We start from the raw sequence: 54,157 nt of genomic DNA on the forward strand, positions 1-54,157 counted from the left end.
GACTCGGGTGATTCACACGGGGGACACCCACATCGGCTATCAGCAGTACCACGCTGCAGAGCGCCGAGAGGATTTCCTCGCTGCCTTTCGACAGGTCGTAGACGACGCGGTGGCGGCGGACGTTGACGCCGTTATCCACGCTGGCGACCTCTTTCACGACCGAAGACCAGACCTCCAAGACCTGCTCGGGACGCTCTCTGTCCTGCGAACGCTCGCCGACGCCGACATCCCATTTCTCGCCGTCGTTGGCAACCACGAGGGGAAACGCAACGGCCAGTGGCTCGACCTCTATGAGAATCTCGGTCTCGCCACGCGCCTCGGGAGCGACCCGTACATCCTCGGAAACACCGCCTTCTACGGCCTCGACTTCGTGCCACCGTCCCGGCGCGACCAGCTAGAATACGAGTTCGACGCACACGACGCCGACCACGCCGCGCTCGTCACCCACGGCCTGTTCACACCGTTCGACTTCGGCGATTGGGACACCGAAGTCCTCCTCGAAACCGCCTCTATTGACTTCGACGCGATGTTGCTCGGAGACAACCACAAGCCCGGTAAAACGCAGATCGGTGAGACGTGGGTCACCTACTGTGGCTCCACCGAGCGCGCGAGCGCGACCGAGCGCGACGACCGTGGCTACAACATCGTCACCTTCGAAAACGGCGTGGACATCACCCGTCGGGGACTGCCGACCCGACAGTTCCACTTCATCGACATCGAACTCGGTGAGGGCGAAGGAATCGACCAGGTGCGCGACCGCATCCGCGAGTACGACCTCGAAGACGCCGTTGCGCTCATCACCATCACCGGCGACGGCGAATCGCTCTCCCAAGCCACGGTCGAGGAGTTCGCAACCGACCACGGCGCGCTCGTCGCCCGTGTCACCGACAAACGCGAGTACGACGCTCCAGAAACCGTCTCGAACGTTTCGTTTGCAGACCCGGACGAAGCTGTCCGCGAGCGTGTCCGCGAACTCGGCCTGAGCGGCGCTGCTATTGAACTCGACGAGGTGGTTCGCGCGAGCAAACTCGCCAACGCAAACGTGCGAGACGAGGTCGAAACCCGCGTCCGCGAACTGCTTGAGGACGACGACTTCACGGCGTTCTCGCCCGCGCCTCGTGAGGAATCAAACGGAGCGAGCGACCAATCAGCCGAGCCAGCCGACGCGACCGAAGCCGAAACCGACGCAGCAGCACTCGACACAGCGACAACAGAATCAGCTGACGACGAGAACGAAGACGCAGACGGCACCGCAGAGACGGCCGACACAGCGGCCGACTCGACGGCTGATTCCGGCGGAGACGAAGACGGTTCGTCTGAAGCCGACGCAGACAAAGAGCCGGACACAGCGCCCACAGACGAACCACCTGACGATACACCTGCAACAAGTGAGTCGTCCGGCGCTGCGTCCCAGCGCTCCATGGAGGAGTACCTATGAAGTTCGAGCAGATTCGCTTAGAGAATTTCAAGTGCTACGACGACGCCGACCTCGGCCTCGAACACGGCGTGACGGTCATCCACGGCGTCAACGGGAGCGGGAAATCCTCGCTGCTCGAAGCCTGTTTCTTCGCGCTGTACGGGCCCGGTGGGTTCGACCGCAGCTTAGACGAGTTCATCACCATCGGCGCGGAGGAAGCCGCGGTGGAACTCTGGTTCGCACACGCGGGCGTCGAGTACCGAATCGAGCGTCGCATCAAACTGCGCGGCGAGCGCGCCCAGACCACCGCCTGCGTCCTCGACACGCCCGACGGCACGATAGACGGCGTGAACGACGTGGAGAGCCACATCCGCAAACTGCTCCGGATGGACGCGGATGCGTTCGTAAACTGCGCCTACGTCCGCCAAGGCGAGGTGAACAAACTCATCAACGCCTCCGCGCGCGAGCGCCAGTCGATGATAGACGACCTCCTCCAACTCGGTAAGTTAGAGGAGTACCGCGAACGCGCGAGCGACGCCCGCCTCGGCGTTAAAAGCGTCCTCGACGACCGCCACGGCAGTCTCACGCAACTCGACGACCAGATTGCAGAAAAAGAGGCGAAGAACTTCCACGCCCAACTCAACGATGCCGAGACGAAACTTGCTGAGTTAGACACCGAAATCGAGCGCATCGAAGGCAACGTCGAGAAGGCGACGAAGACGCGAGACGATGCCGAAGCCATCCTCAAAGCGCACGAACAAAAGCGCGAAGAACTCGCCGAACTCGCTGAAGAAATCGAAAACGTCCGCGAGAGCATTCGGTCGGACGAGAGCGAACGCGACGCGCTGAAAGAACGCATTCGCAATCTCAAGGAGGCGACCGAGGAACTCAGAGACGACCTCGACGAACAGGTCGCAGCGAGTGAGCTTTCGGCGGGAACTGAGGAGGCGGTCGAAGCCGCTCTCGATGCCGTCGAGCAAGAGGACGACGACCTCCACGAACAGTTCAGCGAACAACGCGTTGAGGTACAAACGCATACCGGGAATGCAGAGGCACACGAAGAACGTGCGGCAGAACTCGAAGCTGAGGCGGAACAAAAGCGCACCAAGGCAGAGGAAACGGCGGCGGCAATCGAGACCGACGAACAGACGCTCACAGAGCGCCGAGAGAAGGTCTCCACGCTCAAAGCCCAGCTTGCAACCGAACGGGCGCGGTTCGATGACGCTCCAATCGACTTTGGAGACGCCGCCGACTTCCGCGACCAACTGACCGACGAACGGACCGAACTCACGGAAAAAGAAACAGACCTCAGAGCAAAAATCACCACCCTCCGGTCGAACATCGAAGACGCTGAAGCACTCTTAGCAGAGGGGAAGTGTCCAGAGTGTGGCCAGCCTGTCGAAGACTCGCCACACGTCGATTCGCTCACGGAGGACAAGAAGACGCTCGAAGCGCGCGAATCCGAACTCGAAGCACTCGAAGCAGAGAAAGACGCGCTCGAAGAACGCATCGAAACTGTAGCGGCGCTCCGCGAAGCAGAGCGCACCGTCGCGGACGTGAAGAGTCAGAAATCGAGCCTCGAACAACTCGTCACGGAACGCGAAGAGACGCTCGAAGAGCGGCGAGAAACCGTTGAGCAACTGCGTGAGCAGGCAGACGAACTGGAGATTCGTGCGACCGAAAAACGCGAGGCAGCAAAAGAGGCGGAGGCGAAGGCGACCGAAGCCCGCAAACAGGTTGCAGACCTCAACCAACAGCGAACGGCACTCCGCGAGCGAAAGGCTCGGTTAGAAGAGATGCAAACGCTGTTATCGGACATCGCGGATAACGAGACGAAAATAACCCAACAACGCGAACGCCGCGAACACCTGAGTGAGATAAACGAAGAGCGCAGAGAGCGCCTTGCTGACATCACGGCACGAAAGCGCGAGTTAGAAGACGAGTTTGACGAGCAGACCATCGAGAACGCGCGAAACGAGACGAAACGTGCGCGCACCTACCTCGAAAAGGCAGAGCCGAAACTCGCAGAACTCGCAGCCGAACGCGACCAACTCACCGGGACGGTTGGCGCGCTCGAAAACGCCATCGAAGAACTCGAAAACCTCCGCGAGCGCCGCGATCGCGTTGCGGATGCTGTCTCGCATCTGGAGTCGCTGTACGATGAGGCAGAAGACCTCCAGAACATGTACGGCGACCTGCGTGGCGAACTCCGGCAGCGTAACGTCGAAACGCTCGAACGCATGCTGAACGAGGTGTTTGACCTCGTCTATCAGAACGACTCGTATTCGCGCATCGAACTCGACGGCGACTACGAACTCACGGTGTATCAGAAAGACGGCGAGCCACTCGCCCCAGAGCAGTTGTCGGGTGGCGAACGCGCCATCTTCAACCTCAGCCTGCGTTGTGCTATCTATCGGCTGCTCTCTGAGGGTATTGACGGGGCTGCGCCGATGCCGCCGCTCATCCTCGATGAGCCAACTGTGTTCTTAGACGACGGGCACGTCACCCAACTCATCGAACTCATCGACTCGATGCGCACGCTCGGCGTCGAACAAATCGTCGTGGTGTCTCACGACGAGGAACTGGTCGGTGCCGCAGACGACCTCGTGGTGGTCGAAAAAGACTCCACGAGCAACCGGTCGCACGCGGAGCGTGAAACCCGCGAACTACCCGCGGAGTTGCTGTAGCGCCTCGGTTGTGCGGGCGGTTGTTTTGTAGCCACGCTCGCCAAACACGTCCGTTTCTTCGACGAGGCCTGCCGCGCGAAACTCGCTCATCGTCCCATAGAGCGTGCTCTCACACTTGTCGTCTGTTTCCATGAGTTCGCGCGCGGCGATCGGACCTGAGTCTTCGAGGTGAATGAGGAGGCCAAGCGCCCAGTCGTTGCGGGTCGCAGAGAGGAGTTTTCGCACGGGCTCCGGGACGGTGCGTGCGAGCGTCTCAAATGTGGATTCGCCAGAGACGTGCGAAAGACGGTCGTTTTCGACGTAGAACTCCTCGCCGGTTTCGGGGTCACGGACACGGCTCGCGTCGCTCGATTCAGCGATGAGCAAGAGGCGTCGTCCCGTGTCGTCGGTGACCGTCTGCATATCGTGAAAAACGCAGCCTAGAGGGTTATCCGTTCTGGAAATTGCGGTACTTCACGAGACCGTAGACGAGCGAAACCGCGCCAAGACCAAAGACGATGCCGCCGGTCTGGAACTGTCCGCGGAAGTACATCAACATCGCCCCGAGACTGAGGGCGAACAGCGCGACGTTGAACGTGAGCACGAGCGACCAGAAGGTGCGAAACACGTCGTCGGGGATGTCCGAGACATCCGAGTTTGGCGTACTGACCGAGGGGATTTTCGGGCCGATGTCTGTCTCGGGGTTAAACTCCGTTGGCTCATCCGGCCAGGCGTCGGATTGCTCTTCCTCTAGGTCAAACACAGGTTCACTACGCGTTCCGCAAAAAAGTATTCTCCGACGTGTGTTCTCGCCCCGGTACCCCAAATTCCCTCTTATGCCACGTCGCGGAGTAAAACTGCGTGCGTGGCCTGTACCCACGCAAGTGGATTCTCAGCGTCATAGAGTACAATCCCATCCTCTGTCGTATAGACCTCTGTGGTCTCGACTCCGTCTGGGACGGTTGGCTCTGGTCTGTCAGCGCTATCTGGCTGCCGACGCGGACTTGCGTGGTTTGACATTAGGCCATTTCACCTCGAAGCATGGTATGTGTTATCATATTATATGTTTTGTGGATGGAGCAAGTGCGGGCGACAGACCGCTGGTGTTTTTATCAGCCGAACGACTTTGATGAGACAATGACGCAGACGGGGCTCAACCAGTTTGCCGCCGCCGAGCAGGACGAAGACCGGCTCGCCGCAGAGGCACGAGCAGTCGCAGGCGACGACGGGAGGAACGCAGCCGTCGTCGATTCGGCGGCGAAGAAGTACCCCGATGCGACGGGAACCGTCGCCCTCACCGTCTCACAGGTGGATTACACCCTCGTCGGCAGTGGCGACCAAGAATCGCCTGTCCTCCACGTGTTCGGGCGCACCGCAGAAAACGAGTTAGAACACGTCATCGTCTCCGGGTTCCAGCCCTACTTCTACGCACCGACTGCCTCGCTCTCCGACGAGAAACTTGACCTCGACACCATCACTGGGTGGGAGGAAGGCTACGAGAGCATCCGCGGCGAGAAACTGACGAAGATTTTCGGCCGCACGCCGCGTGACGTGGGCCAGATGCGCGACCGCTTCGACCACTTCGAGGCGGACATTTTGTTCCCGAATCGGTTACTCATCGACAAGGACATCACGAGCGGGATTCGCGTGCCAGACCGCCGCGGCGACGATGGAGCCATCCACATTCCCCATACCGAAATCGAAGCGGTCGAGGTGGATGCAGACCTTCGCATCAACACCTTCGACATCGAAGTCGAAGACCGAAACGGCTTCCCGGAAGACGGCGAGGAGCCGATTATCTGCCTCACCAGCCACGACTCGTTCGACGACGAGTACATCATGTGGCTCTACGAGGCGCCCGGCGCCGAGACCGGCCCCGACGAACTTCCCGACTATGTCCCAATCGAGGGCGACATCACCTTCGAAATTCGCCGATTTGAGGCCGAAGACGAGATGCTCGCGGCGTTTCTCGACTATCTCGTCGAAACCGACCCGGACGTCCTGACCGGGTGGAACTTCGCGGATTTCGACGCACCGTACCTCTTAGACCGTCTCGAAGAACTCGAACGTGGTTCTGACTACGACCTGAACTACAACCGCCTCTCGCGCGTAGACGAAGTCTGGCGCTCTGACTGGCAAGGGCCAAACATCAAAGGGCGCGTCGTGTTCGACCTGCTGTACGGCTACAAACGCACGCAGTTCACTGAACTCGACTCCTACCGGCTGGATGCAGTCGGCGAAGTCGAATTGGGAATTGGGAAGGAGCGCTATGCGGGCAGTATCGGTGACCTTTGGGAGCAGAACCCGTCAAAGCTCTTAGAGTACAACCTTCGCGACGTGGAACTCTGTGTCGAACTCGACCGCAAGCAGGGCATCATCCCCTTCTGGCGGGAGGTGGCATCGTTCGTCGGGTGTAAACTCGAAGACGCCCCGACGCCGGGCGACGCGGTTGACCTGTACGTCCTCCACAAGGTACACGGGAGCTTCGCGCTCCCTTCGAAGGGACGCGCAGAGAGCGAGGACTACGAGGGTGGTGCGGTGTTCGACCCAATTTCGGGCGTCCGCGAGAACGTGACGGTGCTCGACTTGAAGTCGCTGTACCCGATGTGCATGGTTACCATCAACGCCTCACCCGACTCGAAAGTCGGCCCCGATTACGACGGCGAGACGTTCGTCGCGCCGAACGGCACGCACTTCAGAAAACAGCCGGACGGCATCATCCGGGAGATGGTTGACGAACTGCTCACCGAACGCGAACAGAAGAAGGAACTTCGCAATCAGAACGACCCCGACTCTACGGAATACGACCGCTTCGACCGCCAGCAGGCGGCGGTGAAAGTCATCATGAACTCGCTGTACGGGGTGCTCGGCTGGGAGCGATTCCGCCTCTACGACAAGGAGATGGGCGCCGCCGTGACGGCGACGGGCCGTGAGGTCATCAACTTCACCGAACAGTCTGCGAACGACATGGGGTACGACGTTATCTACGGCGACACGGACTCCATCATGCTCTCGCTTGGACCGGACGTGGACAAAGAAACGGCCATCAAGCAGTCGTTCGAGATTGAGAGCCACATCAACGAGGCGTACGACGCCTTCGCGCGCGAGAAACTGAACGCAGCGGACCACCGCTTCCAAATCGAGTTCGAGAAGCTCTATCGCCGATTTTTCCAAGCGGGCAAGAAAAAGCGGTACGCGGGCCACATCATCTGGAAGGAAGGCAAAGACGTAGACGACATTGACATCACCGGATTTGAGTACAAACGCTCTGACATCGCGCCGATTACGAAGGAGGTCCAGCTTCGCGTTATCGAGATGATCGTCCACGGTGAAGATTTAGAGAAGGTCAAAACCTACGTCCACGACATCATCGCGGATTTCAAAGAGGGGAACGTTGATTTCGACGACGTGGCGATTCCGGGCGGCATCGGAAAGCAGTTGGACAACTACGACACCGACACCGCGCAGGTGCGCGGGGCGAAGTACGCGAACCTCTTGTTGGGTACGAACTTCCAGCGCGGCAGTAAGCCAAAGCGCCTCTACCTCGCAAAGGTTCACCCGTCGTTCTTCCGCCATGTTGAAGATGAACGAGGACTCGACCCCGCAGGAATGAGCGCGGACGAACTGCTGTACGGCGAGTTCAAACGCGACCCGGACGTCATCTGCTTTGAGTACGCAGACCAGGTGCCACCGGAGTTCCAAGTCGATTGGGACAAAATGTTAGAAAAGACGCTTCAGGGGCCGATCGAGCGTATCTTAGAAGCGCTCGACGTTTCGTGGGAAGAGGTCAAATCCGGACAGGAGCAAACCGGACTTGGCAGCTTCATGTAGCTGTCTGTACTGTGACTTTTTATCGGAATTTTACTGCCAAATTCGGGTGCAGACGTCCGGTTTTCGGCTGCGCTCCACCCTATGTGTGAGCTTCTCTAGCAAAAACCGATACACGGAGACTGTATTGACCGGCGTATCATTCTGTTTCCAATAATATCAGTTTGCGTATCGAGATAGTTTCTTTGTCAAAATGGAAACTTCTGTTTTCTCAAATCGAAAACCTTTGCGCAAGATTGCGAAAGGATTATGGGCGCGACGTACCCATCTCAGGACGACTTAGGTGTCTCCAGAATGGCTAGGCTAGAAATCAAAAACCTACACGCAGAAGTAGCAGAAGAGGGCGGCGAGCAGATTCTCCGCGGCGTAAATCTCGAAGTGAAGTCCGGTGAGATTCACGCCCTGATGGGACCAAACGGCTCCGGGAAATCGACGACGGCGAAGGTTATCGCCGGTCATCCGGCCTACACGGTCACCGACGGTGAGATTCTGCTCCACCTCGAAGCAGACGAGTTCAAAGAGTTAGACGAGGCAATTCCAGCGGCAAAGCGCACCTGGAACCTCCTCGAACTCGAACCACCAGAACGTGCCGCACTCGGCATTTTCCTCGGCTTCCAGTACCCAGCCGAAATCGAGGGCGTCACGATGGTCAACTTCCTCCGCACCGCGCTCAACGCGAAACTCGAAGGGCGCGAGGACCTCCTCTTCGGCGAGGATGACGACGAGGAAGAAGAAGAGGAAGCGGGCTACTCCACCTCCCCGATGGAAGGCCCAGCGGACGACGGCGAAATCGGCGTCGCTGAGTTCCAGCAGATACTCAAAGCAAAGATGGAACTCCTCGACATGGACGAGAAGTTCGCCATGCGCTACCTGAACGCCGGGTTCTCCGGTGGCGAGAAAAAGCAGAACGAAGTGCTCCAGGCAGCCATCCTCGAACCCTCCATCGCCGTGCTCGACGAAATCGACTCCGGGCTGGACATCGACCGCCTGCAGGACGTCTCGAAGGGCATCAACGCGCTCCGTGACGAGGTCGGTACGGGCATCCTCCAGATTACCCACTACCAGCGCATCCTCGACTACGTCGAACCAGACCACGTCCACATCATGATGGACGGGAAGGTCGTAAAGAGCGGCGACGCGTCGCTCGCTGAGGAACTCGAGGACAAAGGGTACGACTGGATCCGCGAAGAAGTCTACGAGACAGCGTAAAGGGACTGCAAGACAAACACCCACACAAGACTATGAGTTCACAAGAAGACCACCTCAAGAAAACCGACACCGAGGCCCGCTTCGAGTTCAAAAAGGAGCAGAAGTCGGCGTTTAAAACGGAAAAAGGCCTCAATGAAGAGACAATTCGTCTCATCAGCGAAGACAAAGACGAGCCCGAATGGATGTTCGAGCGTCGTCTGCGCGCGCTGAAGCAGTTCCAGAAGATGCCGATGCCGACCGACTGGCCGGGCCAGCCCGACCTGACGGAGCTCGACATCAACGAGATTGTCCCGTACATCCGCCCGGACGTGGAGACACGCGGCGGTGTCGACAACTGGGACGAACTGCCAGAGGAGATTCGAGACACGTTCGACAAGCTCGGGATTCCAGAAGCTGAACGCAAGGCGCTTTCGGGCGTCGGTGCGCAGTACGAATCCGAGATTGTCTACCAGAACATGCAAGAACAGTGGGAGGAAAAGGGCGTCATCTTCTGCAACATGGACCAAGCGGTCCGTGAACACCCGGAGATCGTCAAAGAGTACTTCATGACTAAGTGCGTGCCGCCAAGCGACAACAAGTTCGCGGCACTCCACGGTGCGGTCTGGTCCGGTGGCTCGTTCGTCTACGTCCCAGAGGACGTGACGGTCGAGATGCCGGTCCAAGCGTACTTCCGCATGAACTCGGAGGGGATGGGCCAGTTCGAACACACGCTCATCATCGCGGAGAAGAACTCCGAAGTGCACTACATCGAAGGCTGTTCGGCACCGAAATACGGTGTCCACAACCTCCACTCCGGTGGCGTCGAAGTGTTCGTCAAAGAGGGCGCACACGTGCAGTACTCGACCGTCCAGAACTGGTCGAAGAACACGTTCAACCTCAACACGAAGCGCGCCATCGTCGAGAAGAACGGGACGATGGAATGGGTCTCCGGGTCAATGGGTTCGAAAGCAACGATGCTCTACCCCGCGACCATCCTCAAGGGACCCGGTGCGCGTGACAACCACATCACGATTGCATTCGCTGGCAAGGGCCAGAACATCGATACCGGCGCGAAGGTCTACCACAACGCGCCGAACACGAAGTCCACCATCGAGTCCAAGTCCATCAGCAAGGACGGCGGCCGCACGAACTACCGTGGCCTCGTCCACATCTCCCGGGGGGCAACTGGCTCCTCGACCAGCGTCGAGTGTGACGCGCTGATGTTCGACAACGAGTCCACCTCGGACACGATGCCGTACATGGAGATCCAAGAGTCCCAAGTCGACGTTGCCCACGAGGCAACCGTCGGGAAAATCGGCGACGAGGACATCTTCTACCTCCAGAGCCGCGGGCTCGATGACGACGAAGCAAAGCAGATGATTGTCGCCGGGTTCATCGAACCCATCACGGAAGAACTGCCAATCGAGTACGCCGTTGAGCTAAACCGGCTCATCGAACTCGAAATGGAGGGCAGCCTCGGATAACATGAGTGCGCAAGTACACGCCAACCTCAGCGAAGAACAGGTTCGCCAGATCAGCGAGCAGTTAGACGAGCCCGAATGGATGCTCGAAACGCGTCTCGACGCCCTCGCGGCGCTCTCTGACGCAGCCATGCCACACGTCATCCGCACGCCAGGGCGCAACTGGACCAACCTCGCAGACTTAGACTTCGAGTCGTTCGTTGACCCGCTCAACGCGGCCGAAGACAAAGACCAAGTTGGCCCTGACAACGTCGAAGTCCTCTCCTTTGCAGAGGCGCTTTCGGAGCACGAAGACCTCGTCAAAGCGCACTTTGGCTCCGTCATCCCAACGCAGGAGAACTACCTGACCGCTCTCTCTACGGCCCTGTTCACCACAGGCACCGTCGTCTACGTCCCGAAGGGCGTCGACGCAGAGGACGTCAAGATTCGCACCACGATGAACTCGCGGTCGCTGTTCAACTACACGCTCGTCATCACGGAGGAGAACTCCTCGGTGACCATCCTCGAACGCCAGTCAACTGGTGAGAAGGTCGAAGGCGAGCGTTACTACAGCGGCATCGTCGAGATTGCTGCAGGCGAGAACAGCCACGTGCAGTACGGTTCCCTCCAGAATCTCGATGAGGAGACGTACAACTACCAGTTAAAGCGCGGCCAGACTGACACCTACTCGACCGTCACCTTCATCGAGGGCAACATCGGCTCTCGCATGACGAAGTCGTCGGTCGAGACGCAACTCGACGGAGACACCTCGGAGACGAAAATCGTCGGTGCGTTCTTCGGTCACGACGACCAGCACATCGACATCGCGTCGCGTGTCTGGCACAACGCAGAGCACACGACCGCAGACCTCGTCACCCGTGGCGTCCTTGACGACGCCGCACGCTCCGTGTACGAGGGCGTTCAAGACGTTGGTCGTGAGGCGTGGGACACGAGTTCCTACCAGCGTGAGAGCACGCTGATGCTCTCAGACCAGAGCGAGGCAGACGCGAGCCCGAAGCTCATCATCAACAACCACGACACCGAGGCCAGCCACTCGGCCTCTGTCGGGCAGGTTGACAAAGAAGACCTCCTCTACATGACCTCCCGGTCGATTCCAGAGCAGGTCGCGAAAAACATGCTCGTCGAAGGCTTCTTCGTCCCCGTCTTGGACGAAATCGAAGTCGACGAGTTCCGCACGGACTTAGAATCGCTCATCACAGAGCGCCTTTCTACCTAATCAGGGAGTAGGGAACTGCTTAAGTTCCCCTCGCTCTGAACTACCCTTATGCGAATGGTCACGACGGCGACGGTATCTGGTCGTCATGCGGGGTGCGCGCCATGAGCCTTGGCCAGCGCGTCTCGTCGGACCACCAACTCGCCAGATTGCTCCAGATTGGGGTCGTCTTAGAAGAAGTGGTCGAAGCGAGAGCCCACCACCACTACGAATCGCTCGGCAAAGACGAGTTAGACGACGAAATCGTCCACCTCCTCGAACACGCAGCAGAGGAGTCATCCGAGCACCGCGAACGACTCTCTGCACTCATCGACGAACTCGATGCCGAAGTCATCGGCTACGAGGAAATCGAAATGCTCGTGAGCGAGCGATACGGGCGCACCAAACCAGAGGACTTTGATGGCCTGCTCTACGACCAACTGTGTAACGAGGAGACGGCCTACAAGTTCTACGACGACCTTATCGACGCCATCGAAGCGAGTGACACCGCCTTTACCATCGACCGGAATCGCCTCATCGAAACCCTGACCGCCATCCGCGAAGAGGAAGCAGAGGGCGTAGAAGCAGTGACGAAGCTCATGGAGACGCGCGAATGAACACCGCCGACCAATACCTGAAAGCAATCTACCTCGTCCAGCAGATGGAAGACGGCCCGGCCGCCACGGGCAAACTCGCAGATATGCTCGAAGTGAGTCCCGCGAGCGTCAACGAGATGGTCGGGAAACTCGAATCCCGCGACCTACTCGACCACGAGAAGTACAAGGGCGCTCAGCTCACCGACGAGGGCATCATGCGCGCACGCGACTCGCTGCAGACCTACTGCATCATCGAGCGCTTCCTCATCGAAGTGCTCGGCGTAGAGGAGTTCAACGCCGAGGCAAAAGCACTCGAAAGCGTCATCGACGAGACGGTGGCAGACCGCCTCGATACGATTATCGACCGGGACTCACAGTGTCCAGACTGCTTCTCAGCCGAAGACGACGTGTGCTCGCTGCTCGTCTCCGAACTCGAATTCTCCCAGTCGTCTTCCCAGTCGAGTCCAGCGAAGTAACCCGGTTCCGTCGGCATCTTTTATCACACTTCCGTGAGTAGCCCCTGCCATGGACACTGGATTGGTTGTCGTCGAGCCCATCGACAGCACACGAGAACTCGTCCGCGAAGCCGGTGCGCTCGCCAAAGGGAGCGACGGTCGGCTCATCCTTCTCTCTATCCTCCCCGAAGAGGAGTACGACGAGCGCCACGAGGCCCGTCGCCGTGGCTCTGATTTCGAGACCACCTACACCCTCGAAGAAGCAGAGGACGAAGCGCTCCGTCTCGCACGGAAAATCGGCCTCGAAGAGCTGAAACCCCTCGACGTCCCCTACGAAACCGTTGGCGTCGTTGGCCAGCTCACAAAGCGCATTCTCGCGATGGCAGCAGAACACGACGTAGACCACATTTTCCTCGTCGGAACGCGCCGTTCGCCCTCTGGAAAGGCGCTGTTTGGCGACGTGGCCCAGTCTATCCTCCTCAACTTCGAGAACGGGCCGGTCACCGTCTTGATGCAAGACCGAGAGTGACACACCTTCACGGGCTTGCGGATTCTCGAAGCGTTCAAGTATCCTGCAAAGATACGTCGAAGTAAGTCGCGTGAGAGTGCGTGAGAGTTCGCACGAGTGCGTGACAATAGTCCCATGGTGGTGAGCAATCTCGGAGAGATTGCGAGGTACATGGGACGAGCGAACGAAGTGAGCGAAGTCCCATGGTGTAGTGGCCAATCATAGCGGCCTTTGGAGCCGTTGACTCCGGTTCGAATCCGGGTGGGACTATTGTATTTTCGCGCTGGAAATCCCAGCGCGTAATTCGTATCAGAAGCAACTGGTTCGTACGGGAGAGCGGTGCTAACCGCTCGTGTGGTTCGAATTCGTGGGACGACTACCTTTTACTGACGCTCGATGTCGAGCCTCCTACGACGACGCATGATAATATCTTGCTCCCAAATGGGGCGTTCGTCGAGGTTCAGCTTCTCATCGAGGAAGTTTCTGAGCCGTTGGCCAACGGTATCGGTCTGTTGTGTCCCTTTTGGGTTCCATTCGTCAAGGAGGACGCGTGGTTTCGAACGCTTTCGCAGAACTCTCTGCACCGATATTATCGGCTATCGTTCATGTTTCCAGGGGCCGACCCGAGCGGCTGGATTGACGGCGAGTCAGTTGCGTCGAACGTCACGCAGTAATCCATTGGTTGTTGGAGAATCCGTCTCGTTTTCTGGTCAACGTCGGCAGAAATCGCATACAGTGCGGTGTTCTGGATTGCGGTGACACGCTTTGAGACCAGATAGAGGAGACGGTAAATCGATTGAACGGATTCGTGTTCGAGCAAGGGCGTGATGTTCGTAATATAGAGGATATCACATCGTGGTGTCGCGTCGAGTGCTTCGAACAGTTGCGTTCCGAGCTCTGGAATCGCCGTGTGCGCCGCTGAGTCAGTATTGTTCTGCGTTTCGGTGGAGAACCCGATTTTCCTGAATGGCAGGTCAAACGATGCGTCGGTGAGCTTCTCGGTGTAAAATGCCTTATCACAGCCGGCGATGGCGATGCCGAGGCCATTGGTCGCGTTTTCTGTGTGGGTGTAAAAGTAATCCCAACTTTGGGCTGGCTCACCAACAACGAGGATGTTTGCGCTGGGCAGGCTTGACTCGTGGTGTGGAACTTCGCCAACGTCTTGTGAGTTGTTTTCAGTGGGCGTAGAGGTGGTCATTCTCGAAGGATTGCAATGACATCCTGGTTCGAAAGCTGATAGAGTGCGGCACCGGCTTGTTTGTCTAGTTTCTCCCACTCTTCTTTGAGTGCCTGGTACTCCTCGCTTTCTGCAAGCTCTGCACTTGATTTGTGCGTTTCAAGCAACGCGAGTTTTGAACTGACGGAGAACAGTTGCTTGAGGTGGTCGTCGTACTCCGAACGAGACAGCATTCGACTGATGATGGTTTCAAGATCGTCTTTCCCAACGGGTTTGACAAGGTAGTCGTCGAATCCCATCTCGTAGATATCGAAGTCCGGCTCAATCGCGGAGATGATGACGACGGTACAGTCGAATCCGTGCTTTCGAATCCAGGCGAGCACCTCATCGCCGCCTAACTGTGGGAGGTTCCTGTCAAGCAGAATAACATCGAAGGAGTCGTCGAGTTTGTCGAGTGCTTCTCGACCTGTGTACGCAACTTCGACATCGTATACTGCCCCAATCCACTTTGCATAGAGCTCTGCAATATCTTCCTCGTCTTCCACGACCAAGACGCGAGGCGTCCGAGAGTCGTTTGTATCGTTCATGTTTCACCCACCAACTATCAACAAGGTTACTGTTGGAACATAATAAGTTATATGGATTTATCAAATGAGATTAGTCGGAATTCAAAACATTTTATCACCCTTCATCAGCTCCCCTCGCTGAACACGCATTCGCCACTCGATTGAGCACAACATGGGGAACCCACTTGCAAGAACCCATCGTTAATAATTAATCGGTCATAGCCTGGGCGCGCGCAACGACTTGCCGACAAATTATATTGGCAATAATTACCGGGTGTAGTTGCAATGTTGACATTATCTTGCAGCAGTTACATCGTGACACATATTGTGGGAGTACATTCAACCTCGTGATATGAAAACTCCATAATTCGGGAGTTAAGCACTCTCTAAACGTGATGGGACGACGAATCACTACAATTGTTGATACGTATTAGAAATCGTGATGAATCTATATAATTGCGTGAATTGCGTCTTTTGAAATCTAGGGTTTAAGGGCCTGAAAGCCCAGAAAAACACAAATGCAACGGTTTGAAACGGCCCGTTAAGCACATCTTATTATCTTCCAGTATTCGGGCATAACTCAGTCCATGTCAGGATATTACTGAAAGCATAACAATTTTATATCCTTGATAGAATGTTAATATTAGAAAGTAATTCAGACGGGAATTACTATCACGAAAATAAGAATAAACGGCTTGGCGATAGCTACGGGTATAGTCCCAACTCACTCATACGGCATTCGACGTGCCCGAGAATCGCTACGAAAACCACAATGGAAAAACGCGACACGATCTCTCAGACGGCAGAACAGAACGACACTCCTTCCCTTATCGGGCGACGTAAATTCATGGGTGCGGTCGGGGCAACGGCAGCGGGCGCAACAGTACTCTCCTCGCAGAACGCATCAGCGACGACCACGACCGGCGTAGAAGACGGGTACAGCCGGGTCATTGACATCGTCGCAGACGCCGGGGCAGACAACACAGGTAACGAATCCATCACGCCGATCCTCCGCGAGTACGCTGGCGATGATACGCTCATCAAATTCCCACCAGGGCGCTACTACATGGACTCACAGTTCCGCTTTACGGGCTTCCGAAACTTCGGGCTGGTCGGCGACGACGCCACGCTCGTCCCGGCGAACTACGACGACTTCGACGGACCACAGTACCGCCTGTTCCGGCTTGGTATCTACTACAATCCCGGCGTTGACCTGCGCGTCCAAGGGTTTACGGTTGACCTCACCGCAGAACGCACCGGCATCCGCGCAATCGATGCGATGGTCGATGACGGGCTGTTCGTTGACGACATCACCATCGTTGGCCGCCACGACACCGGCACGTTCGGGCCTGCGCTGTTCTCTATCACGTCGCCTGAGGGCAAAGGGATGGTCAAGCGCTTCCGCGCCAACGACGGCGGCGCGTGGGACGAGGACACGCCGGGTGACCTCTGGCGTGGCCCCACGGGCATCCTTTGTAGCCAGTACCACACCGGACAAATCGAGTTTAAAAACTGCGAACTCGACGACTGGCCGGACAACGGCCTCTATGCGGTGACGAACGGCCGCGTCATCGTCAACGGCGGGCGCTACGCCAACAGCGAGGCTGCGAGCATCCGACTTGGCGGCCACGACTGTCTCGTCACGGGCGCGGAAGTCGTCGTCGACAAGCAGAACCCACAGAACCAGAACCAGCGTGGTATTCGCCTCGATGAAGGCCCCAACATGGCGGTCGTCGATACGACCATCCGACTGGAGAAGCCAAACGGCCACGCGCTCACGGTGATGAACGACTGTGAGAGCGCCTACCTCCGCGGTCTCGACATCTCCATCGGCGACGAAGTCTGCCACGGCATTGTGGTGCAATCGCAAGCCGGCCCAACCGAAATTGTCGATACGAACATCGACATCCAGCGCGGCGGCAACGCGATCCAAATCAACGGCACTGACGCGGGCAAGGTCCACTGTGAGTACGTGGACATCACGGGCACCGCAGACGGTGACTCGTGGCGCCACGCGATTCGGTGCAACCGAAACGACTGTGAGTTCCGCGTGGTGAACGTCAACCAACCGGGCGACCACTTCCGGCGCGCCCTCGTGCTCAACGGTGAGAACACGCTCGTCTACCGTGGCAAGCAAGCGGCAACCCACGTCCCAATCGTGGTCAACAGCAAGGGTGCCTGGCTCGAACGCATCGAAGCGCGGTCGTTCAGCGGGCGAGAAGGCCTCAAACTGAACAGCATGAGCTCTGACGTGACCATCAAACGCAGTACCATCGTAAACGGTATTTGGGACAAGAGCACTGAGGGGCTGCGGATGTACGGCAACGAATTCGAATTGAATTAATTAACTCTTCTGGCCATTTTTGTCGCGGGTTGCGTTTGTGCTTGGCCCAAGCACCTTTCTGCGTCTGGGGGTGTGAGCCTGTATGATCGAAAATGACCTCGGTCAGGCGACCATCGTGTATGACAGCCCCGACGGCAAATTTGAGTAACAGGCTTATAACACCCTGTTAGGCCACCCCTTCCTCGGTTCGTCTCATATTTACAAAGTCGTCAGCATCCAATTGGGGACCAATGAATGGCGTGGTCACGATTAGTATCGAAGTGGAACTAGGCTGGGGATTCCACGATATTGGCGGTCCAAAGCGGCTGAGCGACCAGTGTGTAGAGGAGCGAAAGTATCTCAAAAAACTCCTCCACAAATGCGACGAGGTTGGCATTCCGATCTCGTTCGATGTCGTTGGTCACCTTGCTCTCAATGAATGTGATGGGACACACGAGGGCCACTACCCAGCAGACTGGTTTGCGAACGATCCCGGTACGAACTTTGAAACGAATCCGGACTTTTACGCGCCGGATATGATCGCAGCCATTGCGGCATCGAACGTCGGTCACGAGCTCTGTACGCACACCTTCTCGCATGTCCTTTGCGACCGCATGGGGGACGACTGTGTCAACGACGACATCGCTCACGCACAACAGATTCACGAGACTCACTTCGGAAAGAAATCGGTATCGTTCGTTCCCCCTCGGCACTTCGAACCGACGGCGACCGTGCTACGAGAAAACGGAATTGAAATCGTTCGGAAATCGATTCATACTGATACGGGTAACAAAGTGAACCGCTTTTTCGAGCTGCTGATCGCTCCCCCGCTGCTCAACGAGCCACAGCTTGTCGAGGGGGTCGTCGAAACGTACTGCACGAGCTACCAATCGCTCACTGCAAGCTCGCTCCCAATCGGTCAGCGAGAAACTCATGCGGTGTTCAAGCCCATTCCACGCAGCCTCAGACAGCAGCTTCACCTCCGCCGGATGGAAACCGACCTCAAAGCCGTTGTCGAGAATGATGGGTACGCCCACTTCTGGTGTCACCTCTGGGATCTCTCGAACGAACACCAGTGGGGCGTCGTCGAACCGTTCCTCGACATGCTTGCGACCTATCGTGATACGGAGGGACTGCAGGTGCTGACCATGGCGGAGCTGAACGACCACGTCAGGGCCCAACACGCAACCGGCGTCGAACTCATGGAGGGCATCAATGGCTGAACCGCTTCGTCTCTGTCTGCTCGCAGAGTCGTCGATGAGCCGGTGGCAACTCGAAGCGATCCGGAAATTGCTCGACGAACAGGATGTCACCATCAGTCTCATTGTGGTTCACCACCCACGCGCTCGCACGCGAAAAGAGAAATTCGACCGCGCGATTCAGCTTCGTGAGTGGACCCTCGTCGCTGGCGGATTAGGGCTCATGCGCAAGCTACGAGGGTCCCACCAATTGACCGAGTCAATCCCCCTCGATGAAATCCCTGAACTCGACGGAGTCGAGCAAATCGCGTGCACGCCCGAGGTCATCAATGGCTGGAAGTATCAAATCCAACCTGAAATCGCCGAAGAAGTTGCGACGAAAGCTGACATCGCGCTTCTGTGTGGGTTCGGATTCATCACCGGGCCGATTCTAGCTGCTCCAAAACACGGCGTCTTGAGCTTCCATCACGGCGATCTACGAAAATACCGGGGGCAACCCATGGGTTTCTGGGAATATCTCCGTGGAGAACAGACCGCGGGCGTAACGCTCCAACGACTTACCGAGAAACTCGATGGTGGAGAAATCATCTATCTGAACGAAGTTGATATCAGCGACGCGCGGTACCTTCGTGAGGTGAAAACACGCCTCCTTGCGGAGTCGGTAGAAATGCTCTCTGAGGGTGTGAGACGGGTTCGTGACGAGTCGTTCTCACCGGAGACACCAACCGAACTCGGGCAGATCTACCGCATCCCAAAAGGGAAACCAGTCGCAAAATACCTCGCTAAATCTATCTTGGCAGCTGCTCGACTGTCCTGATTGTTACGGTCGATACAGCGGCCAACACATCTTTCTGCGTCTGGGGCTGCGTGCCTGTATGGTCGAAAATGACCTCGGTCAGGCGACCATCGTGTATGACAGCCCCGACGGCACTATCGAGCAGACGGTCGATAACGAGCACGTCGCGTACTTCCAAGACCACTGGATCGTCAAAACCGGCGAAGACGACCACGGAAACGACACCATCCGACGCATTCCGTACCAGCGTGTCCACTACGTCGAACGGAATGTAGAACAGTTCGAAAACGAAGTTGAGACGCTGAAAGACCGTGTCCAGTCGTTTACCGATGATATCAGAACGCGAATCCTTGGCGACGAACCGCCAGAGAGCCAAGAACACAGTCAAGACTCAATTCGCGTAGACATAGAGGACAAAGACTCTTCGAACTAACCGGTTCGAATTTCGCGTTTCACGCACGTCGCTCGAACACGGGATGTGACGCCACGAGGCTCGGCCGGTCTTCGCGGTCGAGTTCTGCACCCGCATTTTGAATCGCGCGGAAAACGTCTTCGATGTCGCCGAGCGTCGTCCGGTGTGAGCAAATCGAGAATCGGAGGACCGTGCGCTCGTGGATGGCACTCGTCCCGAAAAATGCGAGGCCACTTTCTTGAACGACGTCGGTAATCTTCTGATTCAACGTATCGAGATAGGCGTCGAGTGCTGCCTGCTGTTCGCCCGTGAGCGAGTCGTGTGCACCGAGGTCGGCAGGGACATAGCGGAACGAGTAGATGTAGAGATTCGGCTCGTGAATCGCGGCTACATCGGGTTCGCGCCGCACGAGCGAGTCAAGGTGGTGGGCGCATTCGATGTTCTGGCGAAGCAAGTCGCGATAGCCTTCCGCACCGTAGAACTTGAGGCTAATCCAGACCTTGAGCGCCCGGAAGCCCCTGGACATTTGTGGACCGTGTTGGTAGAATTCGTGGCCTTCGTACGCAGTGGGAAGCGTCCCGTGGAGATACGGTGCTTCCATGTCGAACGACCGGCGGAGACGGTCGGTATCGCGCACGAGAATCGCGCCACACTCGTAGGGGATGTAGAGCCACTTGTGTGGGTCGAGTGTGATGGAATCTGCGCGATCGAGTCCCTCGTACTTCGTGGCGAGTTCGGGCAGCATCGCGCCGACTGCGCCACACGCGCCGTCTGCGTGGAACCATAGGTCGCGTTCGTCGCAGATGCGCGCGATGTCGGAGAGTGGGTCGATGGCGCTCACGTTTATCGAGCCGACTTGCCCGATAACGCAGAAGGGGATGTCGCCGTTTTCGATGTCGGCATCGAGCAGTGTTTCGAGCGCATCCGTATCCATCGTCAAATCGTCGTGGCTTGGGACGAGGCGCACGGCATCGCGGCCGAGGTTGAGCATATCGGCCACGCGGAAGATAGAGGAGTGGCCTTCGTGGTCGGCCATGTAAAGCGTATAGCGCCCGGTTCGGGTGGGTGACTGCAACCCTTCTCCGGTGGTGTCGTACGCAGCAACGTTTCTGAGCGCGGTGAGGATGGCGATGAAGTTCGCCATCGTCCCGCCGCTGGTTAGGAGGCCGCCACAGTCAGGGTCGTAGCCGATGAGGTCTGCGAGCCACGAGATGACCGTTCGCTCCACTTCTGTCGCCGCGGGTGCGGGCTTCCACCCGCCGGTGTTCATGTTGACGGCCGCGGCGAGTGCTTCGGCGAGCGTTCCCATCATGGTCCCCGACCCCATCACGTAGCCGAAATAGCGCGGCGAGGTGTTGTGGGTCGCGTTCGGAAGGATTCTCGTCTCCCACTCGCGGAGAATCGCCTCGGGACTCTCGCCATGTTCGGGGAGCGGTTCGTCGAACAGGGCTTCGACTGCTCGCTCCGACTTTGCGGGGAACACAGGGCGAGTGTCTACGTCCTCGTAGAACCTTGTAATCATGTCCACGGTCTGGTACCCAAGCTCTCTAAACTCCTCAGGGGTGAGGTCGTGGGTCGTAAATTGGTGGCTGCGCGATGCCATAGTAAACGTTGGCTGAGCGCTTCATTAAGTAAGCACCACGACACTCTTGAAACGGCGACACACCTGACGTTGGGGTGTTCTTGCGGCGGCGAGTCTCTTGATTTCGTGACTACCGCAGGGCGCGTGTGGGTTGTGTGTCGTGATAACACCTATTAAGAAAGCGTTAAGCCATTGCCCTCGCTTGTCCAGCCACGAATGCTCCGCTGTCCCCACGACGATTGCGGTTGGCACGCCGTTGCGCCAACGACACAGGCCGCACAGGACAGGCTTGCAGAACACATCGCCGTAGAACATGCAATCGAGGTCGATACCACCATTCCCGAGGGGATGGTCCAGGTGAGCTTCGGCGACGGCAAGTGGAAAACCGTCACCCCAGAGGAGGCCCTCAAACTTCACCGCGAGCGAGACGACGACGAAGCTTAATACGCCGCTTTTCCTGACTCTGTCTCTGCAAGCGACGAATAACTACGTGAGACGCTCGCCATCGTACCTCGGAGGCTACACCAATGGCTCACCAAGTAATCTGCCGCGACGCTGGAAACGACTGTGACTTCATGGTTCGCTCTGAGAACCAAGACGAACTCATCGAGATGGTCAAAATGCACGCAAAGGAGACCCATGACCTCATGTATTCTACAGATGACGTCAAAGGCGTCATGAAGTCCGCCTGAACCGCCCGCACGACTCGCCTCTTTTCGGTTGCCACAACCCGTAGCGTAAAGCCGGGGCTTTCACAAGAACGACCATGTCACTCGAAGGAACACAAGCCCCAGCGTTCACAGTCACCGGCACCGACGGGAGCTCCCTCTCGCTCGCAGACGCGGTCGAAAACGGCCCCGTCGTCGTATTGACCCTACGCGGCCACTGGTGTTCGTATTGCGCAGAACAACTCCAGACGTTCAGCAACCACGCCTACGACCTCTGGCGAAATCACGACACGACCATCATTCCAATCAGCCACGACCCCGTCTCGAAACTTGTCGAGATGCGCGACCGCTTCGACCTGAAACTGCAACTCTACTCAGACCCCGACTTCGAGATGGTAACTGCCTATTCAGGCACCGAACAGTCGAAAAAACACGGGAAGATTCCGCTCTCGGGGACGTTTATTGTCGACGAAGAAGGTGTCGTGCAGTACGAACAGATCGCTGAGAACGCCGCAGACCGGACGTACGCGAACTACGCGCGTCACTTCATCAACATCGGGTTTGAGCGACCCTACACTGAATAGGGCTACCCACCCCACTCGCTGCCGATGTCGTCTGCGACCTGTTGGCGCCACAGACTGAATTCTTGATTACACGGTTGACTCGTCTCGATATGGTCGATAAAGCCCCAGCCACCATCGACCAGTTCTGCCTCACAGAACGGACAGTGTTCCGGGTCACCCCACACCGGGGAAGTATTCAATTGTTCAGACGATTGGGTCATATGACCTGTGTTTCGATGTATTATTAGATAATTCTATGGTCGTTAACGCAGGTAATTCGCGCATTTCTGTAGACAAACGTCCAAAAATATGTGTGGTTAGCGCGTGAAGAAGGCGTCCGGGCCGTGGTCGTCTTGCCAACTGAAGGCAAACAGCCACTGCGCGGCGACTCGCGTGAGCGACCGCCCATCTTCGCTTTCGCCGGTCGCGCCGTCCCAGCGGGTTTCGTCGGCCGCAAAGACGCCCGGTTGTGCCACGCGCTCGAACGTGTAGCCGGGGTTTTCGAAAGCAGCAAGTCCGTCGGGCGTCGCGAACACAACGATTTCGAGGTCGTCTACGGTCGTCATCACAACGCTCCCAGCGGCTTCGACCGTCGATTCGGGGAATCCGAGTGCGGCGTCAGCGTGCGTCACGCCGAGAACGGGTTCTTTCGGGCCGAAATCCTCACGAGCCCAGTCGCGCCCGCCGGTGCCTCGCTTGGCTCCGAGTCCAAAGCCCTCCATCTCGAAGTAGCGCTGGTAGGGATGTCGTTCGTATTCGATTGGTGCCGGCTCGTCCGTATCCGAGGCGGCTTCGCTCTCGCCGCCCGGCGGAACAAGAATTTCACCGTCAGGATAGCGTGCTTCGAATCGTTCGAGGGTGAGTCGGGTGGCTGGCAGTATCGTGAGAGACGTACCTTCGTACTCGCCTGCAATCGCTCTGCCGAGCGACTGTTTCCACGACGAGTCTGTCTCTCGGTCGAACATCACGAGGTCGTCGTCTGCGAGCGTTCCCGAAACACCGAACGTGAGCGTGGTGCCATCGACACACCGGTCGTACACGACGGTTGATCCACAGAGCGGACACCACGTAACGGCGACTGGCTGGCCGTCAACCACATCGTTGACGATTTCGTGGAAATTGAGCACCCGAATCGGGTAGCCACGGACCGTCTCGTTGCCTTCGACCACGACGAGTTGCTCATCACGTTCACCGCTGTAGTCCGTCGTGAACTGCGGGTCGTCGATGCTCGGAATGGCATCCGGCGGAATGACCTGTTTGACGTTCATAGCTCCATTCGGGAAGCCCAGCGGGTATGCCTTCCGGGAATGTGCCCCCAGCGCGCACGCCTCATTCGTGGAGCACGAATCGGACCCGCTCGAAGCCTTTTCCCCGTGATTCTCGCCCCTGCATTTCGAACTCACCGATCACCTCAGTGTTCGCTACGTGCGTGCCCGCACACGCGGTTCGGTCGTAACCTTCAATTTCCACGATGCGGAGTTGGTCGATGGATTTCGGGAGCAGGTCGATGCGCGTGCGCACGGGGTCGAGTTCTCGCTCTGCGGTCTCACGGTCTAACTCGTACCACGTCACCGGCCGCGCGTCTGCGATGAGTTCGTTCATCCGCGTAGTGATGTGCGCGAGGTCGGCTGCGGTGAAGCGGTCGTGTTCGACGTCCATGCGGGCGTAGTCGGTGTAGAGTTGATTTCCGGTCGTCGGCGCGTCGAACGCTTCGATAAGCAGCGCAGACAGCAGGTGTTGGGCGGTGTGATAGCGCATGTGGGCATAGCGGCGCTCCCAGTCGAGGTCGCCTGTGACGGTCGTCCCCTCCTCGGGTGGGTCGCCCGCGAGCGTGTGGTAGATGGTGTCTTTTTTCTGGACGTCCGTAACGCTCCATTCTGCGTCATCTGCGCGGAGCGTGCCGTGGTCTGCGGGTTGGCCACCACCTTCGGGGTAAAAGAGGGTTTCAGCCAGCACGACGCGGTCGTCAACAACGCGTGAGACCGTTGTCTCAAACGAGCGCGCGGCGGTGTCGGTAAGATACGCTGGAGTCGTGTCCATACTCGCTAGTGGAGGCTTGTTATTAATCAATCGGGTTGTCGTAACGCTAAAGAGTGGTACATACGTTTTTCTACGTAACATGAACACATCACCAGCACTCCGGAGGCGATTCTGTGGGAGTTGAGATCCAGGAGTCACCCATCACGGACGAGGCGTTCGAGGAGATGAAGCAGTTTGTCTTTGATTATCTCCAAGCGTCCGTCCGCAACGAAGACGAGGGTGGCCGAATGCGGTGGTACCCGTGGCACTCGGCGGAGTATCGATACAATCACATCCTGAACGTGGTTTCGATTGCGACGAAAATCGCTCGCCAAGAGGGGGCAAACGTGGACGTGACGCGCGTTGCGGCGTTGTTCCACGACGTTGCAAAGCTCGAAGCAGACCAAGAGATCCATGCAGAAGAAGGCGCTCGCGTTGCCCGCGCCTTCCTCGAATCGCACGGCGAGTACCCCGAGTCGTTCATCGCGCAGGTGTGCGATTCGATTACCGACCATTCGTATCAGGGTGACCTCTCGAATCTGACGCTGGAAACCCAGTGTCTCATTGAAGCTGACCTGCTCGACAAAGTTGGCGCGAACGGTACCGCGCTCATGCTCCTGCGGATGGGCTACGAGGCGCGCACGCACATGGACTCGGCCGAAATGGTCGGGCGCGTGCTCGAACGCGGCCGCGACGCCGCCCAGCGCGTCCAAAGCGACACTGCTCGCTCGATTGCCTTCGAACGCCTCAAGCGCGTCAAGTGGTTCCAAGAGTGGCTCGAAGGCGAGATTGACGAGATGGAAAGCGACCTGTAACTCGCAAACTCAGCCGTTCAACGGTTTTCGCTCACAAGAGCGTCGCCACCGCATCCGAGAGAAATAGGACACCGAACAGCGCGAGAATCCCCGCGCTCAGGTAGGCGACGACGGGCGCGACGGCGTCCATCCGTCGCTCGGCGGCGACGAGCGTGGCCGGGAAGCCACCGACCCAGAAGAGGATGCCGCCGAAAAAGCCCGCGAGGAGCAGCGTGCTTCCCGTTTCGACCACGAGTGACCCGCCTAACTGCTGGCCAATGTAGGGCAGCGGCGCGAACACGTCGATGGTGCCGGGTTGGAGGAGGCCAACACCAATCGTGAGCCAGAACACGATTTGGTAGGGGTTCGTGAGCGCGAGGACGAACGCCTTTTTGAACCCATTTTGCTCGTCGTCGTGGCCGTCCCCGGTGAAGTTCTGTGTCGCGTTTTTGGCCGCGCCGTAGGCGAAATAGCACATCAAAAGACCGCCTGCGCCGACCATGACTCCACGGACGGTTGGATAGGTTTCGACGAACGTAACCGCGCCGTAGAGGGCGAGAAGGAAGAACACCACGTCGGCCGTAAACGCACCGAGTCCGGCACGGACACCTGCGAGCCAACCGCGGAGAACGCTTTCCTCGGCGATAATGGCGTTCATCGGGCCGGGCGGTGCGGCAATCGCAAGACCGAAAATTCCGCCCGCAACGAGCGTAGAGAGCGCATTCAGCATTGCCTGCCCATAGGGGCGAAACTGCGAAAAGGGTGGTGTTCTCAGTTAGAAGCCGAGGCCCATCAGGTGACTGCGGAGGATGTCGTCCTCCTTGTTTCCTGCGCCCGTGTTCATGAGCACGATGGTGTCGTCTTCGTCGAACTCGCCTTGGTCTGCGAGTTCCCACGCGCCGCTCGCGGCGGCCCCGCAGGTCGCACCCATTTCGACGCCGGTCTGTTGGGCAACTGCGACGGCCGAATCGAGAATTTCGTCGTCGTCGGTGGCGACTGCGCCGCCGCCCGACTCACGGATTGCGTCGAGGATGAGCGGGCTTGCGCCGGGATTTGGAATCTCGATGCCGCCACAGATTGTGTCCGGAACCTCCCATGGCTCGTGGTGGTCTTTGCCTTCTTCGAAGGCTTTCACGATTGGCGCACAGCCGGACGCTTGCGCGGCGTACATCGGCGGCAGGTCGTCGATGAGTCCCAACTCGCGGAACTCGGTCGCGGCTTTGTGCATTCCAACGAGACCGACACCGCCGCCGGTCGGGTAGAGAATGGCGTCCGGCACCTCCCACTCCAGTTGCTCGATAATCTCGTAGAGCATCGTCTTCTTGCCCTCGTGGCGGTAGGGCGTCTCGAAGGTGGCTGTCGAGTACCAGTCTTCGGCTTCCATCTCGCTTGTGTAGCGCTCGCTCGCGTCGTCGATGCGCCCTTCGACGACCGTCATGTCGCCGCCGTGGACGTTGACCATCGCCTTGTTCACGAACGGCGAGCGAGAGGGGAGAAAGACGTGAGAGGCAAGGCCCGCACGGGCGGCGTAGGCGGCGGCTGACTGCCCAGCGTTCCCCGCAGAGGGGAGCGCGATGTCGGTCGCGCCGTGCTGAACGGCGGCGGTGACGGCGACGGCGTGGCCGCGGTCTTTGAACGTCCCGGTCGGATTCCGGCCTTCGTCTTTGATGAGCACACGCCCGACGCCGAGGCTTTCGGCGAGTTCTGGCGCTTCGACGAGCGCTGTTGCGCCTTCGTCCATCGTGACGCTCGACGCGCGGGTAAAGGGGAGGAGTTCTTCGTAGCGCCACATCCCCGAGAACGGGCGCGATTCGAGTTCCTCGCGCGTGAGGTCGATGGCGTCGTAGTCGTACGTTGCATCCAGAATCCCGCCGCAGTCGGGACAGCGGTGAGGGGCGTCCTCGGCGTCGAACGCCTCGTCACACTCTGTGCACGTGAGGCCGCGGAAGGCCGCAGTCGTCTCCATACCTGTGTGTTCGAATGAATCGACTAATCGCTGTCTGTCTGGGCGCGCAACACGGTTTAGTGTCTCGCCTGCCAACAAATTCCCATGACAAAAGTCGTGATACTCGGGGCCGGGCTCGCCGGGCTCGTCACCGCCCGCCGCCTCGCCGACGCCGGATTCGAGGTGCACGTCGTCGAACAACAGGACACTGTTGGCGGCCGCGTCCAGACCATCGAGAAAGACGGCTTCACCGTAGACCGCGGCTTTCAGGTGTTGTTCACCGCCTACCCCGCCGCCCGGCGCGAACTCGACTTCGACGCGCTCGACCTCCATGCCTTCTCCCCGGGCGCGACAATTGCCCGCCCTGGCCACCGCGCGACGCTCGCAGACCCGTTCAAGAATCCCGGTGACTTGACCGAGTCGCTGTTCAACCGCGAGGTGACCCTGCGCGACAAAGCACGCGTGTTGAAACTCCGCCGCAAGCTCACAGCCAAAGACCCAGAGACGTTCTTCGACGGAGAAGACCAGTCAATCGAAGACGCACTGCGTGAACGCGGCTTCTCGCAGGACTTCATCGACAACTTCGCCGCCCCCTTCTACGGCGGTATCACGCTCGACCGGTCGCTTTCGACCTCCGCGGCGGTGTTCGACTACACCTTCAGCATGCTCGCAACGGGCGATACAGTGGTTCCCAAACAGGGGATGGGCGCAATCGCAGACCAACTCGCAGACCGCGCCCGACTCGCCGGAGCCGAACTCAGCCTTGCAACGCACGCTGTTGGTGTTTTCGGCGGCGACTCACCGACGGTCGAATTGGCGGAACAAACCCTCGACGCAGACGTGGTCGTTGTCGCAACCGACCCGAAATCCGCCAGCGAGCTAACCGGGAGTTCGGGTATTCCAACGCACGCCCAGTCCTGTGTCACCCAGTACTACTCACTGTCGGTGCCGCTCGAAACTCATCGGCGACTCGTACTCAACGCGACCGACGAGGGGCCAAACCACGTCGCACCGCTCTCTGCGGTCTGTCCGAACTATGCCCCAAGCGGCGAACACCTCGTGAGCGCGACGTATCTCGGTCTGCCTGACGAAACGGACGCCGCCCTCACCGAGCAGACGCGCGATGCCCTCGCGTCGTGGTTCCCCGAACAGTCCTTCGGGAGCCTTCGCCACATCCACACAGACCGCATCGAGTTCGCGCAGTTCAGCCAACCGCCGGGCATCCACGCCCGCCTGCCTGACGTGCGCGACGGCGGCGAGAACGTCTACCTCGCAGGAGATTACACGCAGTGGTCATCGATTCAGGGCGCATTGAAAAGCGGTCGCATGGCCGCGGAAGCGGTGATTGCAGACCACAGATAGCGAACACCCGTCCAGTAAGGCAACAACTACTGACAGCTGTACCCGTGTTGTCCCTCCTCGTCACCTTAGCGACGAATAGACCCATCGCCGTACAGCTGTCAGTACAATTTATAGCCCTCCGTCCGTAGGAGATGGCATGGCGGATGTTCTCGAAAACAAGCGCGCCGCAACACGGTTTCGCATCCTCGTCGAAATCGCAGATCGACAACCAGCCGTGAGCCAAGGCGAGATTGCCGCGGCCGTTGGCGTGACGAGTCAGGCAGTGAGTGAGTACATTCGTGACCTCGTGTCAGAAGGCCTCGTTCGCAAAGAGGGGCGGTCGCGCTATCGCGTGACCAAAGAAGGCGTCGACTGGTTGTTTCAGGCCGCGACCGACGTGCGCAGATTCGCAGAACACGTCACCGACGACGTGCTCGGCAACGTGGGTGAAGACGCCGCAATCGCCACCGATTCGGTCGAAGCAGGCGAGACGGTGACGCTCTCGATTGTCGATGGCCTCCTTCATGCGACCCCCGGCGACGACGGCCCAGCAACCGGCGTGGCGACGACGATGGCCGAAGGAGGCAAGGTCGTCGGCGTCACCGGCTTCTCGGGCGTTATCGACTTAGAACCCGGCGTCGTCACCGTCTATCAAGTGCCACCCATCCGCGCGGGAACCGAAAGTGTGGACTTAGAAACGCTCGCAAAGGCGTGTGAAGGTGCCGACCTCGTGGCCGCGATGGGCGTCGAAGCGGTTGGCACGCTCCGCAGCCTCTCGCTCACGCCGGACACGATTTTCGCCGCCGGAGAAGTCGCCGCAGATGCCGCGAGCCGTGGGCTCGATGTCGTCGTCGTCACAACCGTCGATACCGCCGGGCGCGTCACCGATGCGCTCCGGGATTCCGGCCTCGCCTACGAAGTCGCAGACCTCTAATTGGCGCGTTTTTTCGCCGTCGTGTAGGCTTCCCGGACGCGCGTAAACGTCTCGTAGTCGCCGCCGTGGTCTGGGTGAACCTCTTTGATGCGCTTTCTGTAAGCCTGTTTCAACTCGTTGCTGCTCGCGGTTTTCGGCACGCCAAGCACGGCGAACGCCATGCTCGTCGCATCCGGCGTGCCGTCCGTGATTTCGATGTCCGGTGTCTCGAAGGGCAAGCGTCCGGCGAGGTGAAAGCCCGGCATCTCGTGTTCGACGAGGACCGCGTAGGTCGGTGAGCGTTCGATGCGGTAGTAGGCCCGCGCGTCGAACGTAATCGCTACGTCGCGCATTGGGAGATAAAATGCCACGTTCTGGCCTTCGACGAAGTGATTTTCCGCAAACGGCTCGTTGATGGTTCGCAAAAACTCGCGGATTTCGGCGCGCCTGCGCTCGTCACCGCTCCACACCTGCCTCGGGTCTATTGGTGCGGTTGGGTACAACCGCTCGCCGACGATGAAGGTAGCCGCAATGGCGACAGAAAACGCCATGCCAAGGGCCACTCCAAGGACGAGCCAGTCGGGCAACACCGCCAACAGCTCACCAATCACACCGGTGTCTTCGCGCGCGACGACTATGAACCGTGTGGGCACTGCGCAAGATGCGAGTGCGGTCGCTGTCGGCTGTCTGAAACCAGCGTCCGTTCGCCGTGAAAAAACGAGCGTCGGCTAGCCGATGTAGCGCAGGTCTTCGTCCGTTGCGGTCGTGCCCTGTTCCATCTCTTTGATTTTCCCCATCACGTCCTCCATCTCGTCTGCGCGCTCTTCTAAGTCCTCGTAGTCGAGTTCGACCGAGAGCACTGATTCGAGGACTTTGAGCACGGCCTGTGCGCTTTTCGGGTCAACGAGGTAGCCGCTGGTCTCGCCCATCAGACAGGCAGCGGGAATCCCACGGCGCTGACCAAGACCGAGCATGAGGCCGCTCACGCCGACAATGCCACCAGCGGGTTCGTCCTCACGGAACTCAACGTTGAGTTCTTCGAGCGATGTGACGAGGTCTTCGTTCGTCGCCGCGCCGAGGACGGCGTACTCCTCGATGAGTTCGCCGGTCGGCACGCCGCCGAGCGCGTAGATTTCTGCGACACCGAACGCTTCTGCGATGTCTAAGAAGGCGTTGGTCAGCCGGTAGTGGCCGGCGTTGTCCTGTGCCTGATGGTCGCCTGTGAGCACGAGCAAGTCCTGCTCGTCACGTTCGATGGCGTGGACCTCGGCGCAGGTGAGTTCTGCAATCCCGTCTTCGAGGGTTACCTGTGGTGGGAAGTGTTCTGAGTAGATGCGGCGTACCAACTCGCTGTCCAGTTGTTCCACGAGGTACTCTGCGGCTAGTTTTCCAACGTGCCCGACACCCGGAAGCCCCTCGACCAAAATGGGGTCAGAGAGGTCTGGGTCTGCGAAAACCTCGATATCAAACTCGTCCATATGGCCCTACTCGTGTTCTCGGCGCTTAAGTGCGCGTCGGTACTCCCCGTAGGGGTCTTCGGGGTTGAACTTCGCCGGGGCTGAGTTTATGGCCTCAGCTCCACACTGTGGGCAGGTCGAAGAAAGCGTGTACACCGGGCGGTCGTGTGCCGCTGCACTCGCCGAACACACCCGGATGTCTGATTTCATTCGTCGTCTTCGTGGCGCTCGCGGTGGTAGAGCGCAGAGCCGCCGTTTGCTTCGATGGAGTCGGCTGCTCGTTCGGCGCTCGATTCGAGCGCGTCCTCTGCAAGCTTGTAGTCGGGGGCCTTCACCTTGATGCGGTATTCGGGCGACCCAACGTAACTGACAGAGAGTTCGATGTCGTCTGAAAGGTCGTCGTCGCTTCCGGCGGCCTTGAGGGCTTCTTTGATGACATCCACGCCGTCCGGTGCCGGACAGCGCAGGTCGATGTAGCCCGTGACGTTCACGTACGGCACGGAAACGTTCTCACGGGCGGATTCGACGATGGCGCTGACCTCGTCGTCGTCTAAGCCCGTGTCTTCTAAGGCTTCTGCGCCGTGAATCGCGGCGGCCTCGAATCCGGCGTACAGACTACCGTACTCATCGAGCAGTTCGTTTGCGATGGCGGCGTACTCATCGTCGGCGATGTCTTCGCCAAAGGCAATGAGCATCCACTTATCGGCCTTCTGCTCGTTTTTCCAGTCTTGAATCTTGTCTTTGCGCTGGTGGTCGTTTACGTCCTTGATGGAGAGGTCGATCTGTTGGGAGCTTTCGTCTACCGAAAGCACCTTGCAGACGACGGTTTGTCCCTCGCGGACGTGGTCACGAACGTTCTTGATCCATCCGCTGGCCACCTCGCTGATGTGGACGAGTCCGCGCTTATCGTCGTACTCTTGGAGGTCGATGAACACACCGAAGTTTTCGATGTCTTCGACCTTTCCGACGACGAGTTCGCCCGGCTCGGGCCAGCCGCTGTATTTCATCGTGACTCGACGACCTCTGTAACCTCACCCTCGATGGCCGCTTTGCCGCCGGTTGGGCGGGCGAGCGTGTGCCCGCAAACGGCGCACGCAACCTCGGTGGCCGCGCGTTCGAAGAGGGTCTGTTCGTTCTCACAATCTGCGCATTTGACGGTGATGAAAGAGCCTGCCATGAGATTACTCCTGGAACTCAAGCTTGCCTGCGCGCCAGCCAGCGCGGAGGTGGGCTTTGCCGCAGTCGCTGCAGCGGTATTTGAGGTTCGTCTTCTTCGTTGGCTTGTCGCCACCGGGAACCTTCGAGAACTTACCGGCGTTACCAATCGTGGCTTTGCCACGGGCACGCTGGCGGTCGATCCACTTCATCCCGGTCTCGCGACCGCGGCGAACTTTCTCGACTTCGTGTTCGTGATGCGTTTGGCAATGCGGACAGTACGTATTGAAGCGTCGTGGCATCTGCATAGCTAATCCCTTATTCTGGCGTAACGTGCCACGCCTTAAAACGCATTTGGTTTAGCCGTGTCTCACGCGCGGCGCGTCGGCGTCCCCTACGGAGGTCTGCGCGGCGTTCTCCGACACACGTTGACAAACACACCAGACGAATTTTGGTTCGGCAGTAACCGCGTACTCGCTGCGCTGGCTCCGCAACGCTCCTACCGAGACTCCACACATTCTGCACTATTTTCCAGACTGCTATCGGTGAAGCGGACGGTCGCGGTGTACGACGCGCACGTCTCCGTGTCCCACGTCTGCTCCGTTTTCCAGTCATCCCCTTCGACAGTCACCGTGTAGCGTCCTCGTTCGGTGACGGTAAACTCGAAGGTTCGACCAACGCTCCCGGCAAGTCGATCGGTTTCTTCGTCGATTACCGTATCGCCAGCGTCGGTGAGCGTCACGGTCACGTCAGTCGGCGAACTGCGGTCGTTTTGAATCGTGAGCGAGAGCGAACTCGTCTGCGATGTGGACTGGTCTGAGATGAGCGAACAGCCCGCCAAGGCAGCTGTAACGACGAGGAGAAATGGGCGACGGCCGTACATTACACCACCTACGCGCTCTCCGACGAAAGCCCTTCTGTGATTACATGATGCATGGTCTCGGTTCGACGCCCCGTCTCCGGCCTCCGACAGTCACCGACAACCGACAGTATAATTTCACCCACGGCCATATCCGGGAGCATGAAGCGGCTCATCATCCACGGGGACCCCGGCATCCGTAAGGGTGGTATCATCGAGTACGACGGCCAAGAAATGGTCTGCTTTGGCGTTGCACGACAAGGCGATTACCACGGCCCAGACCGCGTCCAGCTCTGGTGTACCATCGGAACCGAAGACGAGAAAGAAGCCTTCGAGTGTCGAGAATTCATCCCGATGCACTTAGACGTCGATGCCGTAGACGCTTCTGAGATTGTGGTTGTGAAGGCGAAAGGCGACCTCGCCGTCTAAGCGGGCACTTTTCGGCGACCCCGCTTCTCAGCGACTCGCCGATTAGTGTATTCTTGTTGACGACGTAGTATTGTATATGTCTTGCACGAATGCACTCGTGGGGCAGACGGTTGTTCGCCGGACAGACCGACGCACGTTCCTGAAAGCGACGGGGGGTATCGCAGTGCTCGCACTGGCGGGCTGTACTGGGGGTTCTGAACCAGCCGCGGACACGACGGTCGATGTAACGCTGTCTGACTTCAAGATTGCGTTGAGCGACGGCTCTGTCTCTGCGGGACGGATTCAGTTTGACATCACGAACGATGGCCCATCACTCCACGAGCTCGTCGTCCTAAAAACGGAGATCATGGCGGGTGAACTGCCAACTGACGAAGACGGGGCGGTTGACGAAGAAGGCGCAGAAGGTATCGAACTCGTAGACGAAGTCGAGGACATAGAAGACGATGCGACGGCGACACTAACCGTCGACCTTGAACCGGGCCACTACGCCCTCATCTGTAACCTCCCTTCCCACTACGAATTGGGGATGTTCATAGACTTCACGGTCACGTAAGTCGCTGCCAACTGTGGATTTTTACGAGTACCACGCCTATCGGCAGGTATGCGCGTGGCCCTTGTTTCCGTCGGCGATGAGATACTCGCAGGTGATACCGTCAACACGAACGCGACGTGGCTCTCCCAGCAACTGAACGCTCGGGGAACCACCGTCGAACGCGTCACGGTCGTTCCCGACCGCATCGCAGACATCGCCCGCGTCGTAAACGAGTATCACGCGGAGTACGACGCCGTCATCGTAACCGGCGGACTTGGCCCCACACACGATGATTTGACGATGGAGGGCATCGGGGCCGCGTTTGGCCGGGCGGTCGAACCCCACAAAGAAGCACTCGATTGGCTCACGACTCACGGTGGTTACTCCCACGACGACCTCGCCACGGGCACTGCCCATCTCCCCGTCGGCGCACGAATGTTTCGAAACGAAGTCGGCGTCGCACCGGGGTGTGTCATCGACACCGTCTACGTGTTCCCAGGTGTTCCCGCGGAGATGAAAGGGATGTTCGACCTCGTCGCAGACGAGTTTTCTGGCACGAGGCGCTACACCGACGAAGTCATCGCCGCAGAACCGGAGAGCGCACTCATCGACCGGATGAATGAAGTTCAAACGAAGTTCGGGGTGAAAGTCGGGAGCTACCCCGGGGAAAACGTGCGTATCAAACTCGAAAGTGAAGACGAAGACGCCGTCTCAGCGGCAAAAGCGTGGTTGCGAGAACGGGTGACGGAAGCTTACTGATAAAGCGAGTACCACCACGCCCCGACAAGCGCGAGGCTCAAAATCCCGACACCCCCGCCAATAAGGTTCATTTGTCCTGCAGTGAACGCCGTTTCTCCCATCTCAACGAGCGGAACATACATGCAAGGCCGTTACAAGCGGGTTCGCATAAATGTTGATACGTTGGCTCAGTGCGTCGCTGTCACTTCGAGGGGCGACCGACAGGTGCCGATACACTCCACGAACGAACACTCGACGTCGGTGACGCCACCGCATGCCTTTTCTATCGCTCTCGCACATGAGCAGGTATGCGACGCATCGGTGTGGTTGTCAATCCAATCGCTGGTATGGGCGGGCGCGTCGGGCTCAAGGGAACCGACGGCGCAGTCGAGCGTGCCCGCGAACTCGGCGCGGAGCCCAGAGCACCCACTCGCGCACGAATGGCTGTCGAGAGCCTTGCGAAACACGCCCCCGATACCACGATTCTCACCGCGTCGGGTGAGATGGGAGAACTCACGGTTAGCGCCGCCGGATTCGACCCTGATATCGTCTATGCTGCCCCACCAGAATCGAACGCGGCCGATACCTGTGAAACCGTCCGCAGATTTATCGAAGAAGGCGTTGATTTGATTCTGTTCGTTGGCGGTGATGGGACCGCCGTGGACGTCGCCGAAACGCTCACGCAATTGGCTGCAGACACGCCGATGCTTGGCGTTCCGGCGGGGGTCAAAATCTATTCCTCTGTGTTCGCCGTCTCGCCAGCAGCGGCGGGGCGAATCGCGGCCACCTACACCCGCAGCGAGCCAAACGAGGTGATGGACATAGACGAAGCCGCCTATCGCGAAGGCGAGGTGCGCGCCGAACTCAAAGCCGTCGTGAACGTCCCGGTCGCAGACGGCTTGCAGTCGTCAAAACAGCTCTCCTCGGGGACGATTGAAACACTCGTTGAGGGCTTTGTCGAAGACGTAGACCCGGCCGTCACCTACGTGCTCGGCCCCGGCAGCACGGTCGGCGCAATCAAAGACGCCCTTGGCTTCGACGGTTCGCCGCTTGGGGTGGATGTGTGGCGAGACGGTGAACTGCTCGTCAAAGACGCCCGCGAACAGCAACTTCTCGACGTGCTTGGCGAGCGAAATCAAATCGTCGTCTCCCCGATTGGCGGGCAAGGGTTCATCTTCGGGCGCGGCAATCACCAGCTCTCACCCGCCGTGATTCGCCAGTGCGACATCGACGTGGTTGGCTCGCGAGCGAAAATTGACGACATTGGTGTTCTTCGCGTTGATACCGGTGACGCGGCGCTTGACGAGGCGTTAAAGGGTTGGTATCAGGTCAGAGTCGGGCGATTCGAGCGGCGAATGCTGAAAGTGGTTTAACATTACATAGGTTCCTAGTACGGAGGGCAGGGTATGGGGTTCCCATATGGTGAGATATAAGGTCGTGCAAATAGAGTACTCTCGGTATGGAGACACGTAAGGTACAGCGACTCGGCCCCTCGACGTTAGCAATGACGTTGCCCGCAGAGTGGGCGAAGGCACACGGTGTCGAGAAGGGCGATGAGGTAACGATTCGGATGGGTGGAAAAGGGACGCTGACGGTCATGCCAGAGTCCGCGCAGGCAGAAGAGTCAGAGGCCATCATCCACGCCAAAAACCTCGATGCGGATTCGGTCGAACGGGCAATCGTGGCGCAGTACGTGCTTGGCCGCCGCGTCATTCACGTCGAAGCCGACGAAGGTGAGACGCTCACGAGCGCTCACATCAACGCGGTGTACAACGCAGAAACCCAGCTCATGGGTCTCGGCGTCATCGAAGAAACCCCAGACCGCATTGCAATTCGGTGCTCGGTCGACCCTGAAGACTTCACGCTCGACAACCTGTTAGAGCGCCTCGAATCGACGGGCAGCACGATGCGAAACGAGGCCGTGAAGGCACTCGCCCACGGCAATCCCGACTTGGCCCAGCGCGCGCTCAACCGCGAGCGCCAGGCGAACAAGATTTTCGTCCTCCTGCTTCGCCTCATCTTCACCGCCTACCAGAATCCGAACCTCGCCCGAGCCGTTGGCCTCGCAGACGGCTTCCCGCTCATTGGCTACCGGTCGATTGCGAAAAATCTCGAACTCACGGCCGACAACGCAGAAGACATCGCGAAGACGGTCATCGAAACCGACGGCCACACCCTGAACGTCGACTCGGCGACGATGCGCCGCATCCGCGAGTTCACCGACCAAGTGAACGAAATCACGGAACTCGCCGTCCGCTCTGCGGTCGAACGCGACTTCGATATGACCATCGAAGTGCGCCGGATGTTCGCAGAAATCGGCGACAAGGAACACGAGATTCTCGACGACCTCCCGGAGATGTCTAACAAAGACCTCCTACAGGTGCGCGAAGTGCTCGTGAGCCTCCAGCAGACCGCCCAGTACGCCGTCCGCAACGCCGAAATCGCCACTAACCTCGCGCTGAACGAGGAATCAGAGCACACGACGATTCGGTAACGTCGCTTTTTTCACCGTCAACGGATTTCGCCGCGTGATGTGGCAGTCGAACGCTGGATGCGCAGAATCGTCTCGCCTACGAGCGTGCGAGTTCGAGCGGAGAGGTTGGCAAGTCGAGGATGCCGTCGTCTTCGGTGGTCTCTGTGGCGGTCGTCGTGGTTTCTGTGGTCGTGGTTTCTGTTGTTGAGGCAGTCGTTTCACCCGACTGCTCACTCGTCGTCGTGCTCTCTGCGGTTTGCGTCTGCTCCTCGTCGGTTGAGGTACTACTGGTCAGATTCGTGTCGATGTCCGTCTCGTCTTTCGTACCGAAGATGTCCGTTTCGACGGTCTGAGTGTGGGTCAAATCGTCGAGTGGGAGTCTAAAGGAGGGCCCGCTCTGGCCGACTTGCACCTTCGCGTAAAAGTCGATGCGGAGTTCCGTGACCTGATTGTTCCGCAGGTGCGACGCCCACCAGTCGTCGAGCAACTGATTGTTGATGTTCGCGGTCGTCGCCACCGTCTCCGTCGCGCCGCCGGGGATGACGTACGAGCGGTCGGTCACGCCCTCGCCCACGGTGATGTTGTTCATCGTAATCGTGTAGCCGAGTTCCGTGATGGTGTAGGGGGTTGCCTTTGGATTGTAGAGAATGAACTGGAGATCAATTGGCGTTTGTTGGTCGGTGACCGTTCCCCACGTCGCGCTCGTCTGGTTGATGTAGAGTACCGGGTCTGAGATGACCGCCTGATTGGCGTCTATCGGCCGCGTCTCATCTGAGTTCAACTGCCCTATCAGGTTCGTGTTAATCTGCTGGGATTGGGGGACGTTGAACGTGCGTCCGAGCAACGAAGAGTGGACTTGCGCGTTGATGTTCACGTTCGTTGTCTCGTTGTTCTGGATGTGGGTGACCCACCACGCTGGTATCTTCTCGTTGTCCATCTGCGTCTCGAACTGAAGGGTTGTGTTGCCCCGTTCGATGTCAAGGCCCTCTTTCAAGCCGTGGGCGATGGATACGTCGTTCATCGCCACGTCGTACTCGACCGAGGTGCCGCCAAGTTGGAGGCTGAGAGGGTTTGGATTGGAGACGACGAGGTCGGTCTGAATTTCGGTTTGGGTGTCGCTCACGCCCGTAAACCGGTTCTCCACGCCGCCGACGGTCGGCACGCCGATGATGCCAAGCGCCCACGCGCCGCCGACACTCGCGACGAGCAGCCCGACGACTGCGGCGACGACCTTCAGTTTACTCCCGAAAACGAGTGACTTTGCCCCTGCCATTATGCCCAGATACGTGGTTTCGTGTATAGTTCTTCGGACGTGGCCCGGTCGCCGGAAAAGAATGAACTAAGACCCTCCTGTCGCTACCACATGATATGACCGCAGAATCCGCCGCCGCGACGGACAAGGGCGTTGGCATGGCCATGCTGTTTGGCGCGCTCGCGCTCGTCGGAGCACTTGTGATGTACGTCTTCCCAGAGACGCTAAATGCCGCCTACGGCTTCGCTGCCGCCATCGTGTTTGGGTGTGTCTTGATTGCCTCCTTGCACGTCTACGGCAACTGAGTCGGTAACGGTTAAACCGTTGAGCGTCGTACTTACTTGTTGATGACAGACTTCACAGATGAGGACCTGCGAATTCTCGCCCACCTTCGCGAGAGCGTCGCCAAGGGAGAACGCTACTTCCGGGCGAAGCACATCGCAGAACAGATTGGGCTTACAGCCAAGCAGGTTGGCGTCCGCCTTCCCCGTCTTTCTGAGAAGTCAGAGGACATCGAAATCGAAAAATGGGGTCGCGCCCGGTCGACGACGTGGCGCGTGACGCTTGGCTAATCGGGCCGCCGCTTTTCTGCAACCCTCGGTTTCTGAACCACCGACTGTTTGGCCAGCGTGGACTCCATAGTCAGCGCCTTTTTTACGTGACGAGGAAGTAGGAGTGTCGTATGACCGTCCGGGTTGCAGAAACGTTCGAGTTGCCCGCCACCCCCGCTCGCGTCTGGGAGTTCATCGCAGACCCGGCCAAACGCGCAGAGTACATCAGCGTCGTCGATTCCTACACCATCGACAACAAGGAGGGGACAAAAGCCACGTGGCAAATCAGTATTCCAATCCCCTTCATCGACAAAACCGTCCCCGTGCGCACCGAAGACGTCAAGCGCGAGGAGCCAAGGTTCATCAAATTCGTTGGCAAGTCCTCCGTGATGCACGTCGTTGGCGAACACGAACTCACCGAGACGGAGACCGGCACGCAACTCGCAAATCGGTTCGTCGTTGAAGGCAAGGTACCGGGTGTCGAGCGATTCTTCAAACGCAATCTAAGCAAGGAACTCTCAAATCTCGAAGCCGCGTTGCTTGCTGACCTCAGCGAATCAGCCGAGTAACGGCGGGTTCGTCAATGCACGAATTTATGTGTAGTGAGTGTCTTCTCTCAGACACCGGGACGACGCTTTTCTCGTCAGACCGGTAACAACGCACCGCCACTTCGGACCGTCATGGCCACGGTCCATCGACGCCCGCCGCAGCGTCACCACGGCTTGGTCGCGTGCAGGGCGCACACGCGACTCGGCCCCATCACTTGGATTCTGCTCAATACCGAGCGATTGCACTGTCGAAAATCCGAACCGTGACCGTCAGGCCGCACGCTTTTCGATTTCACCTTTCACGACTCCGGCTTCGAAATCGTGGTCGGGGCGCATGTTGATGAAATCGAGGAAGTCCTGTGCGGCGAGCAACTCATCGACACGATAACTTTCGAGCGCAGCGTCTACGGCCGGGCCTGCGCCGATGAGGGGTTCGAGCGCGGCGAGCCCACACGCGAGGTCGTACGACCGGGCGTCTGCGAGGCCGGATGCTTTCACGTTGGTCGCGTCGATGAAGTAGAGTGTGTTGTTGGCGATGAGGACGTTTTCGCCGCGAAGGTCGCCGTGAGCGAGGCTGTTGTCGTGCATGGTAGCAAGCGACTCGAACAGGTCTGGAGCATAGGCAAGCGCCTCACTGTCCGATAACTCATTGAGCGTCCGAAACTCGGGGAGGTATTCGAGGACGAGCACGCCGAGGTCTTCGAACTCGAAGGCTTCGATGGGTTCCGGGGCATTAATGCCGATTTCGCGCAGCTTCTTCGTCGCCTCGAACTCGTGTTCGGCCATGCCGTAGGCGGTTCCAAAGTGGTCGAAAAACCCCTCCGTCCCGCTCGTGAACGCGCCGATGTTGCGACCGGTCGTGAGCAGGGCGTGAACGAGCGAGTTCTGCTCGGTGATGATTTTCACGAACCACCGTTCGTTTACGACACAGGGTGTAGAGAGCCAGTTGTCGGCTTCGAGAAACTCGATGCGCACCTCGTCTTCACCGTAGCGCTCGGCGATGGCTCTCGCGACCGACTCTAATCGGTCCCACTCGACCCGACCGCGGAGGAACCGCCTGAATGCCATTGGCACAATACGGGCGTCCCGGAGACATATGTCTTCGCCAGAACGTTTATGCGCCGTATCACCCAGTGACACAGTCGTTAACTGTAATGGCGCTAAGTCCCCTTCCTCACGGAGTATCGCAGGGAGCGAAGCGACCGAGTAGCGCAGTAGGGAGGGGATACAGCGTTCACAAGAGCGAAGCTCTTGTGTGCGAACGAGACGCTCTGCGTCTCGTCAACGCCGCACGGTTCACAAACACGTTCACCACTCGGCCCACAGGCCCATCGCCACCTTTATGTCTATCCATAGTATATACAAACGTGATGGACCGGTTTGAAATCGAAGGTGAAGAAGTCCTCGACGGGACTGCGAAACCATCGGGGAATAGTGCCCACGTTATCGTTCCTAAACGCTGGCGTGGAGCCGACGTGAAAGTCGTCCGCGTTTCCGAACCCGACTCAGACGAATAGACCATGCACTACAACTACAAGTATCGACTCGACCCACCAGAAGCCATCCGCGAGGAACTTCTGTACCACGTCGATACTTGTAGACAACTGTACAACCACGTTCTCTACCTGCTCAACGAGGCAGAGGACATTCCCGCCCGCTACGAGGTACAGGGACGACTTCCAGACTTCAAAACGTGGTGGGATGACCTCGGAGACGTTCACTCGAAAGTGTTACAGATGGTCGTCAAACGCGTCTACGACAACCTCTCTACGCTCAAAGCACAGAAAGAGAACGGACGCGCCGTGGGGATGCTCAAGTGGAAGGCTCCTCGGGAGTATCAGTCGTTCACCTACAATCAGTCCGGCTTCAAACTCAAGAACACGAGTGGTCGGCCCGTGTTGTGGTTGAGCAAAATCGGAGAGATCCCAATTCACCTCCACCGAAACATTCCCGAGAACGCGACCATCAAACAGGTCACGGTCAAACAAGAACCCACGGGCAAATGGTACGCTACGTTCGGTATCGACGTGGACGAAGCCACCCCAGAGAAGCCTGAGACGCCGGAGCAGGTCGTTGGCATCGACGTGGGGATTCTCAAGTACGCACACGACACCGATGGGTACGCCATCGAAAGTCCCGACTTCAGCGACGAGCGTGAGCGACTCGAACGCGCCCAACGCAACCTCTCTCGGAAGGAACGCGGCTCCGCGAATTGGGAGAAACAACGGCAGGTCGTGGCCGAACGACACGCTGACCTCAAGCGAAAGCGACGGGACTTCCTTCACAAACTCTCGAACCACTACGCGAAAGAATACGACCTCGTGGCCGTGGAGGACTTGGACGCGAAGAGACTGGTCGAACTGCCGGACAACTCTCGTAACCGGGCGGGAGCGGCGTGGGGAACGTTCCTACGAATGCTCCAATACAAGTGTAAGCGCGAAGGGACGCACTTCGTCGCGGTTGACGCGGAAGATACGACGAAGGAATGTGCGTCTTGCGGCGTGAAGACAGACAAGCCGCTGTGGATGCGCGAACACTCCTGTCCCTCGTGTGGATTCGAGGCGGACAGGGACGCGAACGCGGCGTGGAATATTCTTTCTCGCGGTCTCGAAAAAGTAGGAGTGGTTCACTCCGAATCAACGCCTGTGGAGACTGCACTCCCTGTAGATACACCCGTATCTGCAAAGCGCGTCGTGGAAACAGGAAGCCCCACCCTCAAGGAGCGAACGGAGAAAGCCGTGAGCGAGTAGGGTGGGGTAGTTCACTGATTGTCGGTGTTTTTATCTTCCGTTGCCCGAATCTTCGGGTATGGATTTCAGTCTACCAGCAGAACACCGGATGATTCGAGATACCGTCCGTGAGTTCTGTGACGAGGAGATTGTCCCCATTGCACAGGATATCGAGGATGAACACCGCTATCCCGGTGAGGTGTTCTCCGCCCTCGCAGACCTCGACATGATGGGCGTCCCCATCTCCGAGGAGTACGGTGGGCTTGGTGGCGACCAGCTCATGTACGCACTCACGACCGAAGAAATCGGTCGTGCCTCCGGCTCTGTCGGTCTCTCTTACGCCGCCCACATCTCGCTCGCCTCGAAACCAATCGAGATGTTCGGCACCGACGCCCAGAAAGAGCGTTGGCTTCGCCCGCTCGCAGAAGGCGACTACGTTGGGTCGTGGGCACTCACCGAACCCGGCAGCGGCAGTGACGCCTCGAACATGCAGACAACGGCCGAAAAAGACGGCGACGAGTGGGTCTTAAACGGCACGAAGCAGTTCATCACGAACGCGAGCGAAGCCGGTTCAGTGCTCGTAAAGGCCGTCACCGACCCCGGCGCCGGGTACGACGGCATCTCGACGTTCATCGTGGACCCGCGCAACGACGATGGCTTCGAAGTCACGACTGTCTGGGACAAGATGGGCTTAAACGCCTCGCCGACCTGCGAGATTCAGTTCAACGACGTGCGTGTCTCTGAAGACCGTTTGCTTGGTGAAGTAGGCGAAGGCTGGAAGCAGACGATGAAGACGCTGAATGGGGGGCGCATCTCGATTGCCGCGCTTTCAGTGGGTATCGCGCAGGGTTCCTACGAAGCCGCCCACAAGTACTCCAAAGAGCGCGAGCAGTTCGGCCAGCCGATTTCGAAGTTCGACGCCATCCGCGACAAAATCGTCTCGATGGACCGCAAAATCGAGCGCGCCCGCCTCCTCACCCACAAGTCGGCGTGGCAGTACGACCAAGGCATGGACGTGACCAAGTCCTCCGCGCTCGCCAAACTCGACGCAAGTGAGGTCGCCCGCGAGGTCTCAGAGGACGCAGTCCAAGTGCTCGGTGGTTACGGCTATACCACGGACTTTGCCCCACAGCGGATGTACCGCGACGCCAAGCTCATGGAGATCGGGGAAGGCACTTCCGAGATTCAGCACCTCGTCATCGGCCGCCAACTCGGGCTGTAAAGCGCCGGTTTCTTTCTGTTTTACTCGGGAAACGCAGGTACACACCGGCGGAAAAGGGACTGAGCGAACGGTAGCTTACGGGAAGGTGCCGCCTTCTTCGAACGCCTTGACGACGCGCTGGATGGCGACGACGTAGGCGGCCGTGCGGAAGTTCGGCAACCCGTGGGTCTCGTAGGCGGAAACGAGGCCGTTGAACGCGTTTACGATGACCGTTTCGAGTTCGTCGTTGACGCGCTCTTCAGACCAGTAGAAGCGCTGGCGGTTCTGTACCCATTCGAAGTAGCTGACCGTCACGCCGCCCGCGTTTGCGAGAATGTCGGGGAAGACATATACGTCGCTCTCGGTGAGCACCTCGTCTGCTTCAGGGGTGAGCGGGCCGTTTGCGGCTTCCACAATGACGTCTGCGCGGACTTTTTTTGCGAGGTCACCGTCGATGGCGTTTTCGAGCGCCGCAGGGACGAGCAAGTCAACGTCGAGGGTGAGGAGGTCGTCGTTCGACAGCTCCTCGGTGGCTTCGGAATAGCCTGTGACCGAGCCGGTGTCGTTTTTGAACTCCTTGACCGCACGGGCGTCTAAGCCGTCAGGATTGTACACCGCGCCGGAGGAGTCGCTCACGGCGACGATATTTGCGCCGAGGTCTTCGATGAGGTAGGCAGCGATGGAACCCGCGTTCCCGTAGCCTTGGACGGCGACGCTCGCGCCCTCCATGTCCTTATCGAGATAGTCGAACGCCTCGCGGGCGGTGAGCATCGTCGAGCGACCGGTTGCCTCGACGCGGCCTTCACTGCCGCCGCTTTCTAAGGCCTTCCCCGTCACGACGCCGGGTGCGGTCGTGTTTTCGAGGGTCTCGTAGGTGTCTTTGATCCAGTTCATCTCGCGCTGGCCGGTGTTCACGTCCGGCGCGGGAATGTCGCGGTCTTCGCCAATAATTGGGCGGAGTTCTTTTGCGAACGACCGCGTGATGCGTTCGAGTTCGTCTTCTGAGTGGTCTTTCGGGTTGATGACGATGCCACCCTTACCGCCGCCGTACGGGATGTCAACGACGGCGCACTTGTACACCATCCACCCAGAGAGTGCTTTGACCTCGTCGCGGGTGACGCCCGGATGATACCGAATACCGCCTTTGTATGGCCCACGATCGCCGTTAAACTGCGAGCGGAACGCTTTGAACACGCCAATCGTCCCGTCGTCGAGCTTCACGCTCAGATTCGTTTCGAGCACGCGCTGGGGATGTTTGAGCCGTTCTAAAACATCCGGGCGAACGTCGAGGAACTGAGACGCATTGTCGATTTGTCGCTGTAGGCTTTCGAATGGGTTCGCCTCTTCGGACATACCTGTAAAAATGGAACACGGTACGGTTAAACGTACCGGCAATTTTTCGTACGAACAGTCTTCCCTATAGCAGGTTTGCGGCCCGTGCGCGAGCGACGATTCGCTCTGCCTGTGCGATGAGCGGGGCATCAATCATCTCGTCGTTCACGCGGAACACGCCGCGCCCCTCCGCCTCGGCTTCGTCGCGTGCGGCGAGGACGGCAGTTGCCCACTCGACTTGGTCGCTCTCGGGCGTGAACGCGTCGTTGATGACCGACACCTGTGCCGGATGTATCGCCATCTTGCCGTCATAGCCGAGTTCGATGGCAAATGCGGTCTCGTCTGCGAGCCCGTCGGTGTCACGAATCGCGGTGTAAACGGTGTCGATGGCATCGACGCCTGCCGCGCTCGCCGCGAGAACGGCGTGTTCGCGAGCGTAGAGGACTTCCGTCCCCTTCTCGGTGCGGGTCGCGCCGATGTCCGCGGCTAAGTCTTCTGCGCCGAACACGAGCGCCGACGTGGCGTCTGCGGCGGCAATGTCGGCGGCGTTCAACACGCCTGCGGCCGATTCGACCAGCGAGAACACGGGTAAGTCGAAGCCACGTTCGGCCAACATCGCTTCAAGGGTGTCTACGTCGCGTGCGCCCGTCGCCTTCGGGAGCATGATGGCGTCGAGGCGCGGGTCCCCTGCGAGGACGCCGTCGAGGTCCGCCTCCGTGACGGTTCCAATCGGGTTCACGCGGACGCACACCTCACAGTCAGGGTCGAACTCGTCGTCGGTGAGCACGTCATTCACCGCCTCGCGCGCCGCCTGCTTTTGCGTTGGCGCGACGGCGTCTTCGAGGTCGAAAATAACCACGTCAGCGCCGATTCCGGGCGCTTTCCGCATCATCTCCGGGCGGTCGCCCGGGGAGAACAGAATGCTTCTTCGTGCCATACACACCCCTCTCACGCAGACGGTTTGAACGTACCTCTCTGTGAGCAATCGGCGGGATTTTTCACCTCACTCCGCGCACGTGCGGGTATGACCGGCCGATACTACGAGGAGTTCGAGGTTGGCGAGACTGTCGAGCACGCGGTTCGTCGCACCATCTCAGAGAGCGACAACCAGACGTTCTGTGACATGACGATGAACCAACAGCCACTCCACCTCGACGCGGAGTTCGCAAAAGAGACGCAGTTCGGGCGACGGCTCGTAAACGGGCTCTACACGATGAGTCTCGCGGTTGGCCTCACCATTCCGGACATGACCGACGGCACCATCGTTGCGAACCTCTCCTACGACAACGTCAGCCACCCGAAACCCGTCTTCCACGGCGATACGATTCGCGTCCAATCGACGGTGACCGAAAAGCGCGAAACGTCGGATGGCGAACGCGGCGTCGTCACCATGCACGTCGAAGTGTTCAATCAGGACGACGACCTCGTCTGTGAGTTTGACCGAACAACGCTGTCGCTCAAAAAACCAGCCGAATAACTAGACGACGAGGAACACGAGCGCGGTATTGATGCACACCGCGATAATCGACGGCGTGGCAAGCCCGAGCGGAATAACCGGGGCGTACTGGTGTGGTGTGAGCGCCCAACACACCAACCCGATTCCAAGGGCCAGACATTTGAGTAAGCCAAGTCCCGCGTAGCCAAACGCCGAAATTGCGCGAACGGCAACAGGGTTCAGTTCCGTTAATCCGAGTTCTAGGCCGTAAACCGTTAACAAGACATCGGCAGTCATGGCACTCACCACGACGAACCACAGTTTGTACTGGAGTGGGCCGAGGACGTGAGCAATCCAACCGCCAGACTCATCGGGGGGTGTCGATGAAACGCCAGCGCGTGTCTGCCGAAGACGACGTGGCTCATCAGTGTGGGACATTGTAGGTACTCGTCGTTTGCTCCGTGGAGAGAGCCAGCGTGCAACTTACACACTGGCCGATATGACGCCTCTTTCAGCACCACAACGGCGAAAACAAGTAAGCAGACTGACCGCATAGTTACATGTCGCTTACACCAGCACCGCACTGCTAGCACGGACATAACGTTCCACCAACCCAGAGTGTTTAAAAATCCGTCCTGTTAGCCGATTAGAGGATGGTGCCGTGCTTCTTGCTCGGCAGGTCTTTTTCGACGTTCTCGTAGAAGTTAAATCGGTTTACGAGTTCTTGGCGAAGCGTGCTCGGTGGCACGATTTCGTCCACGACGACTTCGCTTGCCATGCGGTGGATGTCGATGTCGTGGCGGTACTCTTCGCGGAGTTCTTCGGTGCGTTTTGCGCGCTCTTCAGGGTCTTCGATGGCGTCTAAATGGTTACGATAAACGGCGTTAATCGCAGCTTCAGGCCCCATAATCCCGATTTCACCGGTTGGCAGCCCAATCACGCCCTCTGGATCGTACGCTGGTCCGGACATGGCGTAAATGCCTGCGCCGTACGCCTTGCGGATGACGACCGACTGCTTTGGCACAGTGGCAGACGAGGTGGCGTAAATCATCTTCTTGCCCTGCTCTAAGATGCCCTCTTTCTCGACTTGCGACCCGGCCATGAAGCCCGGCGTGTCACAGAGATAGAGCAGCGGCACGTCGAAGGCGTCGCACTTCCAGACGAACTCTGCGGCCTTCTCTGCAGCCTTCGGGAAGATTGCACCCGCGCGGTGGGCGGGTTGGTTTGCGATGATGCCGACTGGCCGCCCGTCAAGCCGGGCGAACGCCGTGATAATCTCCTTGCCGTACTCGGCTTGCAGCTCGAAAAACGAGTCGCGGTCGACGATGCGCTCGATGAGGTCAACCATGTCGTAGCCACGATTTGGCTCGCGCGGAATCATGCCGTCGATGCCCTCTGGGGATTTTGCCGGTGGCTTTGGCTCTGCGCGCGGCGGTTTTTCATCCGCGTTGTCCGGGAGATAAGAGATGAGTTTCGCGCCGAGTTCGCGGGCGTGTTCTTCGTCGCGGGCGACGAGGTCGGCACTCCCGGTGTGTTTTGCGTGCACCGCCGGGCCGCCAAGGTCTTCCATCGAGATGTCCTCGCCGGTGACCATCTGCACCATGCGCGGGGAGGCAATCGCCATCGCGCTCATCTTCTCGACCATAATGGTGAAATCAGCGAACACCGGCGTGTACGCTGCGCCCGCAATACACGGCCCGTAGAGCACACAAATCTGTGGCACACGCCCGGAGAGCATCGAGTGGTTGTAGTAGTACTTGCCAATCCCTTCGCGGTTGGCGAAAAAGCCGGTCTGCTGGTCGATGCGACCCCCAGACGAATCCATCAGGTAGAGCACGGGCTTCCCGCTTTTGAGCGCGCGCTGTTGCATCCGCAGGAACTTCTCGACACCGTGACGGGCCATCGACCCGGCTTTCACGGTGAAGTCGTTCGCCATGAAGTGCACCTCGCGGTCTTCGAACTCCGCAGCACCTGTGATGAGGCCATCGGCAGGAAGTTTGTCGTCTGCGTCGAACTGCGCGAACTTTCCGTCTTCGAACAGCAGTCCGTCGTCGAACCAGAGTTTCATCCGGTCGCGGACGAACAGCTTTCCTTGGTCGGGGAGGCGCTGTTTGTACTTCTCCGGCCCGCCGAGGTCGATTTCCTCGATTTCTGCCCAGAGTTGCTCCTCGCGCTCAGTTGGCCCGAAGTCGTCCGCTTCGGGTTCCACTTCTGGTTCCGGCAGGTCGCTCCCGTCTGCGATTGCGGCGGGTTCGTCCGCTCCGCGCACGTACACCTCGACCTCGTTTCGGAAGTTTTGGGCGAGGGCTTCCGCGATGGCCGCGGCTTCCTCCTCGTTTGCACCTTTGGCGATGGTGACTTTCATGAAAAACCAGAAGAGGTACGGGATTGAAACCGTTTCCCTTGAAAATTGATGAGGGTTATCGACCCTCAGTCTGCGAGTGCGGCTTCGAGCCGGTCGATGAGGCGAGAATTGCCGACGTGAACCGGCACGCGCTGGTGGAGGTCGGTCGCCTCGACCGAGAGCAGCGACTGGGTTCCATCGGAGGAACGGCCACCCGCGGCTTCTACGATGTAGGCGATTGGGTTCCCTTCGAACTGCAGGCGGAGTTTCCCCTCCGGGCGCGAGCGCAGGCCGGGGTAGGCGAAGATGCCACCGTACGTGAGCACCTGATTCACGTCGCCAATCATCGCCCCGCCGTAGCGCAGTTTCAGCTCTTGTTCTATCTCGCGGGCGAACTCGGTGAACGCGGGCGTCCACTCGGAGACGCGCCCGCCGAAGCCGTAGGTGACTGGCTCGTCGGGGAGCGTGATGTCCTCGCGGACGACGCGCTTTTCGCCGTCTTCGACGATGTACTCGGTCACGCTGTCATCTGTGGCCACAATCATCGTCGTGATGGGGCCAAAGAGGACGTAGGCGGCCGCGACGAGGTCGTGTCCACTCGCGGGGAGCGGCGCGTCATAGACGCCGAGAATCGTCCCCATCGTGTTGTTGGACTTGAGGTTCGAGGACCCGTCAAGGGGGTCACAGGCGAGGTGATACCCGGCCGCGACGGGGTTTCCGTCGATTTCGTCGCGCTCTTCTGAGGCGTAGGTCGCAACACCGTCGAGCGAGAGCAGGCGCTCGCTGAGGAGGTCGTCCGCGTAGAGGTCGGCCGCGAGTTGGGCCTCGCCCGACGGATTCTCCGCTGCTTCGTAGGTGCGCCGTCCGGTTAGCCCCGCACGGATATCGGGGGCCGTCTCGGCGACGGTGTCGATGATGCGCGCGAGTGTGCTCATTCGAGGGCGGCTTCGACGGATTTGCCGTTGAAGATGAGCTCTTCGAGTGCGTCGAGGATGTGTTCTGGCTCCTCGCGCTGCCAGACGTTGCGGCCCACGGCGAGGCCCTTCGCGCCAGCGTTCATCGCGGAGTTGACCGTCGAGAGGAACTCCTCGTCTGAGGTCTTCGACCCGCCGCTCATGACGACTTTCGTCGCGCCTGCGGCCTTGACGGCGAGTTCCATGGCATCCTGGCTGCCTGGGTACTTGACCTTCGCAATGTCAGCGCCGACTTCGTGGGCGATGCGGGTCGCGTAGGCGATGGTGTTCGGTGAGGTGTCGTTTTTGAGTCCCTGTCCGCGTGGGTACGACCACATGACGACGGGGAGGTCGTACTCGCGGGCTTTCTCTTGGACGTCGCGGAACTCTTCGAACATCTCGACTTCGTGGTTCGACCCACTGTAGACGGTAAAGCCAACGGCGTCTGCGCCAATCTCTGCGGCGTAGTCCACAGAGCAGTTGACTGGCGAGTCTGGCTCGCCCATCCAGAGGTTCGAGGTGCCGTTCATTTTGACGAGGAGGTTCACGTCGTCCTCGTAGGACGGGTAGTAGGCTTCTGCGAGCCCTTTCTGGACGGCAAAGGCACTCACTGCGTCGTGTGTTGCGATGTCGAACACCGTCTTGGGGTCCATCCGCTCTGGGACGTCGGTGAAGTCCACCGGACCGTGTTCGAGACCGTGGTCGTACGCGAGAATGAGTGACTTTCCATCCCGGATAATTGGGGAGTCGTCAACCGGAATCATACGGCTAAAACTGGGGTGACTTTGCTTAATAGTCTATTGGGTCGAGTTGTGCCGTATGCCCACGTATCCCACGCCTACGCGCCCGAATCCAACTGTCGCCAATCGTCGCGTCTGAGCCGGTCGATTGTCGCTTCGACGGTGTCGCGTGGCACCTCAAAAAAGCGGAGCCGACCAACCGGCGTTCTGAACTTGATGACACAGGAGTGTTCGGTGAGCGTGTACGCGGTGAGCGACTTCCCAGAGCCGTGGCGCAGTGAGACGAACTGGTCTGTCGGTGCGTTCTCGGTCAGATATTCGCCCAACTCACAGCTCAGCCGGTGGGCAGACTCAATGTCAAACGGAGCGACATCGTGCCCAAAAACGTGGTCGCGCACACCATGCGATGCCATGAATTACCATAGTCGGTTCGTTCGCTATAAATTATGGTATTCGTGGACACGCCTGCCAGTTTGTGCGACTGTCTCCCACGACTTCGGCACGTTTACACCCCCTGCCGAGAGTGGTTCTCGTATGCGCGGAATGGACGACATCAACACGATTGGCGTGATTGGCGCGGGAACCATGGGCAACGGGATAACGCAGGTTGCGGCCGCCTCGGGCTACGACGTCGTGATGCGCGACATCAAAGACGAGTTCGTCGAGCGCGGGCTGTCAGCCATCGACGACTCGCTCAGCCGCTTCGTCTCGAAAGAGAAACTGAGCGAAGCCGAGAAAGACGCTGCAATTGACCGCATCACGGGTACGACCGAGTTCGAGGACCTCGCAGACTGCGACCTCGTCATCGAAGCCGCCGTCGAGAACATGGAGGTCAAACAGGACATCTTCTCTGACTTAGACGACCTCATGCCCGAAGACGTGGTCCTCGCCACGAACACGAGCACGCTGTCGATTACGACCATCGCAAGCGCCACGGAGCGCCCAGAGCAGGTCGTTGGCCTCCACTTCATGAACCCGGTTCCCATCATGACGGGCGTCGAAGTCGTCATCGGCGAGAAGACGAGCCCCGAAGTCGGGGAACTCGCCCACGAACTCTCTGAAAAACTCGGCAAGGAGACGTGGGAATCCGACGACAAGCCGGGGTTCATCACCAACCGCATCCTCATGCCGTGGCTGAACGAGGGCATCCGGGCCTACGACGAAGGTCTCGGCACGAAAGAGGACATTGACAAGGGCATGACCCTCGGCACGAACGTCCCGATGGGGCCGCTCCAACTCGCAGACCACATCGGTCTCGACGTGTGTCTGCACGCGAGCGAGACGCTGTTCGAAGAACTCGGCGACCGTTACAAGCCAGCGTATCTGTTAAAGCGCAAAGTCGCTGCGGGCGACCTTGGCAAAAAGACCGGACAGGGCTTCTACGAGTACTGAGCCAGTTCGCGTTCGTACACGTCTAACAGCTGGTCAACCGCCGCTTCGACGCTGATCTGGTCGCGGCGGTTGACGCAATTTTCGCTCAGTTCTGCATTGTTTTCGAGCGCTTGCTCTATCCCCGCGCTGAAGCCTGCGATGTCACCCGGTTCGAAGTGATAGCCGGTCACACCATCGATGACCGTGTCTTCGAGCGCTCCGGCGTTTACGCCCACGACGGGCGTCCCGGCGGCATTCGCTTCGAGCGCGACGATGCCCTGCGTTTCCACCGGACTCGGGAACGCAAACACGTCGAGGGCGGCGTAGAACGACGGGAGGTCTTCGCGGTCGAGGAAGCCGAGGAAGCGAATGTCCATGTCCATGTCTTCGGCGCGGGCTTCGAGCGTTTCGCGGGCGGGGCCGTCGCCGCCGAAGACGACGGTCACGTCCAGCCCGGCCACCGCGTCGAGAATGGAGGTGAGCGACTTCTCGAAGCCGTGGCGTCCGGTGTAGCCAACGAGCGGCTGGTCTGGGTCGATGCCGTGTTTGTGTCGAAACTCCGCACCGTCGGTGGGGCGAAACGTCTCGATGTCAACGCCGTTCGGGACGACTTCGACCCGGCTCTCGATGCCGACTTCGTCGGTCAGATGCCGTTTTGTGTCCTCGCTCGGGACGAGCACGGTGTCTGCGTGGCCGAAAAACCAGCGTTCGTAAGATTCCGCGATGCGACCAAGGCCGTTCGAGAGAAATTCGCGTTGGGCAAGGTAGTCTGCGTACTCGCTCGTTGGCGTGTGATACGACGTGATGAACGGTGCGTCCACCTCACGCGAGAGCCGAAGCCCGCCAAGCCCGAGTGAAAACGGCGTGTGGGCGTGGACGATGTCTACGTCGGAAACGGCAGACGGTACGGAGGGCGTGCCGAGATAAAAGCCGTCGTAGAAGGGGAACGGAAGGCTACGAACCGCATGTTCGCCCTGGTCGGGGCTGTAGCCGCGCGCTTTGGGAAACACGATGTCCATGCGCCCGCCGCGGGCAAGCCAGCGTTCGCGCCACGTTTTGACCGTATACGTGACCCCGTTGACCGTGGGTAGGTAGGTGTCCGTGAACGCGGCGACCCGGGGCATCATTTCTCACCCTTGTCCAGCCGAGACTTAATGGTTTGTGACATCACGATAGATTGTAAGAAGCTCGGTTGCGACGCGGTCTAATCCGTGTTCGGCAGCCGTCTGTCTCGCGTTTTCGCCGAGTTGTTTTCGAAGTTCTGGTTCTGCTGCCAGTCTGTCAAGTGCCTCGCGGAACTCCGCGTGGGTCGAACACTTGAGACAGTCTTCGCCGTGGGTGTAGAACTCAGAGAAGACAGGAATGTCGCGGATAACGACCGCCTTGCCACAGGCCATCGCCTCGAGGACGGCGATGCCCTGATTCTCGTTTTTCGTCGGGAACAGATACACGTCGCCCGCACCGTACGCGCCGCGAATGTCGTCCACCCACCCGGTGAACGTGACGTTTGCTGGCGGGTTGTTCACCCACTCGGTGACGGTTGCGCTCGCCTGCGGGCCGGTGTCGTAGGTGCCGAACCATGCGAAGTCGTACTCGGTCTCTTCTGCGAGTTCGCAGAACGTCGTGAGGCCTTTTCGCTCGAAGACGCTCCCGACGGCGAAAACGACCATTCCGGAGAGGTCGTATTTGTCCCGATACTCCTCGCGCAACTCTTCGTGTCCTTCGAGTGCCTCCGTGTCCACGCCGTTCGTAATCGGGCGAATCGGGGCGGTTACAGGGTACGATTCGAGGATGTCCTTCGTGAACTCGCTTGGGCAGAGCACGAGGTCTGCCTGGGAGTAAAACCACTGCAGGTAGCGCGCGAGAACCGGTGCGGCGAGATTCGACCCACGAAAGCTCTCTGCGAAGTCTTCGCCCGTCGTGTGGGCGTGCAAAACGAGTGGAATGCCCTTCGATTTCGCCCGTCTGGCAAGCGCGAGCGAAACTGGGCCAATCGTGTTCAGGTGCACAAGGTCTACCGATTCGAGCAACGGACCACCGTGGAGCGCGCTCCTGAGTCCGCGGTCTACGTTTCCACCCACCCACGGGGAGGTGATGACCTCTATGTCGGTCTGTTCGAGAGCCGCGCGTTGCTGGTCGGTTGCGGTGCCAATCCCGCTCCGCGCTAGCGCCGATTCCAGTTCAAGATAGTTGAGCGCGCGCACAGCAAAACCGACCCACGGATGCCGATTAACTGTTGCGGTAACAGCGGTTAATAATCCCGTCAATCGGAATCTATTTATATGCAACAACAAATCATTTCGCTTGGGGCAACACAGGAGCTTTTCTTTCCTTTGTGTTCGGCCCCGGAAACCCCCCACCCCACCCCTCGTTTCCGATGACTACTATTGCCGAAGAGCGGATTGCGCGCTTGCACAACCTTTCGAGAG

General features: G+C 58.9%; 63 protein-coding genes and 1 tRNA gene (2 of these 64 only partly in view). 34 read left to right on the forward strand and 30 right to left on the reverse strand.

The window, feature by feature from the left end; translation table 11 throughout:
- A protein-coding gene (mre11, locus tag V5N47_RS12550) for a DNA double-strand break repair protein Mre11 (RefSeq protein WP_338727961.1) crosses the window boundary here: on the forward strand, positions 1-1,438 show its 3' portion. The gene continues 2 nt to the left of window position 1, outside the view; the window shows 1,438 of its 1,440 coding nt (coding positions 3-1,440); only part of the start codon is in view: it crosses the left edge, with 1 base visible at position 1; its stop codon occupies positions 1,436-1,438.
- Positions 1,435-4,104 (forward strand): DNA double-strand break repair ATPase Rad50, encoded by a 2,670-nt coding sequence (rad50, locus tag V5N47_RS12555; protein ID WP_338727962.1) that lies wholly within the window; start codon positions 1,435-1,437, stop codon positions 4,102-4,104. Before mre11 ends, rad50 begins: the two co-directional genes overlap by 4 nt.
- Here rad50 and V5N47_RS12560 read toward each other — a convergent pair.
- The 3 genes from V5N47_RS12560 to V5N47_RS12570 form a co-directional block, all read right to left on the reverse strand.
- Positions 4,084-4,506 carry a hypothetical protein gene (locus V5N47_RS12560; protein ID WP_338727964.1) on the reverse strand — a complete coding sequence of 141 codons (423 nt, stop codon included), beginning with the start codon at positions 4,504-4,506 and terminating at the stop codon, positions 4,084-4,086. The genes rad50 and V5N47_RS12560 overlap by 21 nt on opposite strands.
- Positions 4,507-4,531: 25 nt before the next feature.
- Positions 4,532-4,846 carry a hypothetical protein gene (locus tag V5N47_RS12565; protein ID WP_338727966.1) on the reverse strand — a complete coding sequence of 105 codons (315 nt, stop codon included), beginning with the start codon at positions 4,844-4,846 and terminating at the stop codon, positions 4,532-4,534.
- 71 nt (positions 4,847-4,917) lie between these two features.
- A complete protein-coding gene (locus V5N47_RS12570) occupies positions 4,918-5,103 on the reverse strand; it encodes a hypothetical protein (RefSeq protein WP_338727968.1) in 186 nt (61 codons plus the stop codon).
- Positions 5,104-5,220: 117 nt separating this feature from the next.
- Here V5N47_RS12570 and V5N47_RS12575 point away from each other — a divergent pair, with 117 nt between their 5' ends.
- The 8 genes from V5N47_RS12575 (at position 5,221) to V5N47_RS12610 (ending at position 13,601) form a co-directional block, all read left to right on the forward strand.
- Positions 5,221-7,914: a DNA-directed DNA polymerase gene (locus V5N47_RS12575; RefSeq protein WP_338727970.1), complete on the forward strand. Its 2,694-nt coding sequence runs from the start codon at positions 5,221-5,223 to the stop codon at positions 7,912-7,914.
- 291 nt (positions 7,915-8,205) lie between these two features.
- Complete coding sequence (locus V5N47_RS12580; protein ID WP_338727971.1) at positions 8,206-9,120, forward strand: ABC transporter ATP-binding protein; 915 nt, start codon at positions 8,206-8,208, stop codon at positions 9,118-9,120.
- Between the two features lie 32 nt (positions 9,121-9,152).
- A complete protein-coding gene (gene sufB / locus V5N47_RS12585) occupies positions 9,153-10,583 on the forward strand; it encodes a Fe-S cluster assembly protein SufB (RefSeq protein ID WP_332898498.1) in 1,431 nt (476 codons plus the stop codon).
- Position 10,584: 1 nt separating this feature from the next.
- Positions 10,585-11,796, forward strand: coding sequence for a Fe-S cluster assembly protein SufD (gene sufD / locus V5N47_RS12590; RefSeq protein ID WP_338727972.1), 1,212 nt, complete (start codon positions 10,585-10,587; stop codon positions 11,794-11,796).
- Positions 11,797-11,897: 101 nt separating this feature from the next.
- Positions 11,898-12,389, forward strand: a complete 492-nt coding sequence (locus V5N47_RS12595) for a ferritin-like domain-containing protein (RefSeq protein ID WP_338727973.1) — start codon at positions 11,898-11,900, stop codon at positions 12,387-12,389.
- Positions 12,386-12,844 carry a metal-dependent transcriptional regulator gene (locus V5N47_RS12600; RefSeq protein WP_338727974.1) on the forward strand — a complete coding sequence of 153 codons (459 nt, stop codon included), beginning with the start codon at positions 12,386-12,388 and terminating at the stop codon, positions 12,842-12,844. The genes V5N47_RS12595 and V5N47_RS12600 overlap by 4 nt, the downstream gene beginning before the upstream one ends.
- Positions 12,845-12,893: 49 nt before the next feature.
- Positions 12,894-13,352: a universal stress protein gene (locus V5N47_RS12605; RefSeq protein ID WP_338727976.1), complete on the forward strand. Its 459-nt coding sequence runs from the start codon at positions 12,894-12,896 to the stop codon at positions 13,350-13,352.
- Between the two features lie 176 nt (positions 13,353-13,528).
- Positions 13,529-13,601, forward strand: a tRNA-Gln gene (locus V5N47_RS12610).
- Positions 13,602-13,920: 319 nt separating this feature from the next.
- Here V5N47_RS12610 and V5N47_RS12615 read toward each other — a convergent pair.
- Positions 13,921-14,529, reverse strand: coding sequence for a hypothetical protein (locus V5N47_RS12615; RefSeq protein WP_338727977.1), 609 nt, complete (start codon positions 14,527-14,529; stop codon positions 13,921-13,923).
- On the reverse strand, positions 14,526-15,095 hold the full coding sequence (locus V5N47_RS12620) for a response regulator (protein WP_338727978.1): 570 nt from the start codon (positions 15,093-15,095) through the stop codon (positions 14,526-14,528). The genes V5N47_RS12615 and V5N47_RS12620 overlap by 4 nt, the downstream gene beginning before the upstream one ends.
- 826 nt (positions 15,096-15,921) lie before the next feature.
- Between V5N47_RS12620 and V5N47_RS12625 the strand changes: the two genes are divergently transcribed.
- The 4 genes from V5N47_RS12625 (at position 15,922) to V5N47_RS12640 (ending at position 19,825) form a co-directional block, all read left to right on the forward strand.
- Entirely contained in the window at positions 15,922-17,418 is a 1,497-nt protein-coding gene (locus V5N47_RS12625) for a hypothetical protein (RefSeq protein WP_338727980.1), read from the forward strand.
- A 230-nt stretch (positions 17,419-17,648) separates the two neighbouring features.
- The gene (locus V5N47_RS12630; RefSeq protein ID WP_338727981.1) at positions 17,649-18,620 is read left to right on the forward strand and encodes a polysaccharide deacetylase family protein; all 972 of its coding nucleotides are present in this window, start codon (positions 17,649-17,651) and stop codon (positions 18,618-18,620) included.
- Positions 18,613-19,413 (forward strand): formyltransferase family protein, encoded by an 801-nt coding sequence (locus V5N47_RS12635; RefSeq protein ID WP_338727983.1) that lies wholly within the window; start codon positions 18,613-18,615, stop codon positions 19,411-19,413. Before V5N47_RS12630 ends, V5N47_RS12635 begins: the two co-directional genes overlap by 8 nt.
- 58 nt (positions 19,414-19,471) lie before the next feature.
- Positions 19,472-19,825 (forward strand): hypothetical protein, encoded by a 354-nt coding sequence (locus V5N47_RS12640; protein ID WP_338727984.1) that lies wholly within the window; start codon positions 19,472-19,474, stop codon positions 19,823-19,825.
- A gap of 19 nt (positions 19,826-19,844) precedes the next feature.
- Here V5N47_RS12640 and V5N47_RS12645 read toward each other — a convergent pair whose 3' ends face one another.
- On the reverse strand, positions 19,845-21,407 hold the full coding sequence (locus V5N47_RS12645) for a pyridoxal-dependent decarboxylase (RefSeq protein ID WP_338727986.1): 1,563 nt from the start codon (positions 21,405-21,407) through the stop codon (positions 19,845-19,847).
- A gap of 195 nt (positions 21,408-21,602) precedes the next feature.
- Between V5N47_RS12645 and V5N47_RS12650 the strand changes: the two genes are divergently transcribed.
- The 3 genes from V5N47_RS12650 to V5N47_RS12660 all read left to right on the forward strand — a co-directional run bounded on the left by V5N47_RS12650 (position 21,603) and on the right by V5N47_RS12660 (position 22,638).
- Entirely contained in the window at positions 21,603-21,830 is a 228-nt protein-coding gene (locus V5N47_RS12650) for a hypothetical protein (RefSeq protein ID WP_338727988.1), read from the forward strand.
- Positions 21,831-21,913: 83 nt separating this feature from the next.
- Positions 21,914-22,078: a DUF1059 domain-containing protein gene (locus V5N47_RS12655; RefSeq protein WP_338727989.1), complete on the forward strand. Its 165-nt coding sequence runs from the start codon at positions 21,914-21,916 to the stop codon at positions 22,076-22,078.
- A gap of 74 nt (positions 22,079-22,152) precedes the next feature.
- Positions 22,153-22,638, forward strand: a complete 486-nt coding sequence (locus tag V5N47_RS12660) for a redoxin domain-containing protein (RefSeq protein WP_338727990.1) — start codon at positions 22,153-22,155, stop codon at positions 22,636-22,638.
- Positions 22,639-22,640: 2 nt separating this feature from the next.
- Here the strand turns inward: V5N47_RS12660 and V5N47_RS12665 are convergent, their stop codons facing one another.
- The 3 genes from V5N47_RS12665 to V5N47_RS12675 form a co-directional block, all read right to left on the reverse strand.
- Positions 22,641-22,838 carry a hypothetical protein gene (locus V5N47_RS12665; RefSeq protein WP_338727991.1) on the reverse strand — a complete coding sequence of 66 codons (198 nt, stop codon included), beginning with the start codon at positions 22,836-22,838 and terminating at the stop codon, positions 22,641-22,643.
- A gap of 96 nt (positions 22,839-22,934) precedes the next feature.
- Complete coding sequence (locus V5N47_RS12670; RefSeq protein ID WP_338727993.1) at positions 22,935-23,885, reverse strand: DUF3179 domain-containing protein; 951 nt, start codon at positions 23,883-23,885, stop codon at positions 22,935-22,937.
- 61 nt (positions 23,886-23,946) lie between these two features.
- Positions 23,947-24,657 (reverse strand): alanyl-tRNA editing protein, encoded by a 711-nt coding sequence (locus V5N47_RS12675; RefSeq protein WP_338727995.1) that lies wholly within the window; start codon positions 24,655-24,657, stop codon positions 23,947-23,949.
- 113 nt (positions 24,658-24,770) lie between these two features.
- On the opposite strand from V5N47_RS12675, the gene V5N47_RS12680 reads away from it, so the two are divergent.
- The gene (locus V5N47_RS12680; protein ID WP_338727997.1) at positions 24,771-25,451 is read left to right on the forward strand and encodes an HD domain-containing protein; all 681 of its coding nucleotides are present in this window, start codon (positions 24,771-24,773) and stop codon (positions 25,449-25,451) included.
- Between the two features lie 31 nt (positions 25,452-25,482).
- Here V5N47_RS12680 and V5N47_RS12685 read toward each other — a convergent pair whose 3' ends face one another.
- Both V5N47_RS12685 and V5N47_RS12690 read right to left on the reverse strand, forming a co-directional pair.
- A complete protein-coding gene (locus tag V5N47_RS12685; protein ID WP_338727998.1) occupies positions 25,483-26,160 on the reverse strand; it encodes a LysE family transporter in 678 nt (225 codons plus the stop codon).
- Between the two features lie 45 nt (positions 26,161-26,205).
- Entirely contained in the window at positions 26,206-27,396 is a 1,191-nt protein-coding gene (locus V5N47_RS12690) for a threonine synthase (RefSeq protein WP_338727999.1), read from the reverse strand.
- Between the two features lie 84 nt (positions 27,397-27,480).
- Between V5N47_RS12690 and V5N47_RS12695 the strand changes: the two genes are divergently transcribed.
- Positions 27,481-28,737, forward strand: coding sequence for an NAD(P)/FAD-dependent oxidoreductase (locus tag V5N47_RS12695; protein WP_338728000.1), 1,257 nt, complete (start codon positions 27,481-27,483; stop codon positions 28,735-28,737).
- A 136-nt stretch (positions 28,738-28,873) separates the two neighbouring features.
- On the forward strand, positions 28,874-29,650 hold the full coding sequence (locus tag V5N47_RS12700) for a MarR family transcriptional regulator (protein WP_338728001.1): 777 nt from the start codon (positions 28,874-28,876) through the stop codon (positions 29,648-29,650).
- Here V5N47_RS12700 and V5N47_RS12705 read toward each other — a convergent pair.
- The 7 genes from V5N47_RS12705 to V5N47_RS12735 all read right to left on the reverse strand — a co-directional run bounded on the left by V5N47_RS12705 (position 29,647) and on the right by V5N47_RS12735 (position 33,124).
- Complete coding sequence (locus V5N47_RS12705) at positions 29,647-30,180, reverse strand: J domain-containing protein (RefSeq protein WP_338730301.1); 534 nt, start codon at positions 30,178-30,180, stop codon at positions 29,647-29,649. The two genes, V5N47_RS12700 and V5N47_RS12705, sit on opposite strands and share 4 nt — an antisense overlap.
- Positions 30,181-30,357: 177 nt before the next feature.
- Positions 30,358-31,107, reverse strand: a complete 750-nt coding sequence (locus V5N47_RS12710; RefSeq protein ID WP_338728003.1) for a proteasome assembly chaperone family protein — start codon at positions 31,105-31,107, stop codon at positions 30,358-30,360.
- A 6-nt stretch (positions 31,108-31,113) separates the two neighbouring features.
- On the reverse strand, positions 31,114-31,296 hold the full coding sequence (locus V5N47_RS12715) for an RNA-protein complex protein Nop10 (RefSeq protein WP_338728005.1): 183 nt from the start codon (positions 31,294-31,296) through the stop codon (positions 31,114-31,116).
- A complete protein-coding gene (locus V5N47_RS12720) occupies positions 31,293-32,093 on the reverse strand; it encodes a translation initiation factor IF-2 subunit alpha (RefSeq protein WP_338728007.1) in 801 nt (266 codons plus the stop codon). The genes V5N47_RS12715 and V5N47_RS12720 overlap by 4 nt, the downstream gene beginning before the upstream one ends.
- Positions 32,090-32,263, reverse strand: a complete 174-nt coding sequence (locus V5N47_RS12725) for a 30S ribosomal protein S27e (protein ID WP_332898522.1) — start codon at positions 32,261-32,263, stop codon at positions 32,090-32,092. Before V5N47_RS12725 ends, V5N47_RS12720 begins: the two co-directional genes overlap by 4 nt.
- Before the next feature lie 4 nt (positions 32,264-32,267).
- The gene (locus V5N47_RS12730; protein ID WP_332898523.1) at positions 32,268-32,549 is read right to left on the reverse strand and encodes a 50S ribosomal protein L44e; all 282 of its coding nucleotides are present in this window, start codon (positions 32,547-32,549) and stop codon (positions 32,268-32,270) included.
- 191 nt (positions 32,550-32,740) lie between these two features.
- Positions 32,741-33,124, reverse strand: a complete 384-nt coding sequence (locus V5N47_RS12735; protein ID WP_338728009.1) for a hypothetical protein — start codon at positions 33,122-33,124, stop codon at positions 32,741-32,743.
- A gap of 138 nt (positions 33,125-33,262) precedes the next feature.
- Between V5N47_RS12735 and V5N47_RS12740 the strand changes: the two genes are divergently transcribed.
- The 3 genes from V5N47_RS12740 (at position 33,263) to V5N47_RS12750 (ending at position 34,820) form a co-directional block, all read left to right on the forward strand.
- Positions 33,263-33,529, forward strand: coding sequence for an HAH_0734 family protein (locus tag V5N47_RS12740; protein ID WP_338728010.1), 267 nt, complete (start codon positions 33,263-33,265; stop codon positions 33,527-33,529).
- Between the two features lie 76 nt (positions 33,530-33,605).
- Positions 33,606-34,082 carry a hypothetical protein gene (locus V5N47_RS12745; RefSeq protein WP_338728011.1) on the forward strand — a complete coding sequence of 159 codons (477 nt, stop codon included), beginning with the start codon at positions 33,606-33,608 and terminating at the stop codon, positions 34,080-34,082.
- A 48-nt stretch (positions 34,083-34,130) separates the two neighbouring features.
- The gene (locus V5N47_RS12750; RefSeq protein ID WP_338728013.1) at positions 34,131-34,820 is read left to right on the forward strand and encodes a molybdopterin-binding protein; all 690 of its coding nucleotides are present in this window, start codon (positions 34,131-34,133) and stop codon (positions 34,818-34,820) included.
- On the opposite strand, the gene V5N47_RS12755 is transcribed toward V5N47_RS12750, so the two are convergent.
- Positions 34,814-34,942, reverse strand: a complete 129-nt coding sequence (locus tag V5N47_RS12755) for a hypothetical protein (protein WP_338728014.1) — start codon at positions 34,940-34,942, stop codon at positions 34,814-34,816. The genes V5N47_RS12750 and V5N47_RS12755 overlap by 7 nt on opposite strands.
- 165 nt (positions 34,943-35,107) lie before the next feature.
- On the opposite strand from V5N47_RS12755, the gene V5N47_RS12760 reads away from it, so the two are divergent.
- Together V5N47_RS12760 and V5N47_RS12765 are read left to right on the forward strand one after the other, a co-directional pair.
- Positions 35,108-36,172, forward strand: coding sequence for an ATP-NAD kinase family protein (locus V5N47_RS12760; RefSeq protein WP_338728016.1), 1,065 nt, complete (start codon positions 35,108-35,110; stop codon positions 36,170-36,172).
- An 86-nt stretch (positions 36,173-36,258) separates the two neighbouring features.
- A complete protein-coding gene (locus V5N47_RS12765; protein WP_332898531.1) occupies positions 36,259-37,293 on the forward strand; it encodes a PhoU domain-containing protein in 1,035 nt (344 codons plus the stop codon).
- Positions 37,294-37,369: 76 nt separating this feature from the next.
- Here V5N47_RS12765 and V5N47_RS12770 read toward each other — a convergent pair whose 3' ends face one another.
- Complete coding sequence (locus V5N47_RS12770) at positions 37,370-38,545, reverse strand: LEA type 2 family protein (RefSeq protein ID WP_338728019.1); 1,176 nt, start codon at positions 38,543-38,545, stop codon at positions 37,370-37,372.
- A 95-nt stretch (positions 38,546-38,640) separates the two neighbouring features.
- Between V5N47_RS12770 and V5N47_RS12775 the strand changes: the two genes are divergently transcribed.
- The 3 genes from V5N47_RS12775 (at position 38,641) to V5N47_RS12785 (ending at position 39,644) form a co-directional block, all read left to right on the forward strand.
- Entirely contained in the window at positions 38,641-38,829 is a 189-nt protein-coding gene (locus tag V5N47_RS12775; RefSeq protein WP_338728020.1) for a hypothetical protein, read from the forward strand.
- A gap of 42 nt (positions 38,830-38,871) precedes the next feature.
- Complete coding sequence (locus V5N47_RS12780; RefSeq protein WP_332898535.1) at positions 38,872-39,096, forward strand: hypothetical protein; 225 nt, start codon at positions 38,872-38,874, stop codon at positions 39,094-39,096.
- 110 nt (positions 39,097-39,206) lie between these two features.
- A complete protein-coding gene (locus V5N47_RS12785; protein ID WP_338728021.1) occupies positions 39,207-39,644 on the forward strand; it encodes an SRPBCC family protein in 438 nt (145 codons plus the stop codon).
- Positions 39,645-39,893: 249 nt separating this feature from the next.
- Here the strand turns inward: V5N47_RS12785 and V5N47_RS12790 are convergent, their stop codons facing one another.
- On the reverse strand, positions 39,894-40,691 hold the full coding sequence (locus tag V5N47_RS12790; RefSeq protein ID WP_338728022.1) for an RIO1 family regulatory kinase/ATPase: 798 nt from the start codon (positions 40,689-40,691) through the stop codon (positions 39,894-39,896).
- A 299-nt stretch (positions 40,692-40,990) separates the two neighbouring features.
- Between V5N47_RS12790 and V5N47_RS12795 the strand changes: the two genes are divergently transcribed.
- Genes V5N47_RS12795 through V5N47_RS12805 form a run of 3 tightly spaced genes read left to right on the forward strand, consistent with a single transcriptional unit; the run spans position 40,991 to position 43,574 of the window.
- Positions 40,991-41,140 carry a DUF2080 family transposase-associated protein gene (locus V5N47_RS12795; protein ID WP_152417768.1) on the forward strand — a complete coding sequence of 50 codons (150 nt, stop codon included), beginning with the start codon at positions 40,991-40,993 and terminating at the stop codon, positions 41,138-41,140.
- Positions 41,141-41,143: 3 nt separating this feature from the next.
- Positions 41,144-42,373 carry a transposase gene (locus V5N47_RS12800; RefSeq protein WP_338728025.1) on the forward strand — a complete coding sequence of 410 codons (1,230 nt, stop codon included), beginning with the start codon at positions 41,144-41,146 and terminating at the stop codon, positions 42,371-42,373.
- Positions 42,374-42,431: 58 nt separating this feature from the next.
- Positions 42,432-43,574, forward strand: coding sequence for an acyl-CoA dehydrogenase family protein (locus V5N47_RS12805; RefSeq protein ID WP_338728026.1), 1,143 nt, complete (start codon positions 42,432-42,434; stop codon positions 43,572-43,574).
- Between the two features lie 75 nt (positions 43,575-43,649).
- Here the strand turns inward: V5N47_RS12805 and V5N47_RS12810 are convergent, their stop codons facing one another.
- The gene (locus V5N47_RS12810; protein ID WP_338728027.1) at positions 43,650-44,906 is read right to left on the reverse strand and encodes a Glu/Leu/Phe/Val dehydrogenase; all 1,257 of its coding nucleotides are present in this window, start codon (positions 44,904-44,906) and stop codon (positions 43,650-43,652) included.
- Between the two features lie 64 nt (positions 44,907-44,970).
- Positions 44,971-45,822, reverse strand: a complete 852-nt coding sequence (locus V5N47_RS12815) for a CoA ester lyase (protein WP_338728029.1) — start codon at positions 45,820-45,822, stop codon at positions 44,971-44,973.
- Between the two features lie 24 nt (positions 45,823-45,846).
- Between V5N47_RS12815 and V5N47_RS12820 the strand changes: the two genes are divergently transcribed.
- Positions 45,847-46,362, forward strand: a complete 516-nt coding sequence (locus V5N47_RS12820; protein ID WP_338728031.1) for a MaoC family dehydratase — start codon at positions 45,847-45,849, stop codon at positions 46,360-46,362.
- On the opposite strand, the gene V5N47_RS12825 is transcribed toward V5N47_RS12820, so the two are convergent.
- From V5N47_RS12825 to V5N47_RS12845, 5 genes are all read right to left on the reverse strand, one after another.
- On the reverse strand, positions 46,363-46,617 hold the full coding sequence (locus tag V5N47_RS12825; protein WP_338728032.1) for a DUF5658 family protein: 255 nt from the start codon (positions 46,615-46,617) through the stop codon (positions 46,363-46,365).
- 349 nt (positions 46,618-46,966) lie between these two features.
- Positions 46,967-48,685 carry an acyl-CoA carboxylase subunit beta gene (locus V5N47_RS12830; protein ID WP_338728033.1) on the reverse strand — a complete coding sequence of 573 codons (1,719 nt, stop codon included), beginning with the start codon at positions 48,683-48,685 and terminating at the stop codon, positions 46,967-46,969.
- Between the two features lie 65 nt (positions 48,686-48,750).
- A complete protein-coding gene (locus tag V5N47_RS12835; RefSeq protein ID WP_338728034.1) occupies positions 48,751-49,599 on the reverse strand; it encodes a class 1 fructose-bisphosphatase in 849 nt (282 codons plus the stop codon).
- The gene (locus V5N47_RS12840; protein WP_338728035.1) at positions 49,596-50,381 is read right to left on the reverse strand and encodes an aldolase; all 786 of its coding nucleotides are present in this window, start codon (positions 50,379-50,381) and stop codon (positions 49,596-49,598) included. Before V5N47_RS12840 ends, V5N47_RS12835 begins: the two co-directional genes overlap by 4 nt.
- 74 nt (positions 50,382-50,455) lie before the next feature.
- Positions 50,456-50,770, reverse strand: a complete 315-nt coding sequence (locus V5N47_RS12845; protein WP_338728036.1) for a hypothetical protein — start codon at positions 50,768-50,770, stop codon at positions 50,456-50,458.
- Between the two features lie 121 nt (positions 50,771-50,891).
- On the opposite strand from V5N47_RS12845, the gene V5N47_RS12850 reads away from it, so the two are divergent.
- Positions 50,892-51,749, forward strand: a complete 858-nt coding sequence (locus tag V5N47_RS12850; protein WP_338728037.1) for a 3-hydroxyacyl-CoA dehydrogenase NAD-binding domain-containing protein — start codon at positions 50,892-50,894, stop codon at positions 51,747-51,749.
- On the opposite strand, the gene V5N47_RS12855 is transcribed toward V5N47_RS12850, so the two are convergent.
- Together V5N47_RS12855 and V5N47_RS12860 are read right to left on the reverse strand one after the other, a co-directional pair.
- Positions 51,737-52,855 carry a glycosyltransferase gene (locus tag V5N47_RS12855; protein WP_338728038.1) on the reverse strand — a complete coding sequence of 373 codons (1,119 nt, stop codon included), beginning with the start codon at positions 52,853-52,855 and terminating at the stop codon, positions 51,737-51,739. The genes V5N47_RS12850 and V5N47_RS12855 overlap by 13 nt on opposite strands.
- A gap of 24 nt (positions 52,856-52,879) precedes the next feature.
- Positions 52,880-53,932: a glycosyltransferase family 4 protein gene (locus V5N47_RS12860; RefSeq protein ID WP_338728040.1), complete on the reverse strand. Its 1,053-nt coding sequence runs from the start codon at positions 53,930-53,932 to the stop codon at positions 52,880-52,882.
- 173 nt (positions 53,933-54,105) lie between these two features.
- Here V5N47_RS12860 and V5N47_RS12865 point away from each other — a divergent pair, with 173 nt between their 5' ends.
- On the forward strand, positions 54,106-54,157 hold the 5' portion of the coding sequence (locus V5N47_RS12865; protein WP_338728041.1) for a ribonuclease P protein component 4. Its footprint extends 224 nt past the window's final position; only the first 52 of its 276 coding nucleotides appear in the window; it begins with the start codon at positions 54,106-54,108; its stop codon lies off the right edge, out of view.

Origin of the sequence: Haladaptatus sp. DJG-WS-42 (assembly GCF_037198285.1) — an archaeon.
Lineage (GTDB): Archaea > Halobacteriota > Halobacteria > Halobacteriales > Halococcaceae > QDMS2.

Coding starts and splice junctions, on each gene's coding strand:
- V5N47_RS12760 (WP_338728016.1), top strand. CDS start 35,108: ATGCGACGCATCGGTGTGGTTGTCAATCCAATCGCTGGTATGGGCGGG.
- V5N47_RS12700 (WP_338728001.1), top strand. CDS start 28,874: ATGGCGGATGTTCTCGAAAACAAGCGCGCCGCAACACGGTTTCGCATC.
- V5N47_RS12715 (WP_338728005.1), bottom strand. CDS start 31,296: ATGAAATCAGACATCCGGGTGTGTTCGGCGAGTGCAGCGGCACACGAC.
- V5N47_RS12825 (WP_338728032.1), bottom strand. CDS start 46,617: ATGACTGCCGATGTCTTGTTAACGGTTTACGGCCTAGAACTCGGATTA.
- V5N47_RS12640 (WP_338727984.1), top strand. CDS start 19,472: ATGGTCGAAAATGACCTCGGTCAGGCGACCATCGTGTATGACAGCCCC.
- V5N47_RS12665 (WP_338727991.1), bottom strand. CDS start 22,838: ATGACCCAATCGTCTGAACAATTGAATACTTCCCCGGTGTGGGGTGAC.
- V5N47_RS12595 (WP_338727973.1), top strand. CDS start 11,898: ATGAGCCTTGGCCAGCGCGTCTCGTCGGACCACCAACTCGCCAGATTG.
- V5N47_RS12775 (WP_338728020.1), top strand. CDS start 38,641: ATGACCGCAGAATCCGCCGCCGCGACGGACAAGGGCGTTGGCATGGCC.
- V5N47_RS12705 (WP_338730301.1), bottom strand. CDS start 30,180: ATGGCGTTTTCTGTCGCCATTGCGGCTACCTTCATCGTCGGCGAGCGG.
- V5N47_RS12770 (WP_338728019.1), bottom strand. CDS start 38,545: ATGGCAGGGGCAAAGTCACTCGTTTTCGGGAGTAAACTGAAGGTCGTC.
- V5N47_RS12780 (WP_332898535.1), top strand. CDS start 38,872: ATGACAGACTTCACAGATGAGGACCTGCGAATTCTCGCCCACCTTCGC.
- V5N47_RS12650 (WP_338727988.1), top strand. CDS start 21,603: ATGCTCCGCTGTCCCCACGACGATTGCGGTTGGCACGCCGTTGCGCCA.
- V5N47_RS12765 (WP_332898531.1), top strand. CDS start 36,259: ATGGAGACACGTAAGGTACAGCGACTCGGCCCCTCGACGTTAGCAATG.
- V5N47_RS12660 (WP_338727990.1), top strand. CDS start 22,153: ATGTCACTCGAAGGAACACAAGCCCCAGCGTTCACAGTCACCGGCACC.
- V5N47_RS12570 (WP_338727968.1), bottom strand. CDS start 5,103: ATGTCAAACCACGCAAGTCCGCGTCGGCAGCCAGATAGCGCTGACAGA.
- V5N47_RS12575 (WP_338727970.1), top strand. CDS start 5,221: ATGACGCAGACGGGGCTCAACCAGTTTGCCGCCGCCGAGCAGGACGAA.
- V5N47_RS12655 (WP_338727989.1), top strand. CDS start 21,914: ATGGCTCACCAAGTAATCTGCCGCGACGCTGGAAACGACTGTGACTTC.
- V5N47_RS12690 (WP_338727999.1), bottom strand. CDS start 27,396: ATGGAGACGACTGCGGCCTTCCGCGGCCTCACGTGCACAGAGTGTGAC.
- V5N47_RS12815 (WP_338728029.1), bottom strand. CDS start 45,822: ATGGCACGAAGAAGCATTCTGTTCTCCCCGGGCGACCGCCCGGAGATG.
- V5N47_RS12855 (WP_338728038.1), bottom strand. CDS start 52,855: ATGATGCCCCGGGTCGCCGCGTTCACGGACACCTACCTACCCACGGTC.
- V5N47_RS12620 (WP_338727978.1), bottom strand. CDS start 15,095: ATGAACGATACAAACGACTCTCGGACGCCTCGCGTCTTGGTCGTGGAA.
- V5N47_RS12635 (WP_338727983.1), top strand. CDS start 18,613: ATGGCTGAACCGCTTCGTCTCTGTCTGCTCGCAGAGTCGTCGATGAGC.
- V5N47_RS12685 (WP_338727998.1), bottom strand. CDS start 26,160: ATGCTGAATGCGCTCTCTACGCTCGTTGCGGGCGGAATTTTCGGTCTT.
- V5N47_RS12720 (WP_338728007.1), bottom strand. CDS start 32,093: ATGAAATACAGCGGCTGGCCCGAGCCGGGCGAACTCGTCGTCGGAAAG.
- V5N47_RS12600 (WP_338727974.1), top strand. CDS start 12,386: ATGAACACCGCCGACCAATACCTGAAAGCAATCTACCTCGTCCAGCAG.
- V5N47_RS12740 (WP_338728010.1), top strand. CDS start 33,263: ATGAAGCGGCTCATCATCCACGGGGACCCCGGCATCCGTAAGGGTGGT.
- sufB (WP_332898498.1), top strand. CDS start 9,153: ATGAGTTCACAAGAAGACCACCTCAAGAAAACCGACACCGAGGCCCGC.
- V5N47_RS12810 (WP_338728027.1), bottom strand. CDS start 44,906: ATGTCCGAAGAGGCGAACCCATTCGAAAGCCTACAGCGACAAATCGAC.
- V5N47_RS12710 (WP_338728003.1), bottom strand. CDS start 31,107: ATGGACGAGTTTGATATCGAGGTTTTCGCAGACCCAGACCTCTCTGAC.
- V5N47_RS12730 (WP_332898523.1), bottom strand. CDS start 32,549: ATGCAGATGCCACGACGCTTCAATACGTACTGTCCGCATTGCCAAACG.
- V5N47_RS12630 (WP_338727981.1), top strand. CDS start 17,649: ATGAATGGCGTGGTCACGATTAGTATCGAAGTGGAACTAGGCTGGGGA.
- V5N47_RS12785 (WP_338728021.1), top strand. CDS start 39,207: ATGACCGTCCGGGTTGCAGAAACGTTCGAGTTGCCCGCCACCCCCGCT.
- V5N47_RS12845 (WP_338728036.1), bottom strand. CDS start 50,770: ATGGCATCGCATGGTGTGCGCGACCACGTTTTTGGGCACGATGTCGCT.
- V5N47_RS12580 (WP_338727971.1), top strand. CDS start 8,206: ATGGCTAGGCTAGAAATCAAAAACCTACACGCAGAAGTAGCAGAAGAG.
- V5N47_RS12735 (WP_338728009.1), bottom strand. CDS start 33,124: ATGTACGGCCGTCGCCCATTTCTCCTCGTCGTTACAGCTGCCTTGGCG.
- V5N47_RS12645 (WP_338727986.1), bottom strand. CDS start 21,407: ATGGCATCGCGCAGCCACCAATTTACGACCCACGACCTCACCCCTGAG.
- V5N47_RS12615 (WP_338727977.1), bottom strand. CDS start 14,529: ATGACCACCTCTACGCCCACTGAAAACAACTCACAAGACGTTGGCGAA.
- V5N47_RS12790 (WP_338728022.1), bottom strand. CDS start 40,691: ATGGCATTCAGGCGGTTCCTCCGCGGTCGGGTCGAGTGGGACCGATTA.
- V5N47_RS12725 (WP_332898522.1), bottom strand. CDS start 32,263: ATGGCAGGCTCTTTCATCACCGTCAAATGCGCAGATTGTGAGAACGAA.
- V5N47_RS12835 (WP_338728034.1), bottom strand. CDS start 49,599: ATGAGCACACTCGCGCGCATCATCGACACCGTCGCCGAGACGGCCCCC.
- V5N47_RS12850 (WP_338728037.1), top strand. CDS start 50,892: ATGCGCGGAATGGACGACATCAACACGATTGGCGTGATTGGCGCGGGA.
- V5N47_RS12670 (WP_338727993.1), bottom strand. CDS start 23,885: ATGAACGTCAAACAGGTCATTCCGCCGGATGCCATTCCGAGCATCGAC.
- V5N47_RS12695 (WP_338728000.1), top strand. CDS start 27,481: ATGACAAAAGTCGTGATACTCGGGGCCGGGCTCGCCGGGCTCGTCACC.
- V5N47_RS12605 (WP_338727976.1), top strand. CDS start 12,894: ATGGACACTGGATTGGTTGTCGTCGAGCCCATCGACAGCACACGAGAA.
- V5N47_RS12745 (WP_338728011.1), top strand. CDS start 33,606: ATGTCTTGCACGAATGCACTCGTGGGGCAGACGGTTGTTCGCCGGACA.
- V5N47_RS12675 (WP_338727995.1), bottom strand. CDS start 24,657: ATGGACACGACTCCAGCGTATCTTACCGACACCGCCGCGCGCTCGTTT.
- rad50 (WP_338727962.1), top strand. CDS start 1,435: ATGAAGTTCGAGCAGATTCGCTTAGAGAATTTCAAGTGCTACGACGAC.
- V5N47_RS12800 (WP_338728025.1), top strand. CDS start 41,144: ATGCACTACAACTACAAGTATCGACTCGACCCACCAGAAGCCATCCGC.
- V5N47_RS12805 (WP_338728026.1), top strand. CDS start 42,432: ATGGATTTCAGTCTACCAGCAGAACACCGGATGATTCGAGATACCGTC.
- V5N47_RS12830 (WP_338728033.1), bottom strand. CDS start 48,685: ATGAAAGTCACCATCGCCAAAGGTGCAAACGAGGAGGAAGCCGCGGCC.
- V5N47_RS12625 (WP_338727980.1), top strand. CDS start 15,922: ATGGGTGCGGTCGGGGCAACGGCAGCGGGCGCAACAGTACTCTCCTCG.
- sufD (WP_338727972.1), top strand. CDS start 10,585: ATGAGTGCGCAAGTACACGCCAACCTCAGCGAAGAACAGGTTCGCCAG.
- V5N47_RS12840 (WP_338728035.1), bottom strand. CDS start 50,381: ATGATTCCGGTTGACGACTCCCCAATTATCCGGGATGGAAAGTCACTC.
- V5N47_RS12750 (WP_338728013.1), top strand. CDS start 34,131: ATGCGCGTGGCCCTTGTTTCCGTCGGCGATGAGATACTCGCAGGTGAT.
- V5N47_RS12755 (WP_338728014.1), bottom strand. CDS start 34,942: ATGTATGTTCCGCTCGTTGAGATGGGAGAAACGGCGTTCACTGCAGGA.
- V5N47_RS12560 (WP_338727964.1), bottom strand. CDS start 4,506: ATGCAGACGGTCACCGACGACACGGGACGACGCCTCTTGCTCATCGCT.